This is a genomic window from Neotamlana nanhaiensis, assembly GCF_000943555.1.
GTDB lineage: Bacteria > Bacteroidota > Bacteroidia > Flavobacteriales > Flavobacteriaceae > Neotamlana > Neotamlana nanhaiensis.
The window spans coordinates 461371-505400 of the sequence record NZ_JTDV01000002.1 but is presented as its reverse complement, the minus strand read 5'-3'; the positions used below and the strand labels follow the sequence as shown (position 1 = coordinate 505400).

Below are 44030 nucleotides of genomic sequence, written 5' to 3'. Positions count from 1 at the left end.
CAAAAAAAGGATTCTTAATGGTAACTATGTTTGCTACCATGTTAAGTTTCGCAAACGAATCTACTTTTTTAACGGTTGCTAGAGATGCTAAAAAAACTGTTTTAACTTTAAACAGTGTTAAAGAAGGTAATTTATTGACAATTATTGACGCTAACGGCGTTGTTTTATATAAAGAAGAAATTAAAGAAGCTGGTAACTACCAAAAAGCTTTCGATTTATCTTCTTTACCAGATGGTAATTACATTTTTGAATTAGAAAAAGATTTAGAAGTTGATACTATTCCTTTTACAGTAAATTCAAGTGAAGTTGCTTTTGATAGAGCTCACGAAAAAGTTACTTATAAGCCTTACGCTAGAGTTGAAGATGGTGTAGTTTACGTATCAAAATTATCGTTAAACGAATCGCCATTAAAAGTAGATATTTACTATGGTAATTCGGTTGAAGCTAACTTAGTTTACTCTGAAACTATTAAGCACACCAAAAACATTCAAAAAGCTTATAAACTTAACGGTTTTGCTAAAGGAAATTACAGAATTGTATTTAAAACCGATGGCAAAATTTATTCTCAGAATATTTAGTCCCTTTAAATAAATTGGTAAAAGCCGCATTGTAACATTACAGTGCGGCTTTTTTTGTTTAAAATGCAATAATAATATTAAGCGTTATCCTCAGTATTTTCTGGTTTAAAATGCTCAAAAATATTTCGCAAATCTTTTTTGTAAGGTAAATGGTCGGCACGTCCTTTTTTAAAGATATCGTTGCTATTGCCTTGGCCTTTACGTAATTCTTTTTGTTCTTCGTAAGGCAAACGGTTTATTTCCATACAAGATGTAGAACAACAATTTTCCATTTCTTCTTGACATTTTGGACATTGAATAAACAATAAATGACAAGCTTCGTTTGCACAATTGGTATGCACATCGAACGGTTCGCCACATTGGTGACAATTCGCAATAACATCGTCACTAATGCGCTCTGCACGACGATCGTCGAACACAAAATTCTGTCCTAAAAATTTATTCTCTAAGTTTTGCTCTTTTACTTGTCGTGTATATTCAATAATACCACCTTCAAGCTGATACACATTTTTAAAACCTTTATGCTTAAAATAGGCACTGGCTTTTTCGCAGCGAATACCACCAGTACAATACATAACCAGGTTTTTATCTTCTTTATGCGCTTTTAAATCGTCTTCAATAATATCTAACGATTCTCTAAAGGTATCCACATCGGGCGTTACGGCATTTTTAAAATGACCTATTTCGCTTTCGTAGTGGTTACGCATATCAACCAAAACGGTATTTTCGTCTTCAATAAGTTCGTTAAACTCATTAGCGGCAACGTGAATACCTTTGTTTGTAACATCGAATGTATCGTCGTTTAAACCATCGGCTACAATTTTTTTGCGCACTTTAACTTTTAGTTTTAAAAACGACATATTGTCTTGCTCTACGGCAATATTAAGTCTAATATCTTTTAAAAAATCAATAGTGTCTAAATGGGTTTTAAACGTTTCAAAATTTTCGGCTGGTAACGATAATTGCCCATTAATGCCTTCGGTAGCAACATATATTCTACCTAACACATCGAGTTTATCCCAAACGACAAACAATTGATTTCTAAATTCTTGTGGATTTGTAATTTTAGCGTACTGATAAAAAGAAAGTGTTAATCGATCTTTTCCTGCTTTTTCGATTAACTCTGCTCTTTCTTTTGCGCTTAATTTGTTGTACAGTTGCATGCTATACTATTTTTTAAGGTTAAAAAAGAAATATTTTATGCTGCAAAACTACAATTTTAGTGGGTTTTCGCAACTAATACGCACAAAAAAAGCACTTTAAACAATTATTAAAGTGCTTTTTAATTGACTAATTCCGTTATTAAATACTTTTATAGATAATAAAAAGTAGAACGGATTTAGCCACCATCGGCTTTACAGTTGCCATTAACCAAAATAGCAACTGAAACACCAATAGAGTTAGTTAGAATAGTTTTCGTGAAAAATTTCATAGTCTTTTCATAGCAATTTTTTCCACTACTATTTAGTAGATGCAAAAACTATAAAAAGGTTGCGTGTTAAAATTAATTTAGAGCTAATGACAAGTTAAAAACGTTGAAATATTCAGGATAAATTTTAATTGATGTGCTTTATTTTTTAATTACCAAGGTGTAATTTATCTGTACGATTTCATAAAAAATTGGTTTTATCATTTATTTATTATTTCAATCGCTTTTTCTAATAATTCATCTCTACCTTCTTTTATCCCTTTAATAGTTGGGCTAATCTCAATATCTGGAACTATTCCGACTCTTTGAGTTTCTGTGCCATCGGGGTAATAAACTCCTATTCCAGACATGCGAGTTCTTAATCCTCCAGGTAATAATATTGTTATAACATTACCATCTGCTCCAGCTGTTGTGCTACCAATAATAGTTGTATTGTTTCCTGCTCTAAATGCCATGGCGGTATATTCAGATTGGCTTTGCGAAAACTCATTAACTAAAACAACTAATTTCCCTTTGTAGGTTTCGGTTGGCTTAGGAATCTCATCACCATTTTCAAAAATAAATTCACCTGGATTATTAATATTTCCAACTGAAAATTTCACAAACGGCGTGTTATCTGTAACAAAATAAGTACCTAACAAAAATGGAACAAATGCTGAAGGATAGTTCCTTATGTCAATAATAATTCCTTTAGTATTTTTAAACGTTTCTTTAATAATCGGAATATCTTCTTTTTTAATAAACTCTAAAGTCACATACCCTATGTTATTTTTTAAAAATTTGAAAGATTTCCCCTTCCAATTATGCCAATTAATATTTAAACTATCCTTTTTATAAAGAGGTATGGAGTGTTCTTCTTTTTTATCTCCTGAAATAAATTCTATAGTAATTTCATTTTTTGGTGAGCGCAAAATATCTTGAGAAATATCTCTTAATCTCGCTACTTCGTTAGATGCGGGATAATATGGCTTTATACTATCTAATATTGATTCGACAGATTTTTTATTAATCGATGTTATTATATCTCCAGATTCAACTTTAGCTGCATTCTTTAATTCAGGATTATAATGATCTACAACTACTAGTTTATTATCGATAAACTTAACTTGAAAAGATGGAAAAAATTCCCCTTTTTTATCATTAACTTTATTAAAACCGAATGAATAAGACACATGAGTATCGTTTATATCTCCCATTAATTGAATAAAAGTTAATTCATATTCTAATTCGTTTTTAGCATTTATAATCTTTGGGATATATTCTCTTAAAATGTCATTCCAGTTTTTGTCTATTAAATATTTATAAGGAAAAAAGTAATGAATCATATTCCAATACCTGTAAAGTGCTAACAGCCTATAGCCTTTATCAGGATAGGGCATCATTATGTACCTATTTTCATTTAAAAAAACTAAACGATTATAATTATTATAACCAACATAAAAGGATTCACCTTGTCCTCTATTTTGATAGATGTATTTTAACTCATTTTTTAATTTTAAACTCAAGTTGAAATTATCAAACCAAGACATATCAGGTTTTATGAAAGCTCCTTCTGTTACACTTTCACATTTAAAACACTTATCAATATCTCCAATTTGTTTTATCCATTCCAAAAGGATATCGTCCCTTTCTTCAGTAGTTTTACTCTCTAAATATTCTGGAAGAAAACGAAACAATTCATAATCCCAATTATAATTTCCCTTTCTAATTTCTGGATGATGATATTTTAAAAAGCCCCATACTTTTCCCAATAAATCTAAATTTCCAATTAAGCGGTTGTTAAGCTCTGGAAAATCAACCTTAGATCCAAGATCAAACTCTTTATCTAAATTTGCTTTATAAATAGGTTTCTCTATTTCTTTAAGTGTTTGAATATCCTTGCCGTCTATTGTTAAAACAAAGTCATCAAACCATGCTTCTCCTGAACCCGTCATTATTCCTGCAACAAAAATTGTTTCAGCATTCTTAGGGTATGGTAGTGAAATGGAATATTTCTGCCAGTCTTTAGTGCCATGAATATTTTGGCTTTGCATATTTTCGAACGCCAATACTTCATTGTTTTTATCAACTATTCTAAGCAATAGTCCACTAAAACCGTTCTGGATATTTTCAATTTTCATAAAACCATCTAAACGAATAGACTTTCCTTCATAATTAGCAGGAATTGAATATACTATACTACCAAAGGAGTTATGTGCATTTTTAGAACTTATTTTTCCTGAAGCCTTTCCTTGTTTAACATGAACAGTATCGATTTCTAAATCGTAATTCCCCCACTTAAACCAACCTCTGGGAAGTTTATCGTTCACAGAGTATTCTTCAAAATCTAAATTGAATTTCTTTTCTGTTTGAGAAGTACAATTAATACTTAAAAGGAATAATAATACTACGATTACGTTTTTCATAATTCAGAATTTTAAGTCCTATAATACACATATACAAAACATTAACAATGGTTGCGTGATAAAATTATTTTGAAGCTAAAGACAGGTTAAAAACATTGAAATATTCAGGATAAATTTTGTTTGGTTTGCAACATTTTTAAAATTCATTTTCCTTTTTTACTTTTCCATTATCGTAATATTTTATCCATTTACCAATTTTCTTTGTATCCGCTCTTAGCCCTTCTTCGTATAAAAAATAAGATTCACTATTTTTTGAATATTTATAAATCTGGCAGAACGTTTTATAAACAATATGGTCGTTAGATTCAAAAAAGTCATCTAGTGATTTCGCGTTTGAGTCTATTTCTGTAGTTACATACTCTTCAAGCTTATTTCCTTTTCGGTCAAAGATTTTCATTCTCATCAAATTTCCATAATTATCCAAAAAATACTCTTGGGCAATTTGTCCATTTTTATAAAACTCTATCATTTTACCAGTTCTGGCCCAAAATTTTTCGGAATTATACTTGTAATTCGTCGAACACATAACCCTCTTTATAGTTCCATTTTTGTAAAACATCGTATCCTTTTTACAGCTAACTTGCTCTAAATCTTTTACAAGTTTTACAAACCTATCTGTATGCTGAGCATTAGAAGAGTAGCCTATTAAAGCTAATATTATGACTATTAAAATGCTTTTCATGAAATGTTATACAGCGGTCAAGTACTGGAATAAAGTTAATGATTTTTAATTAAGCATTAGTATTTCCGAGATTCGCTTAAGACTTTATTAAACACAATCAAAGGGTTGTCGAATCTTCGGTAATTGCGGTTATAAATTGTTGTGCATAGTTTTTTATTGTTCTCCAAATTCATTTACAACTTCGTTTTGAAGAGCATATAAAAACTCTTTAAAAATTCTACTCATCGATGAATCTTCCATATTCAGAAATGTCTCACTCATAGTTGTTAGTGAAACCGTCATATATTGGACTGGGTCTAAAAACCCATAATCATTTGCTCCAGTTAAAAGAAAGTTTTCTTGCTCTTCTCTCAAGCCCAATCTTTTATTAATTCCTGAAACTCCCGAATGAACATTTTCACTCGCCCAAGTGTAAACAACACGATGATGGTCCTGTTTTACAAGTTTTTCCATTTCACGTATATTTCTCCTTCCTTTTGGCAAAATTTCCATTGTCCAACCATAACTCTGTCCAAACTCTTTACCGTATTCTTCTAAAACATCTTTTCTCTCTGATTCGATAAATTCCATTTCTTCTTTTGAGAACTTATCCATATCTAAAAACTCACAGTTTTCTTGATATTCTTTCGCTTTCTTCCATCTTTCAATAACGTGATAATCTTGGTACATTTCTGTTATTTTTGTGTCATTATCATACAAAAACAAAAATGTTACGCAAAGTTCGTGCAGTGTTCTCCAACGCGACATCGCTCCGTCTGCGTATCCATTAGATACTAAAACTCGTATTTCGTTAGCAATTTGACAAGCTCTTACGTGCAGAGAAATCAAAGTATCAAGTTTTAATTGGTCTTCGTAAGTGTCAAAAATCTTTATGTATTTGTCATAAGTTGAGATACTAACTTGGCAGTTCATTTCTATGAATGACTCAAGCAGCAATATACCATTTCCATAATTCTTATTTATCTTCTCGTTAATTTCCTTCTGATGCTTTCGTAAGTCATTTTCTTTATCGAAACTATATTCGTAAAGTCCATCCCAAATTCCTTGAAGTAGTTTTTCTATAATTTTTGGCAGTTTTTCATTGATATATTCGTCAAATTCAGATTCAGTTCCTTTAAAAACTTTTCTGTTTTCAGAAATTAACCTTTGAATACCTTTTTCTATGAAATATGGTTCACTCAATTTTGTTCAAATTATGCCCAACTAGTTTTAACAATACCCCAACCATTAAACTTAATATGATCAAAGCTTTCATTCTACGATTCACATCAAAAAACTAACACTAAAAATAGTATAAAAGTTTAGTTTTTCATAATTCAAAATTTTTAGCCCTATAATACACGGATACAAAATGTTAACAAAGGTTGCATTTTAAAATTGTAAGATGCCAAAAGTTGTAGTATTTTAGCATACAATTTTTTAGAAAAAAAACGAAACGATGAGTAGCGAAAAAGAAGCAAAATTAAAAGCACTAAAACTTACTTTAGATAAACTAGACAAAGCCTACGGAAAAGGTACCGTAATGAAAATGAGCGATTCTGCAATTGTTGATGTAGAAGCTATTTCGTCAGGATCTTTAGGTTTAGATATTGCCTTAGGCGTTGGCGGTTACCCGCGCGGACGTGTTATAGAAATTTACGGTCCAGAATCGTCGGGTAAAACCACTTTAACATTGCACGCTATTGCCGAAGCACAAAAATCGAGCGGTATTGCTGCTTTTATTGATGCCGAACATGCTTTTGATAGATTTTATGCCGAAAAATTAAACGTCGATATAGACAACCTAATTATTTCGCAACCAGATAACGGTGAGCAAGCCTTAGAAATTGCCGACAACCTTATTCGTTCTGGTGCTATCGATATTGTAGTAGTAGATTCTGTTGCTGCTTTAACACCAAAAAGTGAAATTGAAGGCGAAATGGGCGACTCTAAAATGGGATTACATGCCCGTTTAATGTCGCAAGCCCTTCGTAAGCTTACAGCATCAATTAGCAAAACCAATTGTACCGTAATATTTATTAACCAATTACGCGAAAAAATTGGAGTTATGTTTGGTAACCCTGAAACCACAACCGGTGGTAACGCCTTAAAGTTTTACGCGTCGGTTAGGTTAGATATTCGTCGTTCTACACAAATAAAAGATACAAATGGCGAAGTTTCGGGTAACAAAACCCGTGTAAAAGTGGTTAAAAATAAAGTAGCACCACCATTTAAAACTGCCGAATTCGACATTATGTATGGCGAAGGTGTTAGCAAAGTAGGCGAAATTTTAGATTTAGCCGTAGACTACGAAATTGTTAAGAAAAGCGGTTCGTGGTTTAGTTACGACGATACAAAACTTGGCCAAGGTAGAGACTCGGTTAAAGCATTAATAAAAGACAACCCAGAGCTTATGGACGAGCTTGAAGCCAAAGTAAGGCAAGCCGTTACCGATGCCAAAGCATAAAACTTATCTTAAAATCCCGTTAAAAAACGGGATTTTTTTATTTTACTACGCAACCTTTTACAAAACATTGCATCTAAAGGGCAAAACATGTATTAAATCCCTAATTTTAAAGCAATGAAAAAGTTTATTGCACTATGTTTACTAATTTTTAGCGTAGCATCTTGTAGTATTGATGACGACCCTAGTTATTATTTCGAGGTTTTACCTGTGGAAAGCGTAGATATCCCTGATGAATTTACCATGGGAGAAACCTACCCAATTACCATTTATTATTACAGGCCAACCTCGTGCCACAGTTTCAGAGATTTTTATTATAATAAAGATAATAACGAGCGTACCGTGGCACCAATAACTTATGTTTTTGAAGATAATGACTGTGACACTTTAACCGACGAATTGGTTGAAGCCACTTTTAATTTTCATGTTACAAGCAATGGGTCGTATATATTTAAATTTTGGCAAGGTGAAAATGATGCAGACGAAGACACCTATTTAACTATTGAAGTACCTGTTACCGAATAAGAATAAAACTAATTATAAACCAATACATGTTTTAATTTGAGTTTAAAACAACTCATAGAAAATTGTAAAACTAATGATACCAAAGCACAAAGCGAATTATACAAACTCTTTTCGGGTAAGTTATTCGCCACCTGCTTAAAGTATTCGCGTAATTATGCCGAAGCCGAAGATAATTTGCAAGACGCATTTTTAACAATTTTCAATAAAATTGAACAGTATAAACACAAAGGCTCTTTCGAGGGTTGGTTAAAACGCATTACCGTAAACACCGCATTACAGCGTTACCGAAACGAAAAGGTTTTTGATATTGTAAACGAAAATAACATTGAAGACGAACAAGTAGAGATTGACGAGAGCGCGGTTTCTATTGATTATCTTCTAAAAATAATTCAAGAATTACCCGACAGGTACCGTTTGGTGTTTAACCTTTACGTGCTGGACGGGTATTCGCATAAAGAAATTGCTGGTTTGCTAAACATTAATGTTGGCACATCAAAATCGAACTTAGCGAGAGCAAGACAAATTTTGATTCAAACCATTGAAGCATATAAAGCGCGACCGCAGTCGCAAACCTTATAATGAGTGATAAAAAGCACATAGATCGATTATTTCAGGAAGGCTTTAAAGATTTTGAAGCTACACCTAGTGATGCCGTTTGGAAACGTATTGAAGCCGAACTTAACCAGAAAAAGAAAAAACGTCGTGTTATACCTATTTGGTGGCGTTACGCTGGTGTTGCTGCTGTTTTATTGTTATTATTAACTATTGGTTTTAATTATTTTGATGGTGAAACGCCAGAGGAAACAATTAAAGTTGTTAATTCTGAAAACGCACCAAATACTCCAATAAACACTAATAAAAATAATGTAACTGAAGATAAAAAAGATGTAAACAGCAATAGTATCAATAGCAATACCGTTGCCAATAATAATGATGAAAACACTACTGAAGCTACAACGTTAACTGAAGCTGCTTCAAACACCAAAACAGCTTCAACTGTTGTAAAAGCTTCAGATGAAACAGTAATTAAAAAACCGTTTAATACGAATACAAAAACAGCTAATAAAACTAAAAACAATTCGCATCTGGCCCAAAATCCGGGTTTAACCCAAAACAAAAACACGCTTCAAAACATTGCTAAAAACGAAAGCAAGTCGGTTTTAAACAAGCACAACGCCACCGAAACTAAGATTACAACGCCAAACGCAACCGAAAACTCAAATGTTTTAATTGATAAAAACCAAGCCAAGGAACTTATTACCCAAGCAAATAACAATAATACGGCTATTGCAAAAACCACAACAAGCAACGAAAACAATAACACCGAAGAAGACAATACAAACGCCACTTTAACCATTGAAGAAGCGCTTGAAAACAATAAAACAACCATTGAAGAAGAAAAAGAAAACCCAAAAAACAGGTGGAGCGTTGCCCCAAATGCTGCGCCTGTTTATTTTAACACCATGGGTAATGGTTCTTCTATCGATCCGCAATTTAATAGCAACTCCAAAACTGGGAACATAAATATGAGTTATGGTATTTCGGCAAGTTATGCTATTAACAATAAAATTACCATTCGTTCGGGTGTTAACCGTGTTAATTTAGGTTATAACACCAACGATGTGCTGGTGTTTCAATCGGCTGGTGTAAGTAATAGAGAGGCTTTGCAAAACTTAACCATTAACAATAATATTAGTAATAGCAGTGCTTTGGTTGCAAACGATGCCAGCAGTGGCAATACTAATATTAGTTTTGAGAGTGCTAAAGCAGCATCGGCTATCCCGAATTCGTTTGAAACCTCTAACACCTCGCTAAACCAATCGTTAGGCTACATTGAAGTGCCTATAGAAATACAATACGCTGTAGTAGATAAAAAAATTGGCGTAAACGTAATTGGCGGATTTAGTTCGTTGTTTTTAAATAATAACGAAATTTATTCTGAAGCTTCAAATGGTAACCGCACCCTTTTAGGAGAAGCCAACAATATTAACGACTTTAGTTACAGTGCCAATTTAGGACTTGGCTTAAATTATAAAATGACAAACACAATTGATTTGAATTTAGAACCTATGTTTAAATATCAAATTAATACGTTTAAAAATACTTCTGGTAATTTCACTCCATTTTTTATTGGCGTGTATACCGGATTCGCTATTAAATTTTAGGTTTTTGGTTAGATCTGGATGTGTGCTTTTTTTAACTGAAAAAAGTGCATGTCTAAAAAAACTGCTCGTTCCCCCGAGCAGTTTTTTATTTTTTATAAGTCTGCAGTTTATTTAAAATAACCATTCTTGCTTGTTCGTTAAGCACTTTTGTTTCTTGTATAGTTAAGCCCTCGGTTTTTATAAATTTATGGATATAAGCTCGCATTTTACCCGGACTTCCGCTAAAGAAAGTAAATGAAAATCGTTTTTTATTATCGGCAAAAGTAATAGGCACTATTGGAATTTGATGATTTATAGCCAACCTAAACGCGCCATCCTTAAAGCTATCTAGAAACACATCTTCTTCTGGCACACCACCTTCGGGGAAAATACAAATACTTAAACCCGATTTTAAACGACGTTGGGCTCTTAAAAACACCGCTTTTCGACTTTTTTCCGAGCTTCTATCAACCAAAATGCAAGTGCGCTTATAAAAAAAACCGAACAGAGGTATTTTTGCTAATTCTGCTTTACCAACAAACACAAACGGATTTTTTACAGTCGCAAGCATAAGCATAATATCGGTCATAGACGTATGGTTAGCAATAAACATGTAACTTTTGTTTTTGTCGGGTGTTTGTTCGCGCTTGATACTATAAGTGAAACCCATACCTATTAAAATGAATTTTGCCCAAAATCGGGCAAGTTTAAAAAAATATGGATACCAAGATTCCTTTGAAATTGAAACGAGTAAAAATGGAAACAAAATAAAAATAGGCAGCGCTACAAGCACGTAAAACCAAATACGGTACAAGGTCCAAAAAATATATTTAAAAGCTTTCATGGATTTCAAAAATACAGAATTGTATTGAGCAATTCTATTAAAAAATATACCTTTGCTTTTTGTTTAACAATTTAAAAAGATTTCTGCTTTCGCAGGAAGTATTATGGCAAGAGTTTTAACCGGAATACAAAGTACAGGAACACCACATTTAGGCAATATTTTAGGTGCTATTTTACCTGCAATAAAAATGGCTGAACAGCCAGAAAACGAATCGTATTTATTTATTGCAAACCTACATACCTTAACCCAAATTAAAGATGCCGAAACCTTACGAAATAACACGTACTCGGTAGCTGCTACATGGTTAGCTTTTGGATTAGATATTGAAAAAACAGTGTTTTACAGACAAAGTGATGTGCCACAAGTTACCGAACTATCATGGTATTTAAGTTGCTTTTTTCCGTATCAACGTTTAACGCTTGCGCATAGTTTTAAAGATAAAGCTGATCGATTAGAAGATGTAAACACAGGTTTATTTACTTACCCAATGCTTATGGCTGCCGATATTTTGGCCTACGATGCCGAAATTATTCCGGTTGGTAAAGACCAATTACAACATATTGAAATGACCCGCGATGTGGCTTCACGCTTTCACGCTAAATTAGGTGATGAAACATTTGTGATTCCTGAAGGGAAAATTCAAGAAAATACCATGCTTATTCCTGGCACCGATGGTGAAAAAATGAGTAAAAGCCGTAATAACACTATCAATATCTTTTTAAACGACAAAAAGTTACGTAAGCAAATTATGGGTATTCAAACCGATAGTACGCCACTTGAAGAACCTAAAGATTGGAGCACCTGTAATTGTTTTGCAATTTATAGTTTATTAGCCAACGACGACCAAATTGCCACCATGAAAGCCAATTACGAAAACGGTAATTATGGTTACGGACACGCCAAACAAGCACTTTTTGAACTTATTGTTGAAACCTTTGCAACCCAACGCGAAAAATACCATTACTACATGGATAACCTTGAGGAGTTAGATAAAGCGCTTCAATTTGGTGCAGCTAAAGCATCAACCGTTGCTAATGCTGTTATTGAGCGTGTTCGAGAGAAGGTTGGGTATTAAAAAAATTTATGCTAGAAGAATTTGAAAAACAATTAAATTTTAACAAAAACCCTTCAAATTTAATTAATTTGATAGGAGCTGGTGGGTTTTCAATTTATTCTGTTTTCGAAATAGGTAACTTATTTAGTTTTATACTTCTGCATGTTTTAATTGTTTTAAAATTTGATATTGAAACCATCATTCTTGCACCAGAAATCGTTGGTTTTTTTCTGTTTTGTGTTTTGTTTATTTCTGGATTTAATTTTTTATTTAAATCTCACCAACCTGATTCGCAAAAGCTTTTAATTTATTCAATATCCTTGTTTTTTATTGTTATTACCATACAATTCTTATTCAGCTTTTATATGGTTCAATACTTATATGAAAACCATAGCGAGAATTATGAAATTTATTACGATAACAGAAATGGCTTTTATGAATATCAAACAATAATTTCTTTAATACCAATTATAGAATACGCTATAATGGCTTACTTCTTTCTTTCAAAAAGAAAACTTGTTCTCTTTAAATAACCTCAAACAACTTACCTGGTAATGGGCGCACAACGCCCTTCAACTCCATATTCAATAATATACTACTGACTTTAAACACGGGTAAATTGCAGTGTATTGCAATGATATCGAGTTGTTCTTTATCGTGATTTTTTAAGTAATTATAAATTATTTTTTCATCAGGATCCAGTTCAACAAACAACTGCTTTTGTATGGTTGGTGGTGCTTTTTCTTCCAATTGCCAATTTAATAGATAAGGCACATCTAAAGGCGTACTTAACAAATGCGCTTTTTGCTGTTTTATTAAATTATTACATCCCACGCTTTGGCTATCGGTTGTTCGTCCTGGAACTGCAAAAACATCACGGTTGTATGAGTTCGCAATATCAGCAGTAACCAAACTTCCTCCCTTTTCGGCCGATTCTATTACAATAGTAGCTTCACTTATTCCTGCAATAACTCGGTTTCGTTTTAAAAAGTTATTTCTATCAAACTTTGCCGAACTCCAAAAATCGGTTAAAAAACCACCATGGTTTTCAACATCCACCATATATTTTTTATGCACTTTTGGATAAATAGTATTTAGCCCATGTGCTAAGCAACCTATAGTTTGCAATTTATTTTTAATAGCTGCTTTGTGAGCAGTAATATCGGTGCCATAAGCAAAACCAGAGACAATAACTGGTTTATACACAGCAAGTGTTTCAATTAAATTTTCGCAAAAAGCAATACCCGAATTGGTTATTTTACGCGTACCAACAATACTAATGATGCGTTGATTTTGTAAACTGACCTTTCCCGATTGAAATAACAAAATAGGACCGTCGATACAATGCTTTAATTTTTTAGGATAATTGTTAGCTTCAAAATAAAGCGTTTTTATGTGGTTTTCTTTTATAAAACGAAGCTCCTTTTCAGCTTCAACTACATGCGAAGCCTCATGTAAATGTTTAATGGTAATTTTACCAATTCCATCAATTTTTAAAAGATTTGATGGCTTTTCTTTTAACACCGCTTCTGCCGATCCACAATGATTAATCAATCGTTTTGCTATAATATCGCCAATATTTGGCACGTGTTGTAGGGCCAAAATGTAAATTAAATCCTGCTCGTTCACTTAGTAATTAGTTGATATAGAAACTAAAATAAGGTAATTTTTATAGGCGCTAAAAAATAGTTTCTCAAATTTTTATCTGAAACCAAAAAATTTTAACTTTGTAAATATGCAATTAGAAACCTACATAAGCGATTTACTATACCGATATGAGTGCGTAACTGTACCAGATTTTGGTTCATTTTTAACTCAAAATGCGTCGGCTACAATCGATGATGCATCGAACACCTTTTTTGCTCCAAAGAAAATTATGTCGTTTAACGAGCAAATTCAAAACAACGATGGTTTGTTAGCGCATTATATTGCCGATGTAGAAAAAATACCTTTTGAAACGGCAAATCAAAAAATTGCAAATCGTGTTAAAAATTTAAAATCATATTTAACACAAGGCGAAACATTAACCTTTAACAATATAGGCGATATTTCGCTTAATGGTGAAGGTAAATTACAGTTTGAGCCAACGTATCATTTAAACTATTTAACCGAAGCCTTTGGTTTATCGCAGTTTACTTCTCCTAAAATTGATAGAGAAATTTACAAAGAAGAAGCTGAAGCCATTGAAAAAGTAGTACCAATTGCAGTTACAAATAATAAGCGTAAGGCCTTACCTTTTTTAAAGTATGCCTCTATTGCGTTAATTGCCTTAACACTTGGCGGTTATGTAGCTTCCAATTACTATTCAACCGAAGTTGAAGCTCACAACCAAGTAGCTCAAGAAGAAGCAACAAAACAGTTAGATACTAAAATTCAGCAAGCTACTTTTAATTTAAATCCGTTACCAGCGATTACTTTAAGTGTAAATAAAACCGAAAAAGTACAAGGAAACTTCCATATTGTAGCAGGAGCATTTAGAGTTGAAGCTAATGGTGATACTAAAGTTAAAGAGCTTAAAGCACTAGGTTACGATGCCAGAAAAATTGGCTTAAACGAATACGGTTTACACCAAGTAGTTTATGGTACTTACAAAACAGGTAGCGAAGCATTAGCTGCTGTAAAAAGCATTAGAAAAAACCACAATAAAGATGCTTGGATTTTAGTAAAAGAGTTAAACTAGTTTCTTACCTAATAAATCAAGAATAATTTTACCTTTGCCAAATCATAAAAATCTACTATGGAGGCAAAAACACCCGAAGCATCAAAAACCGTATTAACCGATGTGGTTTTACCAGGCGAAACCAATGCCCTTAATAACCTTTTTGGAGGCGAACTTTTAGCCCGTATGGATCGTGCTGCAAGTATTGCTGCTGGCAGACATAGTCGCAGAATAACTGTAACAGCTTCGGTAAACCACGTAGCTTTTACAAAAGCGGTACCTTTAGGAAGTGTTGTAACCGTTGAAGCTAAAGTGTCGCGTGCTTTTAGAACCTCGATGGAAGTTTGTATTGATGTTTGGATTGAAGACCGCCAATCGGGTGAGCGTACCAAAGTAAATGAAGCTATTTATACTTTTGTAGCGGTTGATGAAACTGGAAAACCAACAACAATTCCTGAAGTCATCCCTGAAACCGAACTCGAAAAACAACGTTACGCTGCTGCTTTACGTAGAAAACAACTTAGTTTACTTCTTGCTGGAAAAATAAAGCCACAAGATGCTACCGAATTAAAAGCGTTGTTTGATTAAAAAGTAGAGAATATTATAGTCCAAATTACTTCTCGATACAATTAATTGCTTCTATAAAGTTTTAATCCAAATTTTAGTATAAAATAATCCACAACACCTAAAACAATTGTTATTACTAATTCAGCCGTAAAGCTGCCCCAATCAGAATTAAGGTTGGTATTTACAGCATTACTAAATGAATTTATCAGGCTTGAAATATTCGGAATCAATTTTATTAATAATCCTATTCCAATGAAGAGCATTAAAATACCTAAAAAATTTTTTATCATATTTAAAATCTAGAGTGTTCCTTAATGGTTGGCAACAAATTTATATCGAGAAGTAATTTGGACTCTAATTATTCTCAAAACCATTAACAATACTACATTTTATACAACCAACTCGCAGGGTTTTGAGTATTGCTGTCCTTTGAAATAATAAAGCTTAAAATAGTTTCGCCATTACTTGGGTTAGTAAACACCTCACCAATGGCCTGCTTTGTGGAAACCTTATCACCTACTTTTACATAAACCTTACTTAAATTTTTGTAAATGCTTAGGTAGTTACCATGCCTAATCATAACAATAGGATTTACATTTCGCATTTTTAAAATTTCACTGACTTCACCATTAAAAATTGCTCGAACTTGGGCGCCTTTTTGAGTCGTAATTCTAACACCGTTACTTTTTATGGTTAAACTTTTATCAATTGGATGGCGCTGTGTACCATAACCTAAACTCACATAACCATTATCAACAGGCCACGGTAATTTACCTCGATTGGAGGTAAAATTTGAAGCTAAAACCTTTTCTTCGGGTGTTAAGGCAAAACTTTTTGAGCTGGAACTTTTACCCGCTTTGGTGTTCGATTTTGCAATAGCTGCCTTAATAATTTTATCTATTTCGGCATCAATTCTATTTACTTCGCGTTGTTTTTGCCTAATTTGAGATGTGTAAGCCGATAAATTCTTTTGTATAGATTGCATTAAGGCCTCGTGCTCTTTTCTATCTGCTTGCAATGTTTTTTGTACTTGTCTATTTTCGGCAATCAAGGTATTTTTTTCCTTTTGCTGATTGAGCAACTTGGTGTTTGTTGCCTGCAATTCTAAGGTTTTAGCTTTAATACTTTCACCTTGCTTTTTTTGATGATCAGCATATTGCTGAATGTATTGCAAACGCTTATAAGCTTGCTTAAAGTTATTAGAAGACAGTAAAAACATTATTCTGCTTTGTCTGTTTTTACTTTTATAAGCCTTGACCACCATCGCAGCGTAATCATCTTTTAAATCGGCTAATTCTTTGCGTAAATTGGTTATTTTATTCTGATTGCTGTTAATTTCGCGAGTAAGTAAATTAGCTTGCTGATTAGTCACTTTAATTAAATTTGAAAGCACACTAATTTTATGATTTACACCTTCAACTAAACTTAACTGCGACTTCTGTTTGGTTTTGTTATCGGCGCGTAATTTATTTAATTGCTCAATTTCGTTACGTAATTCTTGGCGTCGTGTTTCTAGTTCTTGTTGCTTATTATTTTGCGAAAAAGTTATGGTACTTGCCAAAATAAGAACAAGCACAACACCTCTTTTAAAATATGATTTCTTTGTAAAATTCATTAAAGTTCAATGGCTTTAAAACCAGAAGGTATTTTAAACGGAAACCTTAAATCTTCGTTTAGCACAACATTTTTAAACTCCAAATTTACAATTAACTCTTCAGTTTCTTCAACCGCAACTACCTTTATTTCTTCAGGTAAACTTTGGTTGTTAATATTTTGATGACTTAAATAATTAATTTGCAGATCACGTTGTTCCAAGTGTTGCATGATGCGTTGTGATTTTACCTTTAACATACCTGGATCGATTAAAAAGAAAATATCAAACAAATTGCGTTGCTGCTTAGGTTGTACCATATAACTACCATTGGCAACTTCGGCTTTATATTCGCTCGTATTTAAACCATAAATAGCTTCACCAAGAAGTAAGTTTTGAACTTTATTAAAATCGAGTTCGGTACCCAATAAGTCGCTTAAATACTTGTAATCGCCATCAAAATAAGTGTTATCTAACTTATTATAAAAACTCACCTTTTGAGGTGTTATCATGGCGCGTATTACCGAAAATGGCGCGTTAATCCAGATAACTTCATCTTTTTTAGTTCTGTAAGTTACCGTGTACGATTGCGTTTTACCCTTTTGCATTAGCGTTAATTTCAACTTAGATTGCAAGGTACTGTAAGTCGCTGCACGCTTTGCATTTTCCTTAAATAATTGCTTTGTGTTTAAGTTTAAATTAGCTTCACCATTAGTAACTGTTTTAGCCGTTTTACAACCAAAAACCAAGACAACTAAACATACTAGAAAGCTGTATTTAATATATTTTATCATTAATTTGAAGATTCTAATTTTTGTGCTTTATCACTAAACGTTTTTGCCTTTTGCGTATTGTTTAACAAGGTATAAGCTTTACTTAATTGTTTGTAGAAATCAGATTCCATTTTGTTATCATCAATAATAAAATCTAATCCCATTTCTAAAGATTCTATAGCTTTTTTAGGCGCATTCAACTCGTTTGAAGCTACGCCATTTACAAGATAAAATAAGGGTTGCGCTGGGTATTCTTCTAACGCAGCGCTACTTTTTTCTTGCGCTAACTTATATTGTTTTAAATCGATATACAACAGCATTACCGTGCGTAATACGTTAAAATTATCGGGTTCTAATTGAAGAGCTGTTTCAAAATATTCTAAAGCCTTTGTTTTATCGTTTTTAGATAAATGATATTGCCCAAGTTCGATTAATGTTTTGCTGTTATTAGTGTTACTTACCAAAGTTGTCGCTTCCACTAAATCTTGTTCATACTCTGGATTTTCGCTTACAAATTGCACAAAATCAGTTAATACTTTAAGTTTAGCTTCGGGTTTAATTTCAGTACTTTTCACCACAATTTTCATCGATTCGATGGCCTTTTCAGCTTCATTTTCATCTAAATAAAACTTGTAAAGTGCCAGGTGAACCAACTGCGACTCTGGGTTCATTTTAAGCAACTCCTTCGCTGTTTTAAACGCTTTTTCTTTTTCGTTATTTTCGCTGTAGCGGAAAATGAGCGCTAAGTAATTCGATTCTTTTTCTGGGTTATTCTCTACCCGATCTTGCAAGTTTTTAATTTGATCTTTTTTACGTCCTGTAACCTCATAAATTCTGTTACGCATTAAATCGCGCGATACCGAAACACCATGTTTGGCATCCATTTGATCTAAAACTTCTAAAGCATCATCATATTTTTCGGTTTTCATGTAAAGTGATGCCAAATCTTCCTCGTAATCGGGATGATATTTTACCAATTGTTTAACCGTTTTTATGGCGTTTTTATAATCGTTTTGTGAGGCGTAATAACTATACAATTCATCGAGAAACCATTCGTTATCTGGATCTTTACTTACTGCTTCTTTTAAAGCATCTTCGGCAGCTCCAAAATTTTTAAGTTGCACATAATTTTTACCTAATTCGAAATATAATACGGGTACCGATTTATCTATTTCAATACAAGCCAAAAGTGCTTCAGCCGAACGATCGTAGTTTTCAATGCTTTTTTGTTTCAAAGCCTCATAAAACAACTCTTGAAACTTATCGTCGTTGTCACCTAAATCGTCATTTTGGGCAAAGCCAAACTTAGGAACTAAAATAATTCCGAAAAGGTAAATTAATATGTAGATGTTTTTATTCATAATTTTGAAATTCTACCCAAAAACACTTCAACCTCGCTAAGCGTGACCTCAATTAATAAAAAATATGACTTATTCTAACACCGAATAATCGCCAATACTAATGCTTGTAAAATTACCATCGTATGTTACATGATTACCAATCATGGCATGATCTAAATTCGCGTTTTTTATACTGGTTTCGGTTTGTATTAAACTGTTTTTTATAGTTGAATTTTCGATAACACAACCTTTACCAATCGATACATTAGGGCCAACTGTTGTATCTTTTAACACTACGTTTTCACCAATAAAACAAGGTTCTATAATTTTTGAATTTTCAAGTGTTACCGATGCGTTAACCAACGTTTCTTGGGCATCTGTTTGTAAAAACCCTAACATTTTTCCATTAGTTTCAACGGTTATGGCTTTATTTCCGCAATCCATCCATTCATCAACGGTTCCAGTTTTAAAAATTTTGCCTTCGGCCATCATGCGTTTTATACCATCGTTAATTTGGTACTCGCCTCCGTTCATAACGTTTTCATCAAGAACTTCTTGTAATTTATCTTTTAAAATAGCAACATCTTTAAAATAATAAATACCAATTACAGCTTGATTGCTTACAAATTCTTGAGGTTTTTCAACTAACTCAACAATCTCATCGTCTGCATTTAGCTTCACAACACCGTATGCTTCGGGATTATCGACGGCTTTCGTCCAAATGACGCTATCGGCTTCTGGGTCTAAATCGAATTCTGCACGAATCAATGTATCCGCGTAAGCGATAACCGCAGGACCAGAAAGTGATGGTTTTGCGCACATAATGGCATGACCTGTACCTAGCGGTTTATCTTGACGGTAAATTGATGCTTTGGCTCCTAAACTTGCAGCTAATTCGGTTAAACTTTGTACCACATCGTCGCCAAACCATGCTGGATCACCTAAAACAAAGGCAACTTCTTCAATAGGTTGTTTTAATACTTTAGCAATATCGCTTACCAAACGATGCACAATTGGTTTTCCTGCTACTGGAATTAGCGGTTTTGGTACGGTTAAACTATGCGGACGTAATCGAGAGCCTCGACCCGCCATTGGGACTATTATTTTCATATCTCATGCCCACGAAAGCGGGTATCTTTTATTTTAATTTATTTCCTAATTTTATTGTAATTCAAGTTCCAGTTGGCACTTAAATCTGACCAACTTGGATTCATTTCCTCAATTAATTCAATTTTCCAATCACGTTTCCATTTTTTGAACTGCCTTTCCCTTCTCTCTGCAATTTTTCCTTCACTAAATTCTTCAAAATAAATCAGTTTATCACAATTATATTTTGCCGTAAATGACTTTGGGTAAACTTTTAACTTATGCTCTTTTACTCTTTCATCCAAATTATCAGTTACACCAATGTACAAGACACCATTGGGCTTGTTTGCCATGATATAGACATACCAAAGTTTCATGATGGCTTTATTTTGAGATTCCTGCTTTCGCAGGAATTGGTTACTTAACCCCTGTACTTCCAAAACCACCTTCGCCTCTAGCAGTTTCTGAGAGTGCTTCAACGATTTCCCATTCGGCACGCTCGTGTTTTGCAATAACTAATTGCGCAATGCGCTCGCCGTTGTTAATTTCGAAATCATCGTTGGATAAATTTACCAAAATTACGCCTATTTCTCCTCTGTAATCGGCATCGATAGTTCCAGGAGCGTTTAGTACGGTAATACCTTTTTTGGCCGCTAAACCACTTCTTGGGCGCACTTGAGCCTCAAAACCTACTGGTAACTCCATGTATAAGCCTGTACCGACTATGGTGCGCTCTAAAGGCTTTAAAATGCGCGATTCGGATAGGTTTGCTCGTAAATCCATTCCTGCCGATGCCAAAGTTTCGTAATGTGGCAACTCGTGATTGGATTTGTTTACTATTTTTATTTTCATATTATTTTTTTAATAATTGTTTTATGGTGTTTTTCTCTAAGGCGTAAACGATAGCCAAAAATACAATTAACATAGAAACTCCTACCACATAATTGCCTCTAAATTGATAAAACGATATCAACGAAAACAAAATTGAACCTGATAAATACAGTGTTATTTTTTTAATGTTATAAGGAATTGGATAATATTTTTTTCCGAACAAATACGATGCCAACATCATACTTGCATAAGCCGTTAATGTTGCTATTGCTGATCCTTTGTAACTCATAATTGGTATTAACCAAAAATTTAATAATAGGGTTAACAACGCGCCAAAAACCGAAATGTATGCGCCAAATTTTGTTCTATCGGTTATTTTGTACCACACCGAAAGATTGTGGTATATTCCTAAACAAAAATTTGCTAACAAAATAATAGGTACAATCCACATGGCTTTCCAATAGGCTTCATCACCTATAAAAATTACTTTTAAAACATCGGCAAACACTACAACGCCTAAAAAAATTACAGAACCAAAAATTACAAAATACTCTAAAATTCTGGCATAGTTTTTTTGAGGGTTTTCCGTTTTTGCATGACTAAAAAAGAAAGGTTCAATACCTAAACGATATGCTGTCGCAAAAAGTGTCATGAACAATGCCAATTTATAGCATGCCGAATACATCCCAATTTCGGTTTTGGCGATGTTTTCTGGTAAGAGTTTATCAAGTAAAATTCTATCGAAAGTTTCATTAATCGAAAATGCAACACCTGCAATTAAAACAGGAAAGGCATATTGCATCATTTGTTTCCAAAGTGCCTTATTGAACGTGTATTTTATTTTAAAATAAAAAGAAAGCATCAACAAAAGTGTAACAGCGCTCGCAACCAAGTTTGCTATGAAAATGTAATTAATTTCGAAGTTTGGCTTGTAAATAGTGTTTAAAATGGTGCTTTCTTCGGCTAAATCTTTCAACCACAATAACAAAAAGAGGTTTAATCCTAGATTTATTATTACGTTTAAAATTTTAATAACAGCGTATTTTATTGGTCTCGCATTAGCGCGTAACCAAGCAAACGGAATAATAACGAGGGCATCCAGTAATAAAATCCAAATAACCAGATTTATATAGGTTTCTTTTAAATCGGTTAACGCAGCAATCTGACTTTTAAAAAGAAGCGCAAGTGCAAAAAACATGAAAGAAGAAACTATTAAGGAAATAGCTGATGTTCCAACGACTTTAGATTTATCATCTTCTTTATTAAAAAACCGAAAAAAAGCAGTTTCCATGCCGTAGGCTAAAATAACATTAAAGAGTACGAAGTATGAAAAAATGAGTGATACATCACCGTAATCGGCCACCGAGCTTAAAACACTTTCGTCGGTATGAAGACGTACCAGTAAAAAGCTTAACATTCTAGGTAAAACAGTAGCTAAACCGTAAATAAATGTTTGCTTGAATAATGTTTTGAGTCCGCTCAATTAATAAATTCTTTGATGGTTAAAAATAAGCTTTTAGTTTTCTTAAAGCAAAATATAGGTTAGGCTTATTGTGGTTTTACCGAAGGTATAGGTCGAGATTTTTTAAAAACAACATCGTCTACCTTAAAATACTTTTTAGTTCCGTTTTCTAGGTAACTTATAACACATTCATTTTCTTCAAGTTCGAAAGGTATTTTAGGCGTATACGTTAACCTATTTTGACCATATTCGGCATACGGTTCATTACTCATAATAATATCTTGTTTCGGCCTATTAGCTTCAGTTTTAAAACGTCCTACAGCCAATTGCTGGTTGATCAGTTCTAATTTAGTGCCTTTACCTTGAAAATAAACAGAATCTAAAACAGATTTATTTGTGTTTGATTGAATAGGAAGAAACAAATTAACACCAGAACCACCGCCTTTTACACCTGCTACCCAAGTTTCGTAATATACTTGCTTAAGTGTTACACTTGGGTTCTTTTCTAATGTATTGATACTTGCACACTGCGAAAAACTCATGGTTATTAGCATTAAAATTACAGCAGAGATAGTTTGCTTTAAAAGATTCATAACGCTTATTTTAGATTTATAAATATAACGTTTACAAAATGGATGCCATAAAAAAAGCCTCATTTAATGCAATGAGACTTTTCTAGTTTGTTCAGTTTTATTTGTTTTAGTACTGAGACTAAATATTTTTAATTGTTCAGCGCTTAGCTAATTTGACTATCGTCCAATTAGTTGTTCAACGCTTCCGCTCTTTTTATAATTTAACTCGCTTTTGGCTCGTTTAATTATTCAACGCTTCCGCTCCACCAACAATTTCTAAGATTTCGTTGGTAATAGCTGCTTGACGCGCTTTGTTGTATGTTAATTTAAGCTGATCTCTTAACTCTTTAGCGTTATCGGTTGCTTTATGCATCGCCGTCATACGTGCACCGTGCTCTGATGCAAACGAATCGCGAATACCTTTGTACAACTGGATTTTTAATGACTTTGGAATTAACTCTTCAACGATTTCTGCTTTCGAAGGTTCGAAAATATAATCGGCGTTTACGTTAGCTTCAGCTTCAACAGGAATTAATGGTAAAAACTGCTCGGTCATTACTATTTGAGTCGCCGCATTTTTAAACTTGTTGTAAACTATTTCAATTTTATCAAAATCACCTGCAACAAACTTATCCATTAAGCCTTGCGCAATTGCAGCCACGTTTTCAAAAGTTAAATCATCAAAAACATCACTATTATTGGCAATTACCTTATTGCTTTTCTTAAAGGCATCGTTCGCTTTTTTACCAATAGCAATATAAGATACTTCTTGGTTTGCGTAAGTTTCGTTTGTAAGCTTGTTAACTTCTTTTATAATGTTAGAGTTAAAAGCACCTGCTAAACCTCTGTTTGAAGTTATAGCTACAATTAAAACCTTTTTTACCTCGCGTTGCGTTGCAAAAACACTACCAGAATCATCATTTAACGTTGCGCTTAACGTTTGTAAAAGCTCGGTAAGTTTATCTGCATACGGACGCATAGCAGTAATGGCGTCTTGCGCCTTCTTTAGCTTTGCAGCCGATACCATTTTCATGGCACTGGTAATCTGCATGGTTGAAGACACCGATGATATTCTACTACGTATTTCTTTTAGATTTGCCATATTTCAAATTATGAATTATGAATTATGAATTACAGATTATGAATTTTTTATAATTGAAACTAAAAGTTTAATTAGTGTTTCACAATCTTCCCTTAAACTTGAAGGAACATTAAAAATTTTTGTTTCTTCTATAACGTCCAACCAAAAGGATGTTTCGTCAGCTTCCTTAAGAGCAATTCCTAATTTATTTTTAAAATCTTTTTTACTAACGCCTCTTTGTGATTCTCTCACATTAGCACCTATACTAGTACCAGACTTTAGTAATTGATTTGCTATTTCAAAATAACGTTTTTCTTTTAGTTTTTCAGCATAAATTACAATATCACAAGCAAAGTAAAAACTTCTATCAACAATAGCATTACCACTTGCCTTGTAACTCATAATTCTGAATTCCTAATTCAAAATTATTTATATTTCGCCGATAATTCGTTTGCTACCGCTACTAAAGTATCAGTTGCTTCGTCGGTTAATTTACCTGATTTTAAAGTATCTAAAACACCACGGTGTTTAGCGTTTAAAAACTCGATGTAATTAGCTTCAAATTCTTTTACTTTATCTACTGGTACGTCTCTTAATAAGTTTTTAGATCCTGCATAAATAATTGCAATTTGATCTTCAACTGTAAACGGATCGTTTTGTGCTTGCTTTAAGATTTCAACATTACGTTTACCTTTTTCAATTACGTTTAAAGTAGCTGCATCTAAATCTGAACCAAACTTCGCGAAAGCTTCTAACTCACGGAACTGTGCTTGGTCTAATTTTAAAGTACCAGATACCTTTTTCATTGATTTAATTTGTGCATTACCACCAACACGAGATACCGAAATACCTACGTTAATTGCTGGACGAACACCAGAGTTAAATAAATCTGACTCTAAGAAAATCTGTCCGTCGGTAATAGAAATTACGTTCGTTGGGATATAAGCCGAAACGTCGCCCGCTTGTGTTTCAATAATTGGTAAAGCTGTTAACGAACCACCACCTTTTACAATTGGCTTAAGGCTTTCTGGTAAATCGTTCATTTCTTTAGCAATGTTATCGTCGTTAATAACTTTAGCCGAACGCTCTAATAAACGCGAGTGTAAGTAGAAAACGTCACCTGGATACGCCTCACGTCCTGGTGGACGACGTAATAATAACGATACCTCACGGTATGCTACTGCTTGCTTTGATAAATCATCGTAAATAATTAAAGCAGGACGACCAGTATCTCTAAAATACTCACCAATTGCAGCACCTGCCATTGGCGCGTAAACTTGCATTGGAGCAGGATCTGATGCGTTTGCAGCAACAATAGTTGTGTATGCTAAAGCGCCTTTATCTTCTAAAGTTTTAGCAATGTTTGCAACCGTTGAAGCTTTTTGCCCAACAGCAACATATATACAATATACTGGCTCACCAGCATCGTAAAATTCCTTTTGATTTAAGATGGTATCGATACAAACTGTAGTTTTACCAGTTTGACGGTCACCAATAACAAGCTCACGTTGACCACGACCAACAGGAATCATTGCATCGATAGACTTAATACCAGTTTGTAATGGCTCGGTTACAGGCTCACGATAAATAACACCAGGCGCTTTACGCTCTAATGGCATTTGGTAAGTTTCGCCAGCGATAGGTCCTTTACCATCTATTGGGTTACCTAAAGTATCAACCACACGACCAACAATACCTTCACCTACATTAATAGAAGCAATTACACCTTTTCTTTTTACTGTAGAACCTTCTTTTACACCTTTTGAAGCACCTAATAATACGATACCTACGTTATCCTCTTCAAGGTTAAGTACGATACCTTCTAAGCCGCCTTCAAATTCTACTAGCTCACCGTATTGTGAGTTCGATAATCCGTAAGCACGTACAATACCATCACCTACAGTTAATACAGTTCCTACCTCATCTAACGAAGCACTTGCTTCGAAACCTGATAGTTGTTGTTTTAAGATTGCTGATATTTCAGCTGGTTTTACTTCTGCCATCTTTATTAAATTTTGAATTCAGAATACTGAATTCTGAATTCTGAATTATTTTAATTTATTGTAAATTCTTGTTTTAGTTTATTTAGTTGGTTTGCTACACTTGCGTTGTATTGTACATCGCCAATGCGTAAAATGAAACCGCCTAAAATAGTGTCGTCAATAACGTTTTTAATTTCAACTGTTTTCCCAGTAAGTTCTTTAGCTTTTGCTAAAACTTTAGCTTCAATAGCAGGAGTAATTGCTACAGCTGTGGTAACTGTTGCCAACTCAATACCTTTCGAAGCATCGAAAAGTTGATTAAATTTTACCGCTACATCATTTAAAATAGCGATACGGTTATTGCTTATTAATGTATTTATTAAACTTAAAGTTGATTTGTCTGTACCTTTAAAAACTTCGTTTAACACCGATTGTTTTACGGTTGAAGTAATTACTGGACTTTGAAGCATATCACTTAAGTCTTTGCTTTCTGCTATGGTGTTTGCAATTAGCTTCATATCATTATTTACAACCTCGGTTGTGTTTTGATCTGATGCTAAACTAAACACGGCTTTAGCGTAACGTATGGCTGCTCTTGCTCCAGACATCTTGTATTAGTTTAATTGTTTATCTTCTAACATAGACTCTACTAATTGTAATTGTTTGTCTTTGTTAGATAATTCTGTACGTACTACTTTTTCTGCGATTTCTAAAGAAATACCAGCCACTTGACTTTTAAGTTCTGCCATAGCTGCTTTCTTTTCGCTTTCGATAGATGCTTGAGCTTGAGCAATCATTTTATTAGCTTGCTCTTGTGCTTCAGTTTTAGCATCATCAATCATTTTATCTTTAAGCTCACGTGCTTCTTTAAGCATCGCTTCACGTTCTGCTCTAGCTTCTTTTAAAAGTCTGTCGTTATCTGCTTGAAGATTTTGCATTTCTAACTTTGCATTTTCAGCAGATTCTAAGGCATTTTTAATACCATCTTCACGATCTTGTAACGAACTTAAAATAGGTTTCCATGCAAATTTGCGCATTAATAATATTAAAATTATTAAAATGATGGCTTGCATGAAAAACAAACCTGGTGAAAAATCGTTTAATAACTGATCCATGTTTTTTTATTAAATGGGTTATTTATTGTTTAATTGTTTTAAAAACCAGAACCTGCAACCAACCGTTACAGGTGTTCTGGATTTTTGTGTTTAATGCGGAAATAAATTATTTTCCTAAGATTAATGCACCGAAAGCTAAACCTTCTAATAATGCACCGATGATGATCATCGCAGTTTGGATTTTACCAGCTGCTTCAGGTTGACGAGCAATACCTTCCATTGCTTTACCACCAATTTGACCTAAACCGATACCTCCACCGATTACGATTAATCCTGCTCCAATTAAATTGTACATACTAATTGATTTTAAATATATTAATTAAACAAATTTATATTTAGTGATGCTCGTGTTCTTCAACAGCCATCCCTATAAATAACGATGATAACATCGTAAAAATAAACGCTTGTAAAAAAGCTACCAATATTTCGATAACCGATATAAATAATGCTAACACTAACGACATTCCTGTTGACGCTACTGGACCAAAGGCTTCTTTCATAGTAATCATTAAAGCAATTAAGCTCATTACCACAAAGTGACCTGCCGTCATGTTTGCAAATAAACGAACTAATAACGAGAATGGTTTAATTAACACAAAACCAACCAATTCAATTACTGCCAATATAGGACGTAAAAGCACTGGTACACCTGGCATCCATAAAGTATGCGCCCAAAAATCTTTACTACCGCTAAACATATAAATTAACATGGTAAAAATAGCTAAACATACGGTTACTGCTATTTGCCCCGTTACATTAAATCCTAGTGGCGTTAATCCTAATAAGTTTAATATCCAGATAAAGAAAAACACGGTTAATAAAAAGCCCATGAATTTTCTGTATTTTTTCTCACCAATATTTGGCTTCGCTATTTCGTCGCGAACATAAATCACTAGCGGCTCTAAGAAACGACCAATACCAGTTGGCACATGACCTTTTTTATACCCTCTAGCTAAAGCACCAAATCCTAAAAGCATTAGTAAACCAGCTAACAACATACCGAACACACTTTTAGTGATAGAAAAATCTAACACTTTGTGTGCGTTTGTTGCATGGTGATGATCGTCCAATGTCACTTCGTGCGCACCTGCTTCTAATTCGTAAATTTTACTGTGAATTTTAGTTAATTTTACACCATCCTTTTCAACAATAACATGACCAGCATCGTCGTGGTGAAATTCTGAAGACATAAATGTTTTTAACCCTTCGCTAGTCCAAACAATTACTGGCAACGGAAAACCAAAATGCGACCCCGTAGCATTGTTGGTATAAAAATGAAAATCGTGAGAATCTTTTAAGTGATGCGCAATGTACTCGTTAATTTCTTCTTGAGTATCGATTTGGTTTCCTTCAGCGTGTTGGTTTTCATGGTCGCCTCCATTAGCAAATACTGCAAATGAAGCTGTTAATATGAACAATACGACTAAAAACTTGATAGATTGTTTTGCTATCATAATTTCTTTTCTAAATAATAACATTTAGGCTTTGTAAAATTTTGTGCAAATGTAAACAATAATTTAAAAAACCAAGCCCTTTTTTTGTTTAGTTTTCTTTAACAGTTAGAATTTACGTTTTTTCGACCTAAAAGCTTAATTTATTTACTATTAAGCAGTCGTGCTACTGCAATTGCTTCAATAATTAAAAATAAGAATAATGGCACAACCAATGCTACCGACTCTACTTTAAGCAAATGCTCTTTTGCAAATACAGATTCTTGAAAAATTAAAACAAAGGCGCCAATTTTAAAAAACATCAGCATTAAATACGCATAACCCGCCTGATTTGGAAGTTTTTCGGCGGTAATTTCAACACATAAATACACCAAAAATGCTGCTATAATATGGAACAAATAAACCTGCCATAACTTAAACGACAATGCCGTTGAAATTAAATAATTATGTAAAAAATAAGATGAAAAAAATACGCCAATTAGCACAAGCGCAAAAACAAGTATACGTTTAATCAAATCTAATCGTTTTTATTGGTAATATTTAAAACCTGCCTAATTACAGCATACATGGCTATAAATACAGCTAAAAGTGTTACCACTTTATAGTATAATTGGTTGGTATTGTTAAACTTGGCATCGAGCCATTCCCCCAGCAAACTACCTAAATAAATAGTCGCTCCCATTTGTATAGCCATGGTAGTAAACCTTATGTATTTACTAAATTGCTTTTGCGGTTTTTGTGTCACTTTTACCAACTTGTTTTACCGAACCTTGCATACTGCACGTTACATTAAAGGTTGCTCCAGGCTCTACGGCAAGTTTACCTGCAACCACCTCTCCTTCAACTACTGCCGAAGCTTTTAATGTTAGTGTACCAGATAACGTCAATTTACCAGAAAATTGTCCTTCAAAATACGCATCAGTACCATTTAAAGTTCCAGTTATAGCGCCCGATTTTCCTAAAACAATTTTACCTTTTGTATTTACATTGCCTTCAATAGTACCGTCAATTCTAAAATCGCCATCACTTGTAATATCGCCAACCAGTTTAGTGCCTTTAGCTATTATATTTTGACTTGAACTTGCGTCTGCCATATGTCGTTCTTTTTTATTATCTGAAAACATAACTTGTACGTTTTAATTGTTGTTTAGGTTTAAAAATATATTTAAATATTTATGCACTTGTATAATTTGATAATTCTCTGAAGATACCGTAAAATATGGTTCTTTTATCTTTTTTTGATCTTCGTCGGTAAACAACTGTGTAAAGGTTTTAGCCACTGTTTCCGATTTTATACCATGCACCACAATAAAGGTTGTTTCGGTATCGTATACATCTTGTGACGATGACAAATTATAATATCTTACATGCTCTAAAACCTCATCTAAAGCGGTTTTAAAAGCGTCTATTTTTTCGTGATTATCACTTTTAAACTGAAATACAACTTTATAATTTCCGCTTGTGTTGGTATTCGCATCGGTAATAAAATCGGCATTTGCTAATCGCGGCAAAACATTAGTTTCAATATGTTGCGCCTGTTTACCTTCGGGTGTATTGGCATAGGTTAGCGCCACATTATTTATAGCTTCTTTGTAAGCATCATAACCATACAATCTACCCGTTGCCATAGCTTTTAAAAGCGCAAATTTAGGCACCAACACATCACCTTCATAATCGTTTATAAAAGCTTCGCTAGTTTTAATAACATCGGCATACTCTTGATTTTCATGCTTTGCAAATAGGCTTGCATATAGACTTTCTGGACTATTTTCATCCTTTTCGGAAACCGCATCGGGGTTGGTTAATATTTTAGCATAGCGCGATTCTGGGAAACTCGAAATAATATCAACTTTTAGCTTCGCAGCTTCAGGCTCTTCACCTAACAATTCGTATAACTTATACAAATTGTATTTTGATGGTAAAATAAAACGTTCTTCTGGATTGCTATCGAGTAAATTTAAAAATCGATTTTTCGATAATTCATATTCCTTAAAACGCTCTTTGTAAATTAAACCCAATTGGTAATAGGCAAAATTTCTATCTTTTTTAATGCTGTCTATTTCTTTTTCTGATGAAGGAATTTGCGCTAAATAAAACTCTGGGTCGTAACGTTCATCTTCGGTAGCTAAAGCTTCAACTTTAGTTTCAGAAGCATTTGAAGCACCCGAAACACCCGCCACATTTGATGACCAACGCCAATTATCTTCTAACGGACGATTACCCCACACTTTAACAAATTCATTTTTACCATAAGCTAAAGTTGTTGGGTTATAAAAATAAAATAAGGCGGCTTGACCTTGCTGTAAATTAATTGGCGGCCCAAAACCAGTTCGTTGAGGACCCGCTGTAGCTAATCCTGTACTATTACTGTTATCGCTTGCAGCTTCGGCTTGTTCTTTTGCAGCTTCATCTTTAGCTTTTAGGTCTTCTATATAACGCTCGAAGTAGGACAAACGTAAAGCTTCAGGTAAATTTATTAAAGTTAAAATACTGTCGTTTGTTTTTGCAATCGATTCATATTGAATTACATCATCTAAATTATCGCGTTTACGCTTCATAACCCGATAAGGTTTCGAGTTAAGTTTTTGGTTTAACATAGTGCTATCGTAATATTTACCAGCTTCGGCATACACGGTAGCATCAAAATTCATATCACCTAAAATTTCGTAAGTTTTAGCTTTTAGCACTTTATCTACCGTATTGGCGCGCAAAGATTTATTGTAATACGCCACCGCTAAAGAATCGTGATTGTTTTTTAAATGAAACGTGCCGATTTGATGATAAATTTTATCTAAAAAGAGTCGGTTTTCACGATTTTCTTCAAGCTCTGTAAGTAATTCTTGTGCCGCTAGCTTATCACCATTTTCGTAATCGAAATTCTTAATTTTCTCTAAATGTGCCGAGATTAAATAGATTCTTGGAATACGACGATTAAGTTCTATAACTCTATCAAACGCATAATTGGCACTGTCTTTTATGCCTAACTCATTATACAATTGCCCTTGAATAAAACGATATCGCCCACGCTCGTCACTACTTTTAGTTGCATTCGACGCAACTTCTAATAGTGTTATGGCGGTATCGATAACCTTAGTGTTTAAATAGGCTTGCGCCAAAATTGAAGTGGCATCGGCCAAATCTTGCCCCTCTAATTCCTCTTGTTTTAAAAGGCGTTTTAAATTTTTAATTGCCAACTCGTTATTATCTAAACGCATGTTGGTTTTTTCGCGCCATACTTTGGCTTGATTAATTTTATCGCTCGCTGGATATTTGTAAAGAATATAGTTGAAGGCTTCTAAGGCTGGAATAAAACGCTGATCGAAATAACGCGATTTCCCTAACAGCAAGTAAGCCTCATCTATTTGCGGATTTTTTTCTTTGCCATCAATATTCATGCTGTGCTTTTGAATGGCCTTTACAGCTTTTTCTTCGGCACGTGTAAATTGCTCGTTTTTAGATTGCCCTGGCAGCACAATTTCATCGAAAACCTGCATGCGCTCAATGGGTAACACCTCCCAATAATTATCGAAATAAGCATCGTTTAGTGCTTGTCGACCTTCATCGAAAGCGATTTGCCCATTGTAAAGTATGTTGAATTCGGCCGTAACCGCATGAAAACTTCTGCTTAAAAATTTATCCTTTTTTCTGGAGCAACTTGCCACAAAAAAAACAGCAGTTAAAACGACTATATATTTTACAGATTTACTTAACAAGGCTAATATTTTACCATAATAATAACTTTAAAGGCTTGCCATTATTATATTTAATGGTAAAAATAAGCATCTTTTTGAATTTAGCTAGATAAAGCCATTACTTTTAGGCAAAATTCTAGTTGGCAAAATGCGCTTCTAATTCTTTTAATGTGGCTTCGCTAGTTTGTAAATCTTTTACAATTTCGCCTTTTTCTAGCACTACAATACGTTCGCAAACATCGGTAACATGCAGTAAATCGTGACTAGAAATTAACACGGTAATACCTTTGGTTTCGGCTAAATCTTTAACAATAGCTTTTAATCTAATTTGTGTGGTTGGGTCGAGGTTTGCAAAAGGTTCGTCTAAAATTACCACTTCAGGGTTTCCTATTAACGCCGCGACAATGCCCGCTTTTTTTTGATTTCCTTTGCTTAAATCGCGCAAGTACTTTTTTTGCCCTAATATTTCGCCGTGGAAAAAATCTTCAAATTGCCCGACTAAAGCATCAACATCGGCTTTATTTTGATTGCGTAATTCGCCAATAAAATAGAAGTATTCTTCAGGCGTTAAGTATCCAATTAAAAAGCTTTCATCTATAAACGCCGAAGTAAATGGTTTCCAATCTTCACTTTCATTTACTTGAATATTGTTATTCGTAATATGTCCTGTGGTTGGTTTTATTAAATCTAACAACAAACTAAAATAGGTGGTTTTTCCAGCCCCGTTATTACCGACTAACCCAAAACTTTGTCCTTTTGGGATTTCTAAAGTTTCAATATTTAAAACCTGATTGCCAGCGTATTTTTTCGATAAATTAGAAGTTAATATCATAATTATAGGTTGTTAGTTATCTTGATCGAACGCATCAATCATTTTATATTTTGAATCTAAATATTTTGCCGTTATGGCTTTCATAAAAGGTTTGTGTAAAACTGCGCCAACAATTCCTAAACCAGCAATTATTGCGCATGCCATTTCGAAATTAACAAGGTAGTAAAACAAGGCAAACAGCCCCATTGGCAACAATAGCAACGGAATACCAATTAACCATTGTACGGCTCCTGTACCTTGATAATTAAACGCTGCTTTTTGCGATAAATCTATCTTTTTACGGTTAAACGAGCCACCTAATAAAATAACATGGGTGTTTACGCCAACATTATAAATGGCAGCAGCAAAATGTGCCACTAAAATTTTCCAACCAAAAAACACATACGGAATACCAAGCACAAATAAAATACCTACACTTATAGCCATTAATGTAAATTTAGATTTTAAATATTGCTCGTATTTTAAATTCTGACTCATTAGCAACTTGTAATAAGCGCTATCCCAGGCTGGAATAAACTGTCCGAAATTAATTAAGAAAATTCCTGTTGAAAATATACCTACAAAAATGAAAATGATTTCGAGGTTTTTAAACTGAGGGTTCGGATAAAAAAACAAACCATAAAACAAACCCATTGCCAACATTAACACTGAAGATTTTGTGCGTTTATTTCGCCAAATAAGTTTTAAATCGAGTTTTAAAAATGGGGCAATATCTCCAAAATTTTTAGTCCATTCTAAATTTGAAGCTTTTACCTCTTTCACTTTAGTTTTTAAGCCGCTATCTAAAAACAACTTTTGTGTTAATAATTTTTTATTAAACAGATATAACCCAACCAAAATAAATAACGGTATTAAAACATAAACAGGATTTTCGTAAATCGCATTAAAACCACTACCAACAATAGTGTTAAACGACACTAAGTTAAAATGATTTAAAGCGTACAAGCTACCTGTAAACGCTATTATTGGTAAAAATGAAAACTCGGTTTCGGCCGAAAAACTTTCAATAATAAAATTTAAAAAATTAATTATTAAAGTGGTTAAAACAACTGCTAGCATCCAACTTAAAACTGAAGCAACCGGATAATTTTTCACTAAAAGCATTACACCAAAGGGCACAATGGCAAATAAAGGCAAAAAATTAAAAAAGGATAAAGCCGATTTTCCTAAAACATAATTCACCACCTTACTTCGTTTTACAGGCAAGATTAGCAAAGGCTTTACAGCCATAACAGGTAGTTTTTGGAAGAAAAACCGAAATACTAAATCGATTAGAATCCAATAAAAAAGAACACTATTTAAAATATACAATGGTTCTTGATCTGGAAATTGTTTTTTTAAGCCAGGATACAGCACCAAACCAGCCCCCAAAAACATGACAATAAAATATAAGGCAAATAACCCCATAAAAATTTTAATCCCAATGCTTTTTCCAAAGCTCGCCGACCTAAAAAAGGCTTTCCATTCAAGTTTTATAAATTGACTAACCATTTTACATATGCTTTTGCGAAATGGCGTGTACTTCCATTCCCCAAGTTTGACCAAAAGCCATAGCTTTTTGAGTTAAGTCTAATTGCTTATGAGCTAATTTTTTTCCTAAATCGGTATTATAAAACGTAACGAGCTCTTTTATTTCGTCTTGCGTAAATTCGGCCATGTATAATTCTGCCATTTTTCCGTAAAGCCCATCAATTGTACCCATAGCTTCCTGCTTATATGCTTCTTTATTTGCTTCCGGAACAGCCACTCCTATTTGATCTATAGCTTTTACAAATGCATCACCTGCACCTGTTAGTTTTAAAAATTCAATAGTTTCGACTTTAAAAGCGGCATCGTCTTGCGCTTGAATTTGTGTAGTTAACCCTAAAACGAATAAGCAAATTAAAAATGATTTTTTCATGAAGAATGATAGTTTATTGTTAATTGAATTATTTGTAGTTAAAAGTATGTAAATGTTACACCTAAACAAACTTATATTCTGGAAACTGTTTTTGTGCCTCTAAACGTAATTTAGGAGTTACAATGTTTACAGCAACATAAAGCATGATAAAATAAAGCACCACCGCTACAGAAAATATAATTTGAAAAGTGAATGACCACGGGTCGTTTTCTGAAAAAATATTCGGCACATAAATACCCAAATTAAGAACATGTACCAAGCCACCTAACTGCGCCGTTACATGTTGAAACAACCAATTTTTACCTGTATCTTTTTTAATTTTTTTACGCTTTTTATGCTCTGTAACCAAGAAGTACAACTGAAAACCAAATAGTAAAACAAACACAGGAACCGCGACGTAATTTTTGTTTTCAACTACGTTTACTATTTTAAACAAAGCCCACATGCTAAATAAAGTAAGTACAATTTTAGGAAGCTTGAAGTATTGTTTGGTGTATTTATAAACTTGCTTACGGTAGTGTTTGGCTAAGGCTTTGCTTTTTTCTTCTAAAATATCTGAAAATCCAAAAATGCCAAATTTTTTAAACTCAAGTCTCAGTGCCTCCTCAAACTTTAACTTCGGGTTTTCTTGCCATTGCTGTTCTATACCATTGGCTAAATGATCGACCAATTCTGTTTGCACATCATAAAACTCAACATAGTGTAACGCTGTGAATTTGTACAATTGTTGTATTTGACTTTCTGTTATTTTCATAATTATTTATTACGCCAATTTACCAACCAAAGCTTGCATGGTCTTTATATAGTTTTGCAACTCCTCTAATTTGTTAACGGTTTCTTTGGTGCCGCTTTCGGTAAGTTTGTAATATTTACGTAGTCTGTTTTCAACCTTTACCACCTCAACATCCAACATTCCATCGGCTTCTAATTTGTGTAATGACGGGTAAAGCGCTCCTTCGGTTATATTCAGTTCACCTTTCGTAAGCTCTTTAACCTTCTGGGTAATTTCGTACCCATACATCTTATCATGCTCATTTAAAAGCTTCAAAATGATTGTGGTTAAACTTCCTTTATACAATTTCGAGTTTGGCATAAATCAAATATACAGAAAAATACTATACATAAGAATTTTAGGTATTAATTTTTTTAGAAAAACAGGGTAAACAATTTAGGCTTCCTTATTTTTGCTAAAAATTTATTTTCATGGCGTCATTTTACAACCTTTCTATAAAAAACATCACTCGTTTAACAGACAAAGCAGTTAGCATAACCTTTAATTTACCAGAAACCTTAAAGGATACTTTTAATTACAAAGCTGGTCAATACATTACTTTAAAAACAACTATTGATGGTAACGAAGTGCGCAGAGATTATTCACTTTGCGATGCGCCAAACAGTGGCAATTTAACCGTAGCCGTAAAAGCCGTTGAAGATGGTACGTTCTCAGTTTACGCAAATAACACCCTGCAAGTAGGCGACACTATTGAAGTTGCTCCACCAAAGGGTCGTTTTACATTTACACCAAAAGATAACAAAACCAAAAACATTGCCCTTTTTGCTGCTGGTAGTGGTATTACGCCAATTCTTGGCATTATAAAAACCGCCTTAACCGAAGAAAGCAATAGTAAAATTGTGTTGGTATATGGTAATAAAACTACTGCCGATACCATGTTTTTAAACGAACTGTTAGAACTTCAAAATGAGTATAACGAACGTTTTTCAATTCAGTTTGTGTTTAGCCAACAAGACGAAGCCGATGCTGTATTTGGTCGTATTGAAAAAAGCACCATTAACTATGTTGTAAAAAATAAATACAAGCATATTGAGGCCAATGCTTACTACATTTGTGGACCAGAAGGCATGATTCATACTGTAAAAGATGTGTTGACAGAACATGGCATTGCCGAAGATTTAATACATTTTGAACTATTTAAAGCCTCAAAGGCAGAAACCGAGGTTAAAAATGCAGCAATTGCTACAAACGGAAAAACCAACATTACCGTTACCGTTGATGATGAAACCACAAGCTTTGAAATGGATGCGAAACAAACCATTCTTGAAGCCGCACTTGATGAAGATTTAGACGCACCCTACTCGTGCCAAGGCGGCATTTGCAGTAGCTGTTTAGCTCGTGTTACTGAAGGCGAAGCAACGATGAGACAAAATAATATTTTAACTGAAGCTGAAGTTGCTGAAGGTTTAATTTTAACTTGTCAAGCACATCCAACAACCCCAAGTATTACGGTTGATTTTGATGATGTGTAGGCCCCCTCTGTCCTACGGACATCTCCCCCAAAGGGTGAGAACTCATGAGAAGAACTATTTATAAAATCGACATTATTTTCCCAACAACAGTTTCAGGAGCAATGCTACCAGCAGCTTCTTTGTAATGTTCAGGGTATGTATTACCGTAAATTGAAGTTGGTATTAACGGAAATTTATCACGGTTAGCAAGTAATGCATAATCTTCAGGTTGATTAAAAGGTGCAAATCCCGCATACGGATGCGTTACACCCCAAATAGTAACAACTTTTACACCTAACATAGCCGCTAAATGGCCGTTACCAGAATCCATAGAAAGCATTAGGTTTAAGTTGGAAATTAAGTTTAATTCTTCGCTAAGCGATAATTTTCCTGCAACACTAACAACATTATCAAACCGTTTTTCAATGCCTTTTAAAACTTTTATTTCGTGAGCACCGCCACCAAATAAAATCACTTTATAATGTTTAGAAAGCGATTTTATTACCGTTTTCATTTGCTCAATTGGGTACATTTTTCCTTCATGTGCTGCAAATGGTGCAATGCCAATTAAATTATCGGTTTTAGTACCAATTAGTCGTAGAATAGCATCATTTAAAACAGCCCTTTCGGGGAAGGTTGGCTGGTCTAAATTCAACTTAAAACCTAAAGCTTCAAAAACATCGGCATACCGTTGATACGTTGTTTTAAGTGGCTTAAAAATCTCGCCTTTAGTGAGCTGCTTTTTTTCCTTTCGGCCTTTATCGATTGTTGCTATTAACTTGCATTTTAAAAAACGCTTTAAAATTTTACTTCTTAAAACATTGTGCAAATCGGCAATAGCATCAAAACCGTTGGTTTTATTGAGCTGTTTGGCTAATTTGTAAATTCCTAAAACACCTTTGTGATCACCTTTTACATCGGCCACAGCCACAGTTACCTGTTTTAAATCTTTAAAAAAAGGCGCAAAAAAAGCCCGAGTTAAAACCGTAATTTTAACCTCGGGATATTGTATGGTTAATGCTCGCAACACAGGCACCGTCATTGCTACATCGCCCATGGCCGATAAGCGAATAACGAGTATGTGTTTTGGTAATTTAGACATCACTTTAAACTATGTCATATAATGTTGATCGAAAAATCTTCTGTAATTAAGATTCTTCGCTTCGCTCTGAATGACAACTCTACTTCTGCGAACGTAACACTGGGTTTAATTCGTCGTCGTTGTACATTTTCATTTGCTTGTACACTTTCATGTATTTATCGCCGTTTTCAATATCATTTAAAAGCGTATCGATAGCTGTTGATAAATCCACACGTTGCTCTAATAAAATATCAAGTTTCTTTTGGCATGCTTCGCGGTGTGCATCAGAGGCATCTTCACGCGTCGCTTCCTCATTCATGTGATAAATTTTTAATGCTAAAATTGATAATCTATCAATACCCCAAGCAGGACTTTCGGTGTTTATAGTGGCATCATCTTTTGCGGTTACATCTTTATATTTTTCTAGCAAATAACTATCGATGTACTCCACCATATCGGTTCTATCTTGGTTTGATGCATCAATTTGACGCTTCAATTTTAAAGCTGCTACAGGATCAATTTGCGGATCGCGAATAATATCTTCGTAATGCCATTGTACCGTATCAATCCAACATTTTCTGTATAATAAATGCTCTATTAAATCGCTTTTTGGATAAGCGTTTTCAAAAGGCTGATCTACAGTGTTAATAATGTGATATTTTTCAATGACGTCTTGAAATATTTTGTTGGCTTTACTTGTAAACATGTTCTAAAAATTTGATGTGCAAAATTACATAATTTATATAAGATTACACTATTAATAAATTAATGTCGTTTTTTTTATTCTTTTAAATCGAAATCACCTATTTGATATTTAATAATTAACTTTACTTACCATATTAATTCACTACCCATGCATATTCACAACATTTCTACAGAAAACTCAATTTTAAACCAATTTATTGCTGAAATTCGAGATAAAACCATTCAAAAAGATAGTATGCGCTTTCGCAGAAATATTGAACGTATTGGTGAAATTTTAGGGTATGAAATAAGTAAAAGCCTAAGCTATAAAAGTACTTCAGTTGAAACACCTCTAGGAACAAGCACAACATTTTTACCTGATAGCGAGATTGTATTATGCTCCATTCTACGTGCTGGTGTGCCTTTGCATAACGGACTATTAAATTATTTTGACAATGCCGAAAATGCCTTTATATCGGCCTATCGCCACCACAAAGAAAACCCCGAAACCTTTGAAATTGTTGTTGAATATTTAGCTTGCCCAAGCTTAGAAGGAAAAACTCTTATTCTAGCCGATCCTATGCTTGCCACTGGACAATCAATGCTAGCTACTTTTGAAGCATTAAAACCATTTGGAACACCTAAAGAAGTACATTTAATAAGTGTTATTGGCGCACAAGAAGGTGTAGATTTTGTAAACAAAAATTTTGATGACAACACACATTTGTGGATTGCAGCCGTAGACAAAAACCTCAATGATAAAGGCTATATTATACCAGGTTTAGGTGATGCTGGAGATTTAGCTTTTGGTGAAAAGTTACAGCATTAAAAGTATAAAAGGCGCAAAGATTAAGACCCCTAAAAAAATTTCTTTAAACCATTTTTCGTGAATAACTTCAATGTAATTGGTTATAATAATTGCTAAGGGTGCGAATAGGAATAAAAACTCGCTTCCGTTTTTACTTGGCACGATTATAACCAATAAAAAGGCAATAATGGCTGCAAAAATAATAGTAGTAAACGACGCGCGAAACGCCTTTTTCTTCTTTTTAATATTATTTAAATAAAACATAGAAGACCATGCACCAAAAGAAAACAACAGCGTTATTGCAATAATATAACTTAAAGAATTGTATGTACTAAAATCGAAACTTACAGAAAAAGATTGATCGATAAACTGAAAGTAATTATCATAAAAAATAATTGATACCGCTACCGATAACACAAAAACCGTTAGTATACCTAAAAATGGAATAATCCAATGCCTTAAATTTCCATCGGAAAACAAAATAAGCGATAAAATTATAAGCGCAAAAAACAAGACCGACCAAAAGTAAAATAGTGCCGCAATACCAATCCAAAAAGCAGCATCAAACAACTTCTCTTTCGTGTTCTTTGGTGTTCTTAAACTTATTAATCGCCTTAATGCCAGTAAAATAAACAAATTTGAGATTAAAACATTGGTATGTTGGGTAGTTGGCGTAATGAGTAATAAAAACAGACTAAAAAGCAACATTTCGTAATTGTCCTTTTGCGATAAACTGTTTTTATTTACTATAAAATTAAGCAGCAAAATAGAGCCAAAAACAATCGCGACCAAACCTGCCAATTTTACAAAAAAATTAAAATCTAAAGTGCTATTTATAACACCCAATTTACCAATTAACAAGGCTAATAAGGCAATAAAAAATACGATGATAAAATTTATTGATTTAGATTTTTTAAAAAAACTTGTTATCATTAACTGTTTTTGTATTTTTGCTATGTAAATATACTAACAATTACGAGTTAGAAAACACAATTACACTATGAAAGATTTCTTTTACGCTATACAAGACTTATTTGTAAATGTTCTTTTTGCTCCAATGGATGGGATAAAAAAACTAGAACTAGAAAACTGGTGGGCAGCCAACACCATTTCTTGGATTTTCATCATTATTTGTATGGCCGCCATAGTTTACTGGTTAAAACAATTACAGATATTTAATAAAACCGAAGCTGAAGACAAAAGCGTTTCTTCGCATTCGTTTCTATAAATCGAAACCAATATCTTTACGGTAATACATCTTATCAAAATGTAGTTTTTCTATACTTTGGTAAGATTTTTTTATGGCCTCTTGGTACGTCTCTCCATAAGAGGTTATCGAAATTACACGTCCGCCAGAAGTTACAACTTTACCATCTTTTAATTGTGCACCTGCATGAAATGGAATAGATTCGGTGATATTCTCAACACCTGTAATTTCTTTTCCTTTTTCGTAAGCTTCAGGATAACCACCCGAAACAACCATTATGGTTGTAGCAGCACGCTCATCAATTTCAATATTAACTTTATCAAGCGTTTGGTTTGCCATAGCATCTAAAACCTCAACTAAATCGTTTTTAAGTCTTGGGAAAACCACTTCGGTTTCTGGATCGCCCATACGCACGTTATACTCAATAACCTTTGGGTCATCGTTTTCAACTTTTATCAAACCAATAAACACAAAACCGACATAAGGTAATTTATCTTTTGCAAAACCATCAATAGTTGGTTTTACAATGCGCTCTTCAATTTTATTTAAAAATTCTGGCGTTGCAAATGGCACCGGAGAAACGGCACCCATTCCGCCTGTATTTAAACCAGTATCGCCTTCGCCAATACGCTTATAATCTTTAGCAGTTGGCAGGATTTTGTAGTTTTTACCATCGGTAAGTACAAAACAACTTAGCTCGATACCATCTAAAAACTCTTCAATAACCACTTTGGCACTAGCATCGCCAAATTTAGCATCCACAAGCATGCTTTTTAATTCGGCTTTAGCTTCATCAATATCATTTAAAATCACCACACCTTTACCCGCTGCTAATCCATCAGCTTTTAAAACATAAGGTGGTTTTAAACTTTCTAAAAAGGCGTAACCTGCTTCAACATTATCTTTTGTAAAACTCTCATAAGCAGCCGTTGGTATGTTGTGTCTGCTCATAAATTCTTTGGCAAACTCTTTACTACCTTCAAGTTCGGCAGCTACTTTTTGTGGCCCAATAACCGATACGTGTTTTAAATCAGAATCATTTAAAAAGTAATCGTGAACGCCTTTTACAAGTGGTGCTTCTGGCCCAACAACAACCAAATCTATGGCTTCTTTTAACACTAAGGCTTTAATGGCATCAAAGTCGGTTTCGCTAATGTTTACATTGGTTGCAACCTCGGCAGTTCCCGAATTTCCTGGTGCTACAAATAAGTTTTTGCATTTATCGCTTTGTGCTATTTTCCAAGCAAAGGTGTGCTCTCTTCCGCCAGAGCCAAGTATTAAAATGTTCATGAGTTTTGTTGTTTGCACAAAAATAAACTAATGCTTTAAATACACGAATTATTTTTAGTTACTTTACCTAATAATTTTCTTTACGTTGAACGTATTCGATTTTTCTTTAAAACTAAACGGCTTTCCTATTGCGAAGGCTAAACGCGTTTTAAAAAATATTCAAAGTAAAACCGAAAACGATTTTAACGCTTTCGCGGAAGTGCAAAAACGTGCTATTGTAGCTTATCATTTAGAGCATAATCCGTTTTACAAATCCTTCGGAAAACAAATCGATTTAAACGATTGGAACAGCATTCCTGTAATGACCAAAGCCGATTTACAGCAACCGCTAGAACAACGTTTAAGTGAAGGTTTTACAAGAAAAAATATTTACATTAACAAAACTTCGGGTTCGTCTGGGCATCCGTTTCTTTTTGCAAAAGATAAGTTTTGTCATGCCTTAACTTGGGCGGTTATTCAAAACCGATTTGGTTGGTATAACATTAATTTTAATAGCTCCAAACAAGCCCGATTTTATGGTATCCCGTTGGACAAAGCAGGTTATTATAAAGAACGTTTTAAAGATTTTTTGAGTCACCGTTATCGGTTTTCGGTGTTTGATTTAAGTGACGAGGCTTTTGAAGCTACTTTACAAAAATTTAAAACCACTACATTCCATTACATAAATGGTTATACTAGCGCCATAGTACAGTTTGGGAAGTTTCTTCAGCAAAAAAACGTTATTTTAAAATCGGTTTGCCCAAGTTTGAATGTTTGCGTGGTGACTTCCGAAATGCTTTTTGAAGTCGACAAAACACTATTAGAAACTCAATTTGGAATTCCTATAGTAAACGAATATGGCGCATCCGAGCTTGATTTAATCGCCTTTCAAAACCCAAACGGAAACTGGCAGCTTAATAGTGAAACCTTATTTATTGAAATTCTTGATGAACATAATAACGTGCTACCACATGGTGAAACAGGTCGCATTGTAATTACTTCTCTTTACAACAAAGCGCACCCGTTTATTCGCTACGACATTGGCGATATTGGTGTAATTAGTAAAAAAAGTACACCTAAAACACCAATTTTAGAAAATCTAACAGGAAGAACAAACGATATTGTAATTTTGCCTAGCGGAAAAAAAGCTGCAGGTTTAACCTTTTATTACATTACCAAAAGCATTATAGAAAACGATGGCATCGTTAAAGAATTTGTAATTGAACAACTAAAACTTGATACTTTTAAGATTATTTATGTTGGAAACGAAAGGCTTTCCGAAGCAAAAAAGCAAACCATAAACCAAGAAATTGAACATTATCTTGAAAGCGGATTGCAAATTATTTACGAAAAACAAAACAACCTAAACCGACAAAAAAGTGGTAAATTGAAACAATTTACCTCGCATTTAAATCAAAACTAATGAATATTACCATAGTTGCAGGCGCACGACCTAATTTTATGAAAATAGCCCCAATTATTGACGCTATTAAACAAAAGCAAACCGAAGGTTATAACATGAATTTTAGGTTGGTTCACACTGGGCAACACTACGATAAAAATTTAAGCGGTACTTTTTTTGAAGAGCTTAATATTCCGCTTCCTGATGTAAACTTAGATGTAAAAAGCGGCACCCAAGCCGAACAAACCGCAGGTATCATGATTGGTTTTGAAAACGAACTCGCCAAAAACCCGTGTG

The 44030-nt window shown here is 33.8% G+C and carries 49 protein-coding genes (1 of these 49 running past the window's edge); 14 read left to right on the top strand and 35 right to left on the bottom strand.

All coding sequences use genetic code 11. The annotated features are described in order from the left end of the window. A partial coding sequence (locus PK35_RS17125) for a hypothetical protein (RefSeq protein WP_238320888.1) occupies positions 1-578 on the top strand: 578 nt, incomplete at its 5' end. 77 nt (positions 579-655) lie between these two features. On the opposite strand, the gene trhO is transcribed toward PK35_RS17125, so the two are convergent. From trhO to PK35_RS05370, 4 genes are all read right to left on the bottom strand, one after another. Continuing rightward, complete coding sequence (gene trhO / locus PK35_RS05385) at positions 656-1741, bottom strand: oxygen-dependent tRNA uridine(34) hydroxylase TrhO (protein ID WP_044625649.1); 1086 nt, start codon at positions 1739-1741, stop codon at positions 656-658. A gap of 466 nt (positions 1742-2207) precedes the next feature. Next, on the bottom strand, positions 2208-4412 hold the full coding sequence (locus PK35_RS05380) for a S41 family peptidase (protein WP_044625648.1): 2205 nt from the start codon (positions 4410-4412) through the stop codon (positions 2208-2210). A 136-nt stretch (positions 4413-4548) separates the two neighbouring features. Continuing rightward, positions 4549-5094 carry a hypothetical protein gene (locus PK35_RS05375; protein ID WP_044625647.1) on the bottom strand — a complete coding sequence of 182 codons (546 nt, stop codon included), beginning with the start codon at positions 5092-5094 and terminating at the stop codon, positions 4549-4551. A 153-nt stretch (positions 5095-5247) separates the two neighbouring features. Further along, a complete protein-coding gene (locus PK35_RS05370) occupies positions 5248-6276 on the bottom strand; it encodes a DUF5677 domain-containing protein (protein ID WP_044625646.1) in 1029 nt (342 codons plus the stop codon). Positions 6277-6532: 256 nt separating this feature from the next. Between PK35_RS05370 and recA the strand changes: the two genes are divergently transcribed. The 4 genes from recA to PK35_RS05350 all read left to right on the top strand — a co-directional run bounded on the left by recA (position 6533) and on the right by PK35_RS05350 (position 10227). After that, a complete protein-coding gene (gene recA / locus PK35_RS05365) occupies positions 6533-7540 on the top strand; it encodes a recombinase RecA (RefSeq protein WP_044625645.1) in 1008 nt (335 codons plus the stop codon). 114 nt (positions 7541-7654) lie between these two features. Beyond that, a complete protein-coding gene (locus tag PK35_RS05360) occupies positions 7655-8062 on the top strand; it encodes a hypothetical protein (RefSeq protein ID WP_044625644.1) in 408 nt (135 codons plus the stop codon). 36 nt (positions 8063-8098) lie between these two features. After that, the gene (locus PK35_RS05355) at positions 8099-8641 is read left to right on the top strand and encodes an RNA polymerase sigma factor (RefSeq protein WP_044625643.1); all 543 of its coding nucleotides are present in this window, start codon (positions 8099-8101) and stop codon (positions 8639-8641) included. Continuing rightward, positions 8641-10227, top strand: a complete 1587-nt coding sequence (locus PK35_RS05350) for a hypothetical protein (protein WP_044625642.1) — start codon at positions 8641-8643, stop codon at positions 10225-10227. The genes PK35_RS05355 and PK35_RS05350 overlap by 1 nt, the downstream gene beginning before the upstream one ends. 85 nt (positions 10228-10312) lie before the next feature. On the opposite strand, the gene PK35_RS05345 is transcribed toward PK35_RS05350, so the two are convergent. Beyond that, the gene (locus PK35_RS05345) at positions 10313-11050 is read right to left on the bottom strand and encodes a lysophospholipid acyltransferase family protein (protein ID WP_044625641.1); all 738 of its coding nucleotides are present in this window, start codon (positions 11048-11050) and stop codon (positions 10313-10315) included. Positions 11051-11153: 103 nt separating this feature from the next. On the opposite strand from PK35_RS05345, the gene trpS reads away from it, so the two are divergent. Continuing rightward, the gene (trpS, locus tag PK35_RS05340; RefSeq protein WP_044625640.1) at positions 11154-12125 is read left to right on the top strand and encodes a tryptophan--tRNA ligase; all 972 of its coding nucleotides are present in this window, start codon (positions 11154-11156) and stop codon (positions 12123-12125) included. An 8-nt stretch (positions 12126-12133) separates the two neighbouring features. Further along, positions 12134-12637, top strand: a complete 504-nt coding sequence (locus tag PK35_RS05335) for a hypothetical protein (RefSeq protein ID WP_044625639.1) — start codon at positions 12134-12136, stop codon at positions 12635-12637. Here the strand turns inward: PK35_RS05335 and dprA are convergent. Beyond that, the gene (gene dprA, locus PK35_RS05330) at positions 12630-13733 is read right to left on the bottom strand and encodes a DNA-processing protein DprA (RefSeq protein WP_044625638.1); all 1104 of its coding nucleotides are present in this window, start codon (positions 13731-13733) and stop codon (positions 12630-12632) included. The two genes, PK35_RS05335 and dprA, sit on opposite strands and share 8 nt — an antisense overlap. Before the next feature lie 106 nt (positions 13734-13839). Here dprA and PK35_RS05325 point away from each other — a divergent pair, with 106 nt between their 5' ends. Both PK35_RS05325 and PK35_RS05320 read left to right on the top strand, forming a co-directional pair. Then, on the top strand, positions 13840-14784 hold the full coding sequence (locus PK35_RS05325; protein ID WP_044625637.1) for an HU domain-containing protein: 945 nt from the start codon (positions 13840-13842) through the stop codon (positions 14782-14784). Positions 14785-14841: 57 nt separating this feature from the next. Beyond that, positions 14842-15351 (top strand): acyl-CoA thioesterase, encoded by a 510-nt coding sequence (locus tag PK35_RS05320; RefSeq protein ID WP_044625636.1) that lies wholly within the window; start codon positions 14842-14844, stop codon positions 15349-15351. A gap of 41 nt (positions 15352-15392) precedes the next feature. On the opposite strand, the gene PK35_RS05315 is transcribed toward PK35_RS05320, so the two are convergent. The 25 genes from PK35_RS05315 to PK35_RS05200 form a co-directional block, all read right to left on the bottom strand. Next, the gene (locus PK35_RS05315) at positions 15393-15620 is read right to left on the bottom strand and encodes a hypothetical protein (RefSeq protein ID WP_044625635.1); all 228 of its coding nucleotides are present in this window, start codon (positions 15618-15620) and stop codon (positions 15393-15395) included. A 92-nt stretch (positions 15621-15712) separates the two neighbouring features. Further along, a complete protein-coding gene (locus PK35_RS05310; protein WP_044625634.1) occupies positions 15713-16945 on the bottom strand; it encodes a murein hydrolase activator EnvC family protein in 1233 nt (410 codons plus the stop codon). Further along, the gene (lolB1, locus tag PK35_RS05305; protein WP_044625633.1) at positions 16945-17715 is read right to left on the bottom strand and encodes a lipoprotein insertase outer membrane protein LolB1; all 771 of its coding nucleotides are present in this window, start codon (positions 17713-17715) and stop codon (positions 16945-16947) included. Before lolB1 ends, PK35_RS05310 begins: the two co-directional genes overlap by 1 nt. After that, entirely contained in the window at positions 17715-19055 is a 1341-nt protein-coding gene (locus PK35_RS05300) for a tetratricopeptide repeat protein (protein WP_044625632.1), read from the bottom strand. Before PK35_RS05300 ends, lolB1 begins: the two co-directional genes overlap by 1 nt. A gap of 69 nt (positions 19056-19124) precedes the next feature. Beyond that, entirely contained in the window at positions 19125-20144 is a 1020-nt protein-coding gene (locus PK35_RS05295) for a sugar phosphate nucleotidyltransferase (protein ID WP_044625631.1), read from the bottom strand. A 38-nt stretch (positions 20145-20182) separates the two neighbouring features. Next, complete coding sequence (locus PK35_RS05290; RefSeq protein ID WP_044625684.1) at positions 20183-20497, bottom strand: GIY-YIG nuclease family protein; 315 nt, start codon at positions 20495-20497, stop codon at positions 20183-20185. Between the two features lie 40 nt (positions 20498-20537). Beyond that, positions 20538-20972, bottom strand: a complete 435-nt coding sequence (gene dut / locus PK35_RS05285; RefSeq protein WP_044625630.1) for a dUTP diphosphatase — start codon at positions 20970-20972, stop codon at positions 20538-20540. Between the two features lies 1 nt (position 20973). After that, the gene (locus tag PK35_RS05280) at positions 20974-22434 is read right to left on the bottom strand and encodes an oligosaccharide flippase family protein (RefSeq protein ID WP_044625629.1); all 1461 of its coding nucleotides are present in this window, start codon (positions 22432-22434) and stop codon (positions 20974-20976) included. 65 nt (positions 22435-22499) lie between these two features. Then, positions 22500-23006, bottom strand: a complete 507-nt coding sequence (locus tag PK35_RS05275; RefSeq protein WP_044625628.1) for a hypothetical protein — start codon at positions 23004-23006, stop codon at positions 22500-22502. 220 nt (positions 23007-23226) lie between these two features. Beyond that, positions 23227-24087: an ATP synthase F1 subunit gamma gene (gene atpG / locus PK35_RS05270; RefSeq protein WP_044625627.1), complete on the bottom strand. Its 861-nt coding sequence runs from the start codon at positions 24085-24087 to the stop codon at positions 23227-23229. Between the two features lie 36 nt (positions 24088-24123). After that, positions 24124-24468, bottom strand: coding sequence for a four helix bundle protein (locus tag PK35_RS05265; protein WP_044625626.1), 345 nt, complete (start codon positions 24466-24468; stop codon positions 24124-24126). A 23-nt stretch (positions 24469-24491) separates the two neighbouring features. After that, entirely contained in the window at positions 24492-26069 is a 1578-nt protein-coding gene (atpA, locus tag PK35_RS05260; RefSeq protein ID WP_044625625.1) for a F0F1 ATP synthase subunit alpha, read from the bottom strand. 50 nt (positions 26070-26119) lie between these two features. Further along, positions 26120-26656: an ATP synthase F1 subunit delta gene (gene atpH / locus PK35_RS05255; protein ID WP_044625624.1), complete on the bottom strand. Its 537-nt coding sequence runs from the start codon at positions 26654-26656 to the stop codon at positions 26120-26122. Between the two features lie 6 nt (positions 26657-26662). Beyond that, positions 26663-27163 carry a F0F1 ATP synthase subunit B gene (locus tag PK35_RS05250; RefSeq protein ID WP_044625623.1) on the bottom strand — a complete coding sequence of 167 codons (501 nt, stop codon included), beginning with the start codon at positions 27161-27163 and terminating at the stop codon, positions 26663-26665. Positions 27164-27269: 106 nt separating this feature from the next. Further along, a complete protein-coding gene (gene atpE / locus PK35_RS05245; RefSeq protein WP_004569351.1) occupies positions 27270-27458 on the bottom strand; it encodes an ATP synthase F0 subunit C in 189 nt (62 codons plus the stop codon). Between the two features lie 40 nt (positions 27459-27498). Beyond that, the gene (gene atpB / locus PK35_RS05240; RefSeq protein WP_238320887.1) at positions 27499-28641 is read right to left on the bottom strand and encodes a F0F1 ATP synthase subunit A; all 1143 of its coding nucleotides are present in this window, start codon (positions 28639-28641) and stop codon (positions 27499-27501) included. A gap of 116 nt (positions 28642-28757) precedes the next feature. Then, entirely contained in the window at positions 28758-29129 is a 372-nt protein-coding gene (locus PK35_RS05235; protein ID WP_052825885.1) for a DUF6168 family protein, read from the bottom strand. A 2-nt stretch (positions 29130-29131) separates the two neighbouring features. Beyond that, positions 29132-29359 (bottom strand): AtpZ/AtpI family protein, encoded by a 228-nt coding sequence (locus PK35_RS17360; protein ID WP_262509281.1) that lies wholly within the window; start codon positions 29357-29359, stop codon positions 29132-29134. Continuing rightward, positions 29331-29738, bottom strand: a complete 408-nt coding sequence (locus tag PK35_RS05230; RefSeq protein ID WP_044625622.1) for a bactofilin family protein — start codon at positions 29736-29738, stop codon at positions 29331-29333. Before PK35_RS05230 ends, PK35_RS17360 begins: the two co-directional genes overlap by 29 nt. Before the next feature lie 12 nt (positions 29739-29750). Continuing rightward, on the bottom strand, positions 29751-32276 hold the full coding sequence (porW, locus tag PK35_RS05225) for a type IX secretion system periplasmic lipoprotein PorW/SprE (RefSeq protein WP_202903813.1): 2526 nt from the start codon (positions 32274-32276) through the stop codon (positions 29751-29753). A 166-nt stretch (positions 32277-32442) separates the two neighbouring features. Next, positions 32443-33138, bottom strand: coding sequence for an ABC transporter ATP-binding protein (locus PK35_RS05220; RefSeq protein WP_044625620.1), 696 nt, complete (start codon positions 33136-33138; stop codon positions 32443-32445). 12 nt (positions 33139-33150) lie between these two features. Continuing rightward, positions 33151-34629: a DUF5687 family protein gene (locus PK35_RS05215; protein ID WP_044625619.1), complete on the bottom strand. Its 1479-nt coding sequence runs from the start codon at positions 34627-34629 to the stop codon at positions 33151-33153. A 1-nt stretch (position 34630) separates the two neighbouring features. After that, a complete protein-coding gene (locus PK35_RS05210; RefSeq protein WP_044625618.1) occupies positions 34631-35038 on the bottom strand; it encodes a DUF2059 domain-containing protein in 408 nt (135 codons plus the stop codon). A 61-nt stretch (positions 35039-35099) separates the two neighbouring features. After that, positions 35100-35792 carry a hypothetical protein gene (locus tag PK35_RS17120; RefSeq protein ID WP_052825883.1) on the bottom strand — a complete coding sequence of 231 codons (693 nt, stop codon included), beginning with the start codon at positions 35790-35792 and terminating at the stop codon, positions 35100-35102. A 9-nt stretch (positions 35793-35801) separates the two neighbouring features. Beyond that, a complete protein-coding gene (locus PK35_RS05200) occupies positions 35802-36131 on the bottom strand; it encodes a PadR family transcriptional regulator (protein WP_044625617.1) in 330 nt (109 codons plus the stop codon). A 110-nt stretch (positions 36132-36241) separates the two neighbouring features. Here PK35_RS05200 and PK35_RS05195 point away from each other — a divergent pair, with 110 nt between their 5' ends. Further along, positions 36242-37303, top strand: a complete 1062-nt coding sequence (locus tag PK35_RS05195) for a ferredoxin--NADP reductase (protein WP_044625616.1) — start codon at positions 36242-36244, stop codon at positions 37301-37303. A gap of 58 nt (positions 37304-37361) precedes the next feature. On the opposite strand, the gene PK35_RS05190 is transcribed toward PK35_RS05195, so the two are convergent. Beyond that, positions 37362-38384, bottom strand: coding sequence for a glycosyltransferase family 9 protein (locus tag PK35_RS05190; RefSeq protein ID WP_044625615.1), 1023 nt, complete (start codon positions 38382-38384; stop codon positions 37362-37364). 79 nt (positions 38385-38463) lie between these two features. Further along, positions 38464-39069: a DUF4254 domain-containing protein gene (locus PK35_RS05185; RefSeq protein WP_044625614.1), complete on the bottom strand. Its 606-nt coding sequence runs from the start codon at positions 39067-39069 to the stop codon at positions 38464-38466. A gap of 147 nt (positions 39070-39216) precedes the next feature. On the opposite strand from PK35_RS05185, the gene upp reads away from it, so the two are divergent. Beyond that, on the top strand, positions 39217-39876 hold the full coding sequence (gene upp, locus PK35_RS05180; protein ID WP_044625613.1) for a uracil phosphoribosyltransferase: 660 nt from the start codon (positions 39217-39219) through the stop codon (positions 39874-39876). Here the strand turns inward: upp and PK35_RS05175 are convergent. Beyond that, on the bottom strand, positions 39865-40788 hold the full coding sequence (locus PK35_RS05175; RefSeq protein WP_044625612.1) for a DUF6427 family protein: 924 nt from the start codon (positions 40786-40788) through the stop codon (positions 39865-39867). The genes upp and PK35_RS05175 overlap by 12 nt on opposite strands. Positions 40789-40855: 67 nt before the next feature. On the opposite strand from PK35_RS05175, the gene PK35_RS05170 reads away from it, so the two are divergent. Beyond that, a complete protein-coding gene (locus PK35_RS05170) occupies positions 40856-41083 on the top strand; it encodes a DUF6341 family protein (RefSeq protein WP_044625611.1) in 228 nt (75 codons plus the stop codon). Here the strand turns inward: PK35_RS05170 and purD are convergent. Further along, positions 41078-42352, bottom strand: a complete 1275-nt coding sequence (purD, locus tag PK35_RS05165; RefSeq protein ID WP_044625610.1) for a phosphoribosylamine--glycine ligase — start codon at positions 42350-42352, stop codon at positions 41078-41080. The two genes, PK35_RS05170 and purD, sit on opposite strands and share 6 nt — an antisense overlap. An 85-nt stretch (positions 42353-42437) precedes the next feature. On the opposite strand from purD, the gene PK35_RS05160 reads away from it, so the two are divergent. Both PK35_RS05160 and wecB read left to right on the top strand, forming a co-directional pair. Next, positions 42438-43754: a phenylacetate--CoA ligase family protein gene (locus tag PK35_RS05160; protein WP_044625609.1), complete on the top strand. Its 1317-nt coding sequence runs from the start codon at positions 42438-42440 to the stop codon at positions 43752-43754. Further along, positions 43754-44030, top strand: the 5' end (the start) of a protein-coding gene (gene wecB, locus PK35_RS05155; RefSeq protein WP_044625608.1) for a non-hydrolyzing UDP-N-acetylglucosamine 2-epimerase. It continues 818 nt past the right edge of the window; only the first 277 of its 1095 coding nucleotides appear in the window; its start codon is at positions 43754-43756; its stop codon lies beyond the right edge, outside the window. The genes PK35_RS05160 and wecB overlap by 1 nt, the downstream gene beginning before the upstream one ends.

Coding starts and splice junctions, on each gene's coding strand:
- trpS (WP_044625640.1), top strand. CDS start 11,154: ATGGCAAGAGTTTTAACCGGAATACAAAGTACAGGAACACCACATTTA.
- PK35_RS05230 (WP_044625622.1), bottom strand. CDS start 29,738: ATGTTTTCAGATAATAAAAAAGAACGACATATGGCAGACGCAAGTTCA.
- upp (WP_044625613.1), top strand. CDS start 39,217: ATGCATATTCACAACATTTCTACAGAAAACTCAATTTTAAACCAATTT.
- PK35_RS05310 (WP_044625634.1), bottom strand. CDS start 16,945: ATGAATTTTACAAAGAAATCATATTTTAAAAGAGGTGTTGTGCTTGTT.
- PK35_RS05215 (WP_044625619.1), bottom strand. CDS start 34,629: ATGGTTAGTCAATTTATAAAACTTGAATGGAAAGCCTTTTTTAGGTCG.
- recA (WP_044625645.1), top strand. CDS start 6,533: ATGAGTAGCGAAAAAGAAGCAAAATTAAAAGCACTAAAACTTACTTTA.
- PK35_RS05265 (WP_044625626.1), bottom strand. CDS start 24,468: ATGAGTTACAAGGCAAGTGGTAATGCTATTGTTGATAGAAGTTTTTAC.
- PK35_RS05170 (WP_044625611.1), top strand. CDS start 40,856: ATGAAAGATTTCTTTTACGCTATACAAGACTTATTTGTAAATGTTCTT.
- PK35_RS05315 (WP_044625635.1), bottom strand. CDS start 15,620: ATGATAAAAAATTTTTTAGGTATTTTAATGCTCTTCATTGGAATAGGA.
- PK35_RS05300 (WP_044625632.1), bottom strand. CDS start 19,055: ATGAATAAAAACATCTACATATTAATTTACCTTTTCGGAATTATTTTA.
- PK35_RS05185 (WP_044625614.1), bottom strand. CDS start 39,069: ATGTTTACAAGTAAAGCCAACAAAATATTTCAAGACGTCATTGAAAAA.
- purD (WP_044625610.1), bottom strand. CDS start 42,352: ATGAACATTTTAATACTTGGCTCTGGCGGAAGAGAGCACACCTTTGCT.
- PK35_RS05220 (WP_044625620.1), bottom strand. CDS start 33,138: ATGATATTAACTTCTAATTTATCGAAAAAATACGCTGGCAATCAGGTT.
- atpG (WP_044625627.1), bottom strand. CDS start 24,087: ATGGCAAATCTAAAAGAAATACGTAGTAGAATATCATCGGTGTCTTCA.
- PK35_RS05200 (WP_044625617.1), bottom strand. CDS start 36,131: ATGCCAAACTCGAAATTGTATAAAGGAAGTTTAACCACAATCATTTTG.
- PK35_RS05195 (WP_044625616.1), top strand. CDS start 36,242: ATGGCGTCATTTTACAACCTTTCTATAAAAAACATCACTCGTTTAACA.
- PK35_RS05275 (WP_044625628.1), bottom strand. CDS start 23,006: ATGAATCTTTTAAAGCAAACTATCTCTGCTGTAATTTTAATGCTAATA.
- PK35_RS05360 (WP_044625644.1), top strand. CDS start 7,655: ATGAAAAAGTTTATTGCACTATGTTTACTAATTTTTAGCGTAGCATCT.
- PK35_RS05320 (WP_044625636.1), top strand. CDS start 14,842: ATGGAGGCAAAAACACCCGAAGCATCAAAAACCGTATTAACCGATGTG.
- atpE (WP_004569351.1), bottom strand. CDS start 27,458: ATGTACAATTTAATTGGAGCAGGATTAATCGTAATCGGTGGAGGTATC.
- PK35_RS05175 (WP_044625612.1), bottom strand. CDS start 40,788: ATGATAACAAGTTTTTTTAAAAAATCTAAATCAATAAATTTTATCATC.
- PK35_RS05250 (WP_044625623.1), bottom strand. CDS start 27,163: ATGGATCAGTTATTAAACGATTTTTCACCAGGTTTGTTTTTCATGCAA.
- PK35_RS05190 (WP_044625615.1), bottom strand. CDS start 38,384: ATGTCTAAATTACCAAAACACATACTCGTTATTCGCTTATCGGCCATG.
- PK35_RS05350 (WP_044625642.1), top strand. CDS start 8,641: ATGAGTGATAAAAAGCACATAGATCGATTATTTCAGGAAGGCTTTAAA.
- PK35_RS05210 (WP_044625618.1), bottom strand. CDS start 35,038: ATGAAAAAATCATTTTTAATTTGCTTATTCGTTTTAGGGTTAACTACA.
- atpA (WP_044625625.1), bottom strand. CDS start 26,069: ATGGCAGAAGTAAAACCAGCTGAAATATCAGCAATCTTAAAACAACAA.
- PK35_RS17120 (WP_052825883.1), bottom strand. CDS start 35,792: ATGAAAATAACAGAAAGTCAAATACAACAATTGTACAAATTCACAGCG.
- PK35_RS05335 (WP_044625639.1), top strand. CDS start 12,134: ATGCTAGAAGAATTTGAAAAACAATTAAATTTTAACAAAAACCCTTCA.
- PK35_RS05325 (WP_044625637.1), top strand. CDS start 13,840: ATGCAATTAGAAACCTACATAAGCGATTTACTATACCGATATGAGTGC.
- PK35_RS05380 (WP_044625648.1), bottom strand. CDS start 4,412: ATGAAAAACGTAATCGTAGTATTATTATTCCTTTTAAGTATTAATTGT.
- dut (WP_044625630.1), bottom strand. CDS start 20,972: ATGAAAATAAAAATAGTAAACAAATCCAATCACGAGTTGCCACATTAC.
- PK35_RS05295 (WP_044625631.1), bottom strand. CDS start 20,144: ATGAAAATAATAGTCCCAATGGCGGGTCGAGGCTCTCGATTACGTCCG.
- PK35_RS05345 (WP_044625641.1), bottom strand. CDS start 11,050: ATGAAAGCTTTTAAATATATTTTTTGGACCTTGTACCGTATTTGGTTT.
- atpB (WP_238320887.1), bottom strand. CDS start 28,641: ATGTTATTATTTAGAAAAGAAATTATGATAGCAAAACAATCTATCAAG.
- trhO (WP_044625649.1), bottom strand. CDS start 1,741: ATGCAACTGTACAACAAATTAAGCGCAAAAGAAAGAGCAGAGTTAATC.
- atpH (WP_044625624.1), bottom strand. CDS start 26,656: ATGTCTGGAGCAAGAGCAGCCATACGTTACGCTAAAGCCGTGTTTAGT.
- lolB1 (WP_044625633.1), bottom strand. CDS start 17,715: ATGATAAAATATATTAAATACAGCTTTCTAGTATGTTTAGTTGTCTTG.
- PK35_RS05375 (WP_044625647.1), bottom strand. CDS start 5,094: ATGAAAAGCATTTTAATAGTCATAATATTAGCTTTAATAGGCTACTCT.
- PK35_RS05290 (WP_044625684.1), bottom strand. CDS start 20,497: ATGAAACTTTGGTATGTCTATATCATGGCAAACAAGCCCAATGGTGTC.